The organism is Novosphingobium sp. CCH12-A3 (assembly GCF_001556015.1).
Classification (GTDB): Bacteria; Pseudomonadota; Alphaproteobacteria; order Sphingomonadales; family Sphingomonadaceae; genus Novosphingobium; species Novosphingobium subterraneum.
Genome location: NZ_LSIA01000233.1, coordinates 1 through 49,815 on the forward strand (window position 1 = coordinate 1; position 49,815 = coordinate 49,815).

Annotated in this window: 47 protein-coding genes; 14 read left to right on the plus strand and 33 right to left on the minus strand. The window is 63.8% G+C overall.

The window, feature by feature from the left end:
* Positions 1-7: 7 nt before the first annotated feature.
* The 13 genes from AX703_RS18475 to AX703_RS18535 all read right to left on the minus strand — a co-directional run bounded on the left by AX703_RS18475 (position 8) and on the right by AX703_RS18535 (position 16,944).
* Complete coding sequence (locus AX703_RS18475) at positions 8-1,123, minus strand: hypothetical protein (protein ID WP_062346148.1); 1,116 nt, start codon at positions 1,121-1,123, stop codon at positions 8-10.
* Positions 1,124-1,205: 82 nt separating this feature from the next.
* Positions 1,206-3,095, minus strand: coding sequence for an XrtA/PEP-CTERM system amidotransferase (locus AX703_RS18480; protein WP_062346150.1), 1,890 nt, complete (start codon positions 3,093-3,095; stop codon positions 1,206-1,208).
* An 11-nt stretch (positions 3,096-3,106) separates the two neighbouring features.
* Positions 3,107-4,675: an exosortase A gene (gene xrtA / locus AX703_RS18485; RefSeq protein ID WP_082734677.1), complete on the minus strand. Its 1,569-nt coding sequence runs from the start codon at positions 4,673-4,675 to the stop codon at positions 3,107-3,109.
* Positions 4,662-5,891 carry a TIGR03087 family PEP-CTERM/XrtA system glycosyltransferase gene (locus AX703_RS18490; protein ID WP_062346152.1) on the minus strand — a complete coding sequence of 410 codons (1,230 nt, stop codon included), beginning with the start codon at positions 5,889-5,891 and terminating at the stop codon, positions 4,662-4,664. Before AX703_RS18490 ends, xrtA begins: the two co-directional genes overlap by 14 nt.
* Positions 5,888-6,943 carry a FemAB family XrtA/PEP-CTERM system-associated protein gene (locus AX703_RS18495; protein WP_062346154.1) on the minus strand — a complete coding sequence of 352 codons (1,056 nt, stop codon included), beginning with the start codon at positions 6,941-6,943 and terminating at the stop codon, positions 5,888-5,890. Before AX703_RS18495 ends, AX703_RS18490 begins: the two co-directional genes overlap by 4 nt.
* Positions 6,940-7,842, minus strand: coding sequence for an XrtA system polysaccharide deacetylase (locus AX703_RS18500; RefSeq protein WP_231735611.1), 903 nt, complete (start codon positions 7,840-7,842; stop codon positions 6,940-6,942). The genes AX703_RS18495 and AX703_RS18500 overlap by 4 nt, the downstream gene beginning before the upstream one ends.
* A 23-nt stretch (positions 7,843-7,865) precedes the next feature.
* Positions 7,866-9,116 (minus strand): XrtA/PEP-CTERM system-associated ATPase, encoded by a 1,251-nt coding sequence (locus tag AX703_RS18505; protein ID WP_062346155.1) that lies wholly within the window; start codon positions 9,114-9,116, stop codon positions 7,866-7,868.
* 18 nt (positions 9,117-9,134) lie between these two features.
* On the minus strand, positions 9,135-10,847 hold the full coding sequence (locus AX703_RS18510) for a hypothetical protein (protein ID WP_062346204.1): 1,713 nt from the start codon (positions 10,845-10,847) through the stop codon (positions 9,135-9,137).
* Positions 10,848-10,852: 5 nt separating this feature from the next.
* Positions 10,853-11,797, minus strand: a complete 945-nt coding sequence (locus tag AX703_RS18515) for an AAA family ATPase (RefSeq protein ID WP_062346157.1) — start codon at positions 11,795-11,797, stop codon at positions 10,853-10,855.
* A gap of 11 nt (positions 11,798-11,808) precedes the next feature.
* Complete coding sequence (locus tag AX703_RS18520; RefSeq protein WP_062346159.1) at positions 11,809-13,326, minus strand: XrtA system polysaccharide chain length determinant; 1,518 nt, start codon at positions 13,324-13,326, stop codon at positions 11,809-11,811.
* A 10-nt stretch (positions 13,327-13,336) separates the two neighbouring features.
* Positions 13,337-13,984, minus strand: a complete 648-nt coding sequence (locus tag AX703_RS18525; RefSeq protein ID WP_062346206.1) for an XrtA/PEP-CTERM system exopolysaccharide export protein — start codon at positions 13,982-13,984, stop codon at positions 13,337-13,339.
* A 210-nt stretch (positions 13,985-14,194) separates the two neighbouring features.
* Positions 14,195-15,421 carry a pyridoxal-dependent decarboxylase, exosortase A system-associated gene (locus AX703_RS18530; protein WP_062346161.1) on the minus strand — a complete coding sequence of 409 codons (1,227 nt, stop codon included), beginning with the start codon at positions 15,419-15,421 and terminating at the stop codon, positions 14,195-14,197.
* Positions 15,418-16,944, minus strand: a complete 1,527-nt coding sequence (locus AX703_RS18535; RefSeq protein ID WP_062346162.1) for an acyl-CoA ligase (AMP-forming), exosortase A system-associated — start codon at positions 16,942-16,944, stop codon at positions 15,418-15,420. The genes AX703_RS18530 and AX703_RS18535 overlap by 4 nt, the downstream gene beginning before the upstream one ends.
* Positions 16,945-16,961: 17 nt before the next feature.
* On the opposite strand from AX703_RS18535, the gene AX703_RS18540 reads away from it, so the two are divergent.
* Genes AX703_RS18540 through AX703_RS18555 form a run of 4 tightly spaced genes read left to right on the plus strand, consistent with a single transcriptional unit; the run spans position 16,962 to position 19,713 of the window.
* The gene (locus tag AX703_RS18540; protein WP_197423766.1) at positions 16,962-17,966 is read left to right on the plus strand and encodes a GNAT family N-acetyltransferase; all 1,005 of its coding nucleotides are present in this window, start codon (positions 16,962-16,964) and stop codon (positions 17,964-17,966) included.
* Positions 17,967-18,002: 36 nt separating this feature from the next.
* Complete coding sequence (locus tag AX703_RS18545; RefSeq protein WP_039331417.1) at positions 18,003-18,260, plus strand: acyl carrier protein; 258 nt, start codon at positions 18,003-18,005, stop codon at positions 18,258-18,260.
* Positions 18,257-18,928 carry a hypothetical protein gene (locus tag AX703_RS18550; RefSeq protein ID WP_062346166.1) on the plus strand — a complete coding sequence of 224 codons (672 nt, stop codon included), beginning with the start codon at positions 18,257-18,259 and terminating at the stop codon, positions 18,926-18,928. The genes AX703_RS18545 and AX703_RS18550 overlap by 4 nt, the downstream gene beginning before the upstream one ends.
* Positions 18,925-19,713 carry a hydrolase 1, exosortase A system-associated gene (locus AX703_RS18555; protein WP_062346168.1) on the plus strand — a complete coding sequence of 263 codons (789 nt, stop codon included), beginning with the start codon at positions 18,925-18,927 and terminating at the stop codon, positions 19,711-19,713. Before AX703_RS18550 ends, AX703_RS18555 begins: the two co-directional genes overlap by 4 nt.
* Here the strand turns inward: AX703_RS18555 and trxB are convergent.
* From trxB to AX703_RS18585, 6 genes are all read right to left on the minus strand, one after another.
* Positions 19,710-20,684 (minus strand): thioredoxin-disulfide reductase, encoded by a 975-nt coding sequence (gene trxB / locus AX703_RS18560; RefSeq protein WP_039331423.1) that lies wholly within the window; start codon positions 20,682-20,684, stop codon positions 19,710-19,712. The genes AX703_RS18555 and trxB overlap by 4 nt on opposite strands.
* A 97-nt stretch (positions 20,685-20,781) precedes the next feature.
* Complete coding sequence (locus AX703_RS18565; protein WP_062346208.1) at positions 20,782-21,576, minus strand: tyrosine-protein phosphatase; 795 nt, start codon at positions 21,574-21,576, stop codon at positions 20,782-20,784.
* A gap of 113 nt (positions 21,577-21,689) precedes the next feature.
* The gene (locus AX703_RS18570) at positions 21,690-22,076 is read right to left on the minus strand and encodes a response regulator (RefSeq protein ID WP_118074107.1); all 387 of its coding nucleotides are present in this window, start codon (positions 22,074-22,076) and stop codon (positions 21,690-21,692) included.
* Positions 22,073-23,185 (minus strand): PAS domain-containing protein, encoded by a 1,113-nt coding sequence (locus tag AX703_RS18575; RefSeq protein WP_062346169.1) that lies wholly within the window; start codon positions 23,183-23,185, stop codon positions 22,073-22,075. Before AX703_RS18575 ends, AX703_RS18570 begins: the two co-directional genes overlap by 4 nt.
* Positions 23,186-23,259: 74 nt before the next feature.
* Positions 23,260-23,694, minus strand: a complete 435-nt coding sequence (locus AX703_RS18580) for a hotdog fold thioesterase (protein WP_082013237.1) — start codon at positions 23,692-23,694, stop codon at positions 23,260-23,262.
* Entirely contained in the window at positions 23,691-24,893 is a 1,203-nt protein-coding gene (locus AX703_RS18585; RefSeq protein ID WP_062346172.1) for a M20 family metallopeptidase, read from the minus strand. Before AX703_RS18585 ends, AX703_RS18580 begins: the two co-directional genes overlap by 4 nt.
* Positions 24,894-25,032: 139 nt before the next feature.
* Here AX703_RS18585 and AX703_RS18590 point away from each other — a divergent pair, with 139 nt between their 5' ends.
* A complete protein-coding gene (locus AX703_RS18590; RefSeq protein WP_062346174.1) occupies positions 25,033-26,280 on the plus strand; it encodes an acetyl-CoA C-acetyltransferase in 1,248 nt (415 codons plus the stop codon).
* 120 nt (positions 26,281-26,400) lie between these two features.
* Positions 26,401-27,405, plus strand: coding sequence for a sensor histidine kinase (locus tag AX703_RS18595; protein ID WP_082734678.1), 1,005 nt, complete (start codon positions 26,401-26,403; stop codon positions 27,403-27,405).
* A 115-nt stretch (positions 27,406-27,520) separates the two neighbouring features.
* On the opposite strand, the gene AX703_RS18600 is transcribed toward AX703_RS18595, so the two are convergent.
* The gene (locus tag AX703_RS18600; protein WP_062346178.1) at positions 27,521-28,849 is read right to left on the minus strand and encodes a M28 family peptidase; all 1,329 of its coding nucleotides are present in this window, start codon (positions 28,847-28,849) and stop codon (positions 27,521-27,523) included.
* Positions 28,850-28,985: 136 nt separating this feature from the next.
* Here AX703_RS18600 and ettA point away from each other — a divergent pair, with 136 nt between their 5' ends.
* Positions 28,986-30,659: an energy-dependent translational throttle protein EttA gene (ettA, locus tag AX703_RS18605; protein WP_039331432.1), complete on the plus strand. Its 1,674-nt coding sequence runs from the start codon at positions 28,986-28,988 to the stop codon at positions 30,657-30,659.
* Between the two features lie 199 nt (positions 30,660-30,858).
* Here the strand turns inward: ettA and AX703_RS18610 are convergent, their stop codons facing one another.
* From AX703_RS18610 to AX703_RS18620, 3 genes are all read right to left on the minus strand, one after another.
* On the minus strand, positions 30,859-31,332 hold the full coding sequence (locus AX703_RS18610; protein ID WP_062346180.1) for a DUF6265 family protein: 474 nt from the start codon (positions 31,330-31,332) through the stop codon (positions 30,859-30,861).
* Between the two features lie 11 nt (positions 31,333-31,343).
* Positions 31,344-32,207 (minus strand): GyrI-like domain-containing protein, encoded by an 864-nt coding sequence (locus AX703_RS18615; protein WP_062346182.1) that lies wholly within the window; start codon positions 32,205-32,207, stop codon positions 31,344-31,346.
* A gap of 75 nt (positions 32,208-32,282) precedes the next feature.
* Entirely contained in the window at positions 32,283-32,870 is a 588-nt protein-coding gene (locus AX703_RS18620; RefSeq protein ID WP_062346183.1) for a hypothetical protein, read from the minus strand.
* A gap of 191 nt (positions 32,871-33,061) precedes the next feature.
* Between AX703_RS18620 and AX703_RS18625 the strand changes: the two genes are divergently transcribed.
* The gene (locus tag AX703_RS18625; protein ID WP_039331511.1) at positions 33,062-33,997 is read left to right on the plus strand and encodes an RcnB family protein; all 936 of its coding nucleotides are present in this window, start codon (positions 33,062-33,064) and stop codon (positions 33,995-33,997) included.
* 59 nt (positions 33,998-34,056) lie between these two features.
* On the opposite strand, the gene AX703_RS18630 is transcribed toward AX703_RS18625, so the two are convergent.
* The gene (locus AX703_RS18630; RefSeq protein WP_062346210.1) at positions 34,057-34,425 is read right to left on the minus strand and encodes a MarR family transcriptional regulator; all 369 of its coding nucleotides are present in this window, start codon (positions 34,423-34,425) and stop codon (positions 34,057-34,059) included.
* A 318-nt stretch (positions 34,426-34,743) separates the two neighbouring features.
* Between AX703_RS18630 and AX703_RS18635 the strand changes: the two genes are divergently transcribed.
* Positions 34,744-35,367: a 2OG-Fe(II) oxygenase gene (locus AX703_RS18635; RefSeq protein ID WP_231735613.1), complete on the plus strand. Its 624-nt coding sequence runs from the start codon at positions 34,744-34,746 to the stop codon at positions 35,365-35,367.
* Entirely contained in the window at positions 35,358-37,229 is a 1,872-nt protein-coding gene (locus AX703_RS18640; RefSeq protein WP_082734680.1) for a DUF885 family protein, read from the plus strand. Before AX703_RS18635 ends, AX703_RS18640 begins: the two co-directional genes overlap by 10 nt.
* Here the strand turns inward: AX703_RS18640 and AX703_RS18645 are convergent, their stop codons facing one another.
* Together AX703_RS18645 and AX703_RS18650 are read right to left on the minus strand one after the other, a co-directional pair.
* Entirely contained in the window at positions 37,230-38,837 is a 1,608-nt protein-coding gene (locus tag AX703_RS18645; protein ID WP_062346185.1) for a lysine--tRNA ligase, read from the minus strand. It lies immediately after the preceding gene.
* A 126-nt stretch (positions 38,838-38,963) separates the two neighbouring features.
* The gene (locus AX703_RS18650; protein ID WP_039331445.1) at positions 38,964-39,791 is read right to left on the minus strand and encodes a flagellin; all 828 of its coding nucleotides are present in this window, start codon (positions 39,789-39,791) and stop codon (positions 38,964-38,966) included.
* 176 nt (positions 39,792-39,967) lie between these two features.
* Here AX703_RS18650 and AX703_RS18655 point away from each other — a divergent pair, with 176 nt between their 5' ends.
* Both AX703_RS18655 and AX703_RS18660 read left to right on the plus strand, forming a co-directional pair.
* Entirely contained in the window at positions 39,968-42,688 is a 2,721-nt protein-coding gene (locus AX703_RS18655; protein WP_062346187.1) for an ATP-dependent DNA helicase, read from the plus strand.
* The gene (locus AX703_RS18660; RefSeq protein WP_039331447.1) at positions 42,685-43,230 is read left to right on the plus strand and encodes a histidine phosphatase family protein; all 546 of its coding nucleotides are present in this window, start codon (positions 42,685-42,687) and stop codon (positions 43,228-43,230) included. Before AX703_RS18655 ends, AX703_RS18660 begins: the two co-directional genes overlap by 4 nt.
* 676 nt (positions 43,231-43,906) lie before the next feature.
* Here the strand turns inward: AX703_RS18660 and AX703_RS18665 are convergent.
* The 5 genes from AX703_RS18665 to rpmF form a co-directional block, all read right to left on the minus strand.
* Positions 43,907-44,317 carry a MerR family transcriptional regulator gene (locus AX703_RS18665; protein WP_062346188.1) on the minus strand — a complete coding sequence of 137 codons (411 nt, stop codon included), beginning with the start codon at positions 44,315-44,317 and terminating at the stop codon, positions 43,907-43,909.
* 10 nt (positions 44,318-44,327) lie between these two features.
* A complete protein-coding gene (locus AX703_RS18670; protein WP_174544584.1) occupies positions 44,328-44,624 on the minus strand; it encodes an integration host factor subunit alpha in 297 nt (98 codons plus the stop codon).
* A gap of 126 nt (positions 44,625-44,750) precedes the next feature.
* Entirely contained in the window at positions 44,751-45,728 is a 978-nt protein-coding gene (locus AX703_RS18675) for a beta-ketoacyl-ACP synthase III (RefSeq protein WP_062346190.1), read from the minus strand.
* A complete protein-coding gene (plsX, locus tag AX703_RS18680) occupies positions 45,725-46,828 on the minus strand; it encodes a phosphate acyltransferase PlsX (RefSeq protein ID WP_062346192.1) in 1,104 nt (367 codons plus the stop codon). The genes AX703_RS18675 and plsX overlap by 4 nt, the downstream gene beginning before the upstream one ends.
* A 25-nt stretch (positions 46,829-46,853) precedes the next feature.
* Positions 46,854-47,033: a 50S ribosomal protein L32 gene (rpmF, locus tag AX703_RS18685; RefSeq protein ID WP_039331452.1), complete on the minus strand. Its 180-nt coding sequence runs from the start codon at positions 47,031-47,033 to the stop codon at positions 46,854-46,856.
* Between the two features lie 245 nt (positions 47,034-47,278).
* Here rpmF and AX703_RS18690 point away from each other — a divergent pair, with 245 nt between their 5' ends.
* Positions 47,279-47,671 (plus strand): MAPEG family protein, encoded by a 393-nt coding sequence (locus tag AX703_RS18690; RefSeq protein WP_062346194.1) that lies wholly within the window; start codon positions 47,279-47,281, stop codon positions 47,669-47,671.
* Between the two features lie 67 nt (positions 47,672-47,738).
* Here the strand turns inward: AX703_RS18690 and AX703_RS18695 are convergent, their stop codons facing one another.
* Positions 47,739-48,419 (minus strand): MBL fold metallo-hydrolase, encoded by a 681-nt coding sequence (locus AX703_RS18695; protein ID WP_062346196.1) that lies wholly within the window; start codon positions 48,417-48,419, stop codon positions 47,739-47,741.
* A 65-nt stretch (positions 48,420-48,484) separates the two neighbouring features.
* On the opposite strand from AX703_RS18695, the gene AX703_RS18700 reads away from it, so the two are divergent.
* Entirely contained in the window at positions 48,485-48,922 is a 438-nt protein-coding gene (locus tag AX703_RS18700; RefSeq protein WP_039331455.1) for an acetyltransferase, read from the plus strand.
* Here the strand turns inward: AX703_RS18700 and AX703_RS18705 are convergent.
* Positions 48,919-49,617, minus strand: coding sequence for a helix-turn-helix transcriptional regulator (locus AX703_RS18705; protein ID WP_062346198.1), 699 nt, complete (start codon positions 49,615-49,617; stop codon positions 48,919-48,921). The two genes, AX703_RS18700 and AX703_RS18705, sit on opposite strands and share 4 nt — an antisense overlap.
* Positions 49,618-49,815: the final 198 nt, after the last annotated feature.

Consider the following 49,815-nt stretch of genomic DNA (forward strand, 5'->3'; position numbering starts at 1 on the left):
CGGGTCGTCAAGCTAACCCACTGATACCACTCAACTTAGTTTCGGATCGGGCTCTGAGAGCCAGAAGGTTGGGCAGACCGGACGTGCTGGTATGCTGGACTCGCCTGACCCGCAATTGCCAGGCGCGAGCCCCGCCATAGATCATAAGCGACAGGAACGCTGCACCGGTATCAACGGTGACGCCAATAAGCTGAAGAGCCGGGGCAAAGACGAAGGGAGCGAACACTGCAAGGGCGTGCAGTGTGAACTTCGACTTTCGAGAGTCTGCACGCGATCCCGCTCGAATCAGCAACCACGATATGATCAGCAGCGGCAGTTGCCCGAGAGAGAGCGAGATCGGCTTGGCCAGGCCAGATGCCCCCGCGATATCGACGGCCAGAGGGTGTATGCGTCCCTTGCCATAATATCCGATCGTGGGGACATTCTGGGATTGCGTGACCACGATCGTACGACCGGTGAGCAGCCCCGGCGTATAGGATCCGCTAAGCAACATCCTCTCGCCGACCTTGGGGATCGTGTCAGGTTCGACCAGAAAATCCGGTTCAAAGGTGTCCTGAAGCCCGGAATACTTCCCTGCAAGGGACGCAGCAAACGTGGGGTAATCGCGTCCGGCGATGTTCACTGAGTAAGGAGACGAGACGGCATAATCGATAAAGTTGCCGTTCCACACAGAGACAACAATGGGCGCCACGTCCGACAGCGCCTTTGGCGGCATTCGGAAATCTCGAAGCGTGAACGTATGGCCGAGACTCCCCACCGTCTGGCCACGCACCACGAGAGAAACCCCTGATCCAAAGGATCTGATTGTTTCAGCCAGCAATCGATCGCCCGCAGCATCTGTGCCGTACTTCACTGGCGCATCTACATAGACCCGATAGGGCATCTGGGGACGCAGTTGCTCCAGCACCCGCGCAAGCCTGGGTGCAGCAACCGTGTCAGAATCGGGGTGGTCACTGTCACTCTCAAGTTCGACGATGACCGTGGAGCCGTTGGCTTGGTGTTGGTTCAGCTTGTGCCGAACATTCCAAAAAACGTGATCAATCGGTGTCAGAAAATCGGTAAGCGCCAGCAACGCCGGGATCAGCAGCGCAAGGAACAGGGGGGTGCGCAGTTTCTTCAGCATGGACCCACGGGCGTTGTTTCCGAACCCGATTAGTCCGCAATGGTGAAGATCACCTTACCGGCTTGGGACGCTTAACAGGCAATCAACCAAGGCGATCCAATGATTTCCGCAGCATGAGAAGCTGCCAGATCAATCGGCTGTGGTCGGCACGGCCCGTCATGTGGGCCTCGGCAAGCGCGTCGATGCGTGTGCTGTTGAACCAGCCGGTGGCGGCTAGATATCCGCTGGCAGCAAGACCGCGCGCTTCCGCTGCCAAGGGACCGCGCAGCCACTGCGCAATCGGCGTGACGAATCCCATCTTCGGGCGAAACAGCACGTCCTGCGGCAGATAACGGCGCATCGTCTGCTTCATGAGCCACTTGCCCGTACTGCCTCGCACACGCATTCGTTCGGGCAGCCGCGCGCCGAATTCGACAAGCCGATGATCAAGCAGCGGTTCGCGCGCTTCCAGACTGACCGCCATGCTCGTCCGGTCGACCTTGGTCAGGATATCGCCGGGCATGTAGAACTTGAGGTCCGCATACTGGGCACGGTCCAGGCCAGAGCGGGCGGGAGCCTTGCGCATCAACTCCATCAACGGCTGTTCGGCCCGGTATTCACCGCGCAGATTCATGAAATCAGGCGTATAGAGCGTGTCTCGCAAGTCCGCCGAAGTCACGGCTAGGGCACGCGCGTATCCTTCCTCACCGCTGCCGGCGAGGCTGAGCAGCGTCGTCCTTGCGCGAAGCGGACGAGGTGCCCAGTCCGCCTTTGGCCACAGACGGCCCATGGTCCCGAACACCGGCTTTCGCAGCGCGGAAGGCAACAGGCCCCTCGCCTGTTCCTCGCGGTGCTGGAATGTCTGCCTGCGGTAACCGGCAAAAGCCTCGTCCGCCCCGTCGCCGGAAAGGGCCACCGTGACATGCTCGCGCGCCAGCTCGCAGACCCGGAATGTCGGGAGCGCCGACGCATCGGCGAAAGGCTCGTCGAACATGGCAGCAAGCCGATCAACCAGCGAGAAGTCTTCCGGCGAAACCGTGCGCTTCCAGTGCTGGGTGCCATATTGCGCGGCGATCCGATCCGCATAAGCGGTCTCGTCGAGCGCTGCGACATCGAAACCGATCGAACAGGTCTTTACCGGTGCCGTACTTGCCTCGGCCATGAGCGCGACGACGCTTGAACTGTCAACCCCGCCCGAAAGGAACGCCCCCAAGGGCACGTCGGCGAGCATGCGCGAAGTGACAGCCTCGCGCATATGGTGGAGCAGATGGGCCTCAAGATCCTGCCGACTGCCGGTGGCACGATCGGCGAAGGACACGTCCCACCACTGCACCGGAGGCGATGGCGGTGCATCGGCTCGAAGCAACTGGTAGTGCCCGGCAGCAAGCTTCTGCACGCCCTTGAGGATCGAGCGGTGATCCGGGACATAGCCCCAGGCAAGGTAATCTTCGACAGCCAGCGGATCGATTTCACGCCGCAGCGACGGGTGCGCGAGCAGCGCCTTCAGTTCCGAACCAAAGATGACGGCGCCGTCGGCAAGGCGCGCGGTGAACAGCGGCTTTACGCCAAAGCGATCTCGCGCCAGCAAGGTGGTGCGCTGGCGCAGGTCGTGCAGCGCGAAAGCGAACATGCCGTGAAGGCGCGGCAGGCAGTCAACGCCCCAATGCCGCCAGGCCTGGAGAATGACCTCGGTGTCGCCATCGGTGCGGAAGGTTGCGCCGAGCGCAATCAGGTCACCGCGAAGTTCCCTGTAGTTGTAGATCTCGCCGTTGAAGACGATGGCCGCATCGCCTTCAGCCGCAAGCATCGGCTGTGGCGATCCAGCGAGGTCGATGATGGACAGGCGGCGATGGCCGAGGCCGACGCCCGGCGCCGTCCAGACGCCTTCGCCATCAGGCCCGCGATGGGCGATGGCATCGCACATCCGCCGGACCCGTTCCGGATCGACAGGCTTGAGACCTTCGGTATGGATGATTCCGGCAATTCCGCACATGCGAACGTGACCTAGCGCCCTGCAGCCGTGCGGTCCATCCACGCTTCGACCGGCCCGATCGCGGCAATGGCGGCGCGAAGGGAGGCCTCGGCGGGAGGCTGGCCGGGAACCCCGTCTTCCGCGGACAGGATCAGCGCGGCCGTGCTGCGGGTCCGCAGCAGCAGACGGTCAACGATGTTGGCAAGCTTCAGGCGCGTGTTGCTACCGGTGATGAGCGGGCCGGAGCGATAGTAGCTCTCGGCAAGACGATGGACCGGACCTGCTGCCTGGATGCGCTCGGCATGGCCCCCGGCGAGCGGAGCAGCGGACCTTTCCCACGCCCACCCGCTGTCGAGCGGGATCGCGCCCTGTCCGAAGCCGCCGGCCTCGCGGCCATCGGCCTGCGCCCCGTAGAGCGCGAACGATATGTCCACGACATGGCCTGAAGCATCGCGGAAACGGCCGAGAAGGACGTGCGAGGCGCCCGAATGCAGCGGCTTCCATGGCACCTGAGGCGTGAAGTCGATCTGCTGCCAGCCAGGGATCGGGGCAAAGTCTATCCGTGCCGGCATCGGTGCCTCGAGGCGACCGGCCAAGGCGCTCCACCCGCTGAAGATCAGCGCCAGAGCAGCGAGCGCCGCAAGCGCCCTCGGCGGTCCGATCCGATATTGCGAAAGTGCGCTCAGCAGACGGTTGGCCTGAATGGCTTCGGCATCGATCATCCGATCATCGATCGCGCGGTCGAAAAAGCGCCAGGCCATGACCATGACCAGCGCCATCACCAGCGCGAAGAAGATCCAGCCGTAGAAGATATGATCGAACCCGGCGGCGAATTCGATGCCGCGGTGTTCGGCGATGAAGATGGTGCCCCAGGCCCGCACGCCATTCGCCAGGATCGGCATGGCGATGCTCAAACCCATGAACGCGATGCGACGGCTCCACGAGGCGAAGCAGACGTTGGCGACCAACGCGCCGTACGCGATCATCGCGATGAGGAACTTGACGCCAGAACAGGCCTCGGCCACTTCGAAATAGCCGCCCGGCGTGGTGATGAAGACACCTTCGATATGCGCAGGCACCTGGCTCGCATCGAGCAGCGCCATCGTCATCTGCGCGGTAATCGTCTGCAGGAACGGGATCAGCTCGTCTCCGGCCGGCACCAGAAACAGCATGTAGGCAATCGGAAAGAGCAGACCGGCCCAGACCCTGGGGCCGAGGAGGACCACTGCACTTGCCTGCGCCATCAGGACAACGCCAAGCTGCGTGGCCAGTGACAGACCCGCAAATGTTCCGAGAAGCCAAAGAAACGCCGCACCGCCAAAGAACACCAGACCAGGCCACCAGCCCTGCGGCTCGAGCTTCACCACCTCGCGCCAGCGTAGCGAGATCAGCCAAGCCAGGATGAAGGGGATCAGGAGGACGTGATTGTAAGTCGAGCTGTCCCACCATTGCAGGAACATCTCGCGCCAGTCGGTAGCGAAAAGCGCGACGTTGCAGGCCCAAGCGATGGCAAGACAAGCGAGCGCGTGGCGCCACGCTGCGGGCAGATTGGCCCAGCGCTGCTGGAGCGGCGCTTTCAGGGTCAGATCAGGCTGCGGCACGTGAACCCTCAGGTGCCGTAAGACCGAGCAAGCCGGCCAGCGGGGCAAGTACGCCTGCCCAGCCGCACTTCTCTACGACGAAGGAGCGGGCAGACTGACCGATCGTGCCCGCCCGGACCTTGTCGTGAAGCAAGCTCAGCGCGGCTTTCGCCAAGGCTTCGGCGCCGTTTGCGACTACGAGTTCCTGCCCGTCGCGCGCGGGGATGCCGGTGGCGGCTTCGGGCGTGGCCAGCACCGGGCGTGCCATCGCCATGGCTTCGAGCACCTTGTTCTGCACGCCGCGCGCGATGGTCAGCGGAGCAACGACCAATTCCGCGCCAGCCAGCCACGGTCGGACATCGATCACCGCGCCGGTCACGCGAGTGCCGTGGACGCCTTCGAGCGCGCGAACGGCGAGCGTCGGCGCGCGGCCCACGACGTTGAAGCGGGCTTGCGGAAATACCGCGCGGATCTGCGGCATGACCGCCTGCGCAAACATCTCCACGGCCGCGATGTTCGGGGGATAGTCCATCTGGCCAGTGAAGGTGATGTGCGGCCCCTGCCCCTCAAGCTCGGGAGCAAGCGGCACTCCTTCAGGGTCAAAGAAGTCGGTGTCGATGCCATTGCCCAGCGCCAGAACGGCGGGGTCAGCGCCCGGCAGAAGGCGCTGGCGAAACAGGGCGGCTTCTTCCGGCGTCACCAGCAGGCTTGCATTGACACGGCGAGCAACATCGCTTTCGAAACGCGACAGCAGCCGAGCTTCACGCGCGTAGAGATGAGCCAAAGGAAAGCGGGCCTGCCCTGCGTAGGATTCGAACTTTGCCGAATCGACGTCGACAAAGTCCATCACGACACGACCTGCGAAGTCCGTCGGCACGTATTGGGCCATCTGGCCGGAGAAAACGTAGATGGCCGAGATCGGACGGGTGGCGAGAACCTTGGCCACGTAAGCCGAGATGCGCTTGTCCGCGAAAGCCGTCAGGCTCACGGGCTTGCCCGACGCCAGCGCCTCAAGCGCGGCGATCTTGAGCGAGCGCGACCGCCGGACAAGGCAATGGGAAGCGGCGACGGCGGCAAGGTCGGGCTCGTGCGCCATATCGCCCTCATCGTCGGCGAAGCACGCCACGTGCACCGGTGCAAGGCCTGCAATGTGCCGGAGGACGTGGCACGACCGGATCTTGTCGCCGCGATCGGGCGGAAACGGGATGCGATGGGCAAGGAACAGGACCTCGCTCATGCCAGGCCTTGCGCGATCAGCGGGCCGACACGGTTGGCGAGGCCAAGCGGCAGCTTCTGCCACAACGCGATCTTGGCCTTGTACTGCGGGCTGAGCGGATTGACGTCGCGCGGAGCGTGCCCATCGGCGGTCCACGTCGCATAAGCCAGTGGCTCTGGCGTGAAGCCCCAGTTGCGCTTGAAGTGGTAGGCGCCGGTATCAACCTTGGACCTGCCAAAATCGAACCGATCGCAGCCCTGCACGCGCGCATGGTTCATCAGCGCATAGTACATCACATCGTTGGCACGCATCGTCCGCGCCGCGAAGGTGCCGCCGCCCCAGTAGGGCATGACTGCGCCGCGGTGATAGAGGCTCAGCACCGAGGCGAGCGGCTGCCCGTCACTGACCACGGTCAGGATGTCAGCGTCATCGCCGAAGCCGTCCAGCACTGCATCGAACAGGCGTTTCGGGAAAACCGGCGTGCCGAGATTGCGGACGGATTCGGCATAGACCGCATAGTGCATCGCGCGATCCTCGGCGCTGCTGCCGGTCCGCACTTCCATGCAATAACCCAGGCCACGCCGCACCTCGGCGCGCTGCTTGCGCGGGATGGCCAGTAGTTGCGCTTCAACATCTGGTGCCAGCGCCGTGACGAACCCGGCGTGGCTGTCGGTCTTCACATGCCAGCCCTCGCCTTCCGGCAAAGGACCGCCACGAAGCTCGATCGTCGGACAGTTCAGGCGCACGGCCAGTTCCTGCGCGGCAATGAACAGCGCCGGGCTGCCCTCACCGACAACGCCGCCGCCCACGCCAAAGCCGGTGGAGACCAGCGCGCGGCCGAACAGCGGTGAATGGACTTCGTGCAGGGGCAGCACGGCGCGGATCACACCGTCCTGCTCCGAAATCAGGATGTGCGTGCGGTGGCCAGTCGAGCGTTCTACCGCGTCAAGCCATTCTGGCCGGTGAAAGGCAGTGGCATTGGGATGATCGGCCAAAAAGCGCGCCACAGCCCCCCGGTCATCGGGACCGCCGAGGCGTACAACGGAACTGGCGAGAAAGAATGGCGCGTTCATGCTGCGCGGCTCAACGGCGCTCGCGCAGCTTCCGTGGCGGCAACCTCGTCCATCCGGCCCCAGCGGAACTCACGCACCAGACGCGACAGCTTTGCCGCCATGACATCAAGATTGGTGTAGTGCCGCAAGCGCGACTTAAGCGGGGCGACGGCGGGGCGCGGCTGGTCGGGGTCGATCTCCCAGGGATGGAAATAGAACACCGCCGGCCGGTCATCGCGTTCGTTGACCTGGCGGATCGCCCAGCGCGAGACGGCATAGGGCAGCAGCCGGAAGAAGCCGCCACCGCCTGCCGCCATCCGTCTCCTTGCCACCTCTGCCGTCGTGACCGGTATCTCGATCAGGTCCGCGCCCTCGATGGGGCGGAACGCAAACCGCGGTGCCTCGCGCCAGCCATAGTGGTCATGCACGACAGGCGCGACCGAGGAGGAATAGACGTAGCCCTGCTCTGCCAGCACTTCATGCGCCCAGGGAGTGCGGGCATCGATGGAAAAGCTTGGCGCGCGATAACCGGTGACGCGCTGCCCGGTCACGTCTTCCAGCACCTTGCGCGCGCGTGCGATGTCGGCAGCAAAGGCTTCGCGCCCCAGCATGAATACGCGGGCGTGATCCCAGCCATGGCTGGCGATCTCGTGCCCTGCGCCAGCGATACGGCGCATCATCGCCGGGTAGCGCTCGGCAATCCAGCCAAGCGTGAAGAACGTTCCCTTCACGCCCGCTTCCTCGAACAGAGAAAGGATCTGCTCGCAATTGCGCTCGACCCGGCAATCGAGCCCGTCCCAGTCCTTGCGGTCAATCACGGTTTCGAACGCGCCGACCTGGAACCAGTCCTCGACGTCGACAGAGAGTCCGTTCAGCATCTGGCCATTCAGCACTTGGCCGTTCAGCACCCCGGACGACATCTGTTCACCCCTTATGACGCCGCTCACGCAGCGGCGCGATGGAAGTCTTCGGCCTCGATCCACTCGATCAGCATGGTCAGGGTGTGGCGAATGGCCTGTTCCTGCTCGCTGGTCCGTGATTCCAGCGCGGCAATCGTACGCTGGGCCTCTGCCAGTGCAGCCAGCACACCGTCATCGCCGGGACGTGCTTCGAGAGCGGCGATGCGGCGATTGGCTTCTTCAAGCTGCGCGGCAAGATCGAAGTCCGGCAGCGGCGCGACTGGCGCGGCGCGCATGTCGGCCAGTTCGATGATCGCCTGCTGGAGTTCGGCAATCTGCTCGTCGCGTTCAGCCAGGGCGGCACGCCATGCGCTCTCGTCCAGGGCCGGCGCGGCAACAGGCGCCTGAGCGGCCGGAAGGTCAACCTGGGGCACATCGGCCAAGGGAGCGGGGGCGACCGAGACCTGCGGCTTGCCGAAAGCGCCATCGCCCGCAAGGTCCGCCAGCACGGCCTGCAGCATTGCTGCATCGATATGATCGCGCTGGTCCACCGCGCCCATCAGCATCAGACGGTTGACGATCTGGTTGATCCGGCGGGGCACGCCGCCGCTGGCCTTGGCGAGATCGGCATAGACGCGCGCATCGAACTGCGGACGCCCTTGCCAGCCGACCAGCGCAAGGCGATGCTCGACATAGCTGCCGACTTCAGCCGGCTCCATCGGATCAAGGTGATGCGAGGCGATGACGCGCTGGCGCAATTGCTCGAGCTCGGGCGACGTCTGGATCAGCGTGCGGAACTCAGGCTGGCCGAGCAACAGGATCTGCAGCAGCGGGTGCGCGCCCAACTGGAAGTTGGAAAGCATGCGCAGCTCTTCGAGCGCTTCGACCGAAAGGTTCTGCGATTCATCGACCACCAGCAGGCAGCGGCGGCCTTCGCGCGCTTCATGATGCAGGAACGCCTCGATCTGGGCGAGTGCGGTGGCCTTGTCGTGGCCCGCCACTTCCAGTCCGAAGGCGCGAGCGGCGACGTGAATCAGTTCCTCGCCATCGAGCGCCGAGGTGACGATCTGGGCAGCGGTGAGTCGCTGGCGATCGACCGTCGCCATGAGGTGCGCTGCGAGCGTCGACTTGCCCGCGCCGACTTCGCCGGTGATGACGATGAAGCCCTCACCCTGAGCAAGGCCATAACCGAGGTAAGACAAGGCCTTACGGTGCGTTCCGCTTTCGAAATAGAAGCGCGGATCGGGCGTCAGCTGGAACGGACGGCCGGTAAGTCCATAAAATTCATCGTACATCGAAGCCGTCTCCGGGCATCAGAAGGAATAGCGCAGGCCGACAAGGCCCGATGCGATTACTTCGTCTTCAATCACTTTACGGTTAACACTATCCAAACCGACCGCTGCGGTCGCCACGAGGCGGTCCGTCAGGTTGCGGAAGTAGGCGGCGTTGACGCCCACCGTGGTCACGTCGCCAAGGCTCGAAGCGCCTGACTCGAACCACGCGGCATAAGCCGAAACGGCGAAGCTCGACCGCCGGTCGATCGGGCCGTTGAGACCGGCGTCGACATAGAAGCTTTCGTCCACCAAGCCATTCGCAGCGCCAAGAACCGAATCCTCCCGAGCGATGTACTTGCGGCGGATGTAGCCTGCGCCAACCCCGGCCTGCAGGCGGCCGAGGCGGTGGGCATAAGTGGCGTTGACGCCGCGGGCGCGGAACACCGAACTTGCGACCGAGGACAGCGCATTGTTGACGCAGCCGCCGGATTCTGAGCCGATGGCGCAACCGCTGATCTGGCCGTTGAACGGATCGCGGTTGACCTGGAAATCGGTCGGCAGATCGCGCAGCGCGCGGTTCACCTGCCCGCCAAAGCCCGACACGTTGTCGTAGACGGCGACTGTCAGCGAGCTGCGCACGTTCGGGTTGTAGGAGAAGCTGCCGTAGTAGGTCGTGCTGTCATAGCGGCGACCGACAAAGGCAGAGAGTGCAGTGCGTCGGCTCGGCCGCCACATCACGCCTGCGTCCCAGGTAAAGCCTTCGGTATCGTAAGCCAGCTTGCGGGCCTGCGACTTGTCGGTGACGTAGCGGCCGTTGCTGCCGATCACCGGCACGCCAGCGGAATCGCGCACGGCATCACGGGCAGAGACCTCCACATCCTCGTATCCGACCGCGCCAACGAGGGCGAGTTCCATCGTGACGGGATAGGTGACCTGCACGCCTGCGCGCATGTCACGCACGCGCTGATCGAGGTTGCTCACGTCTTCCTGATAGTACGATCCGCTGGCCGTGATGCCCACCGGAAGGACCGTATCAGGCGCAATGCCTGCAGAGACTTGCGCCGACTGCGATACGGAATCGTCGAAGATGTCGGTCAGTGCCTGCCCCGGGGAAAGCTGGAGGGCATCCTTCTGCTGCACCTTGGTGTAACCGAGGATGTAGGAGCCAGACAGCGCCACGTTGCCCACGTGGGTGGAAACGGCAGGTCCGGCGTAGAGCGAATAGACCTGGCTTACCGCGTCGTCAGCGGCGAGCGGATTGAGCGTTGACGCACCACTGCCCTCGACGCGTGTGCGGGCCGCAAGCGCGCCAGCTTCGACCGAGAGAGTGCGCGGGATCAGGTCATGCTTGACGCGCGCGAGGCCGGAAAGCGTATCCCCGTCACGCACGCGATCCGTCTGCGATATCCGCCGCTCATAGCGGACCGAGACGGCGCCTTGCGTGCGACGACCGTTGAGCGTCATGTCGACACCGGCCGCGATCGTGCTGTAGGTCAGCACTTCGTCGCCGGGCGAGAGCTCCCACAGCACGTTCTGCGTGGCTTCGATGTAGGGCGTGATCGTGGCGCGAGGGCCGCCACCGGCACCGCGCGAGGTCAGGCCCCCGCCCTTGCGCGGAGCATCGGCCTTGCCCGAGGGCGCATCACCATCGACGCTCTCGTAATCGAGCGATTGCGCGTGAAGCGGACCTGCCACGAGCATTGCCCCGGCAAGCGCGAGCAGGCGCACTGGAAGGCGCGAAGGAAGCCGCATCCGGGTCATTCCTTGTATCCATAGTAAGTGCCGAAGCGGCGACCGGTGGTCGAGAACCGCGTGCCGTTGAGCAGGAGCTTGATGTCCTCGCAGGCCGAGAGCAGGCTCACGGCATCGCGCAGCGCGGCTTCGCCGGTGATATCGGCGCGCACCACCATCACGGTCTGTCCGACGTGATTGGCCAGGACGCTGGCGGGTGACGCTGCCAGCACCGGCGGCGAATCGAAGATGACCACGCGGTTCGGGGCATGGGCCGTCAGCCGGGCCAGCACATCCTCGGTACGGGCGGAGGCGAGGTATTCGGTGTCCGACCCCGTCGCATTGCCGGCAGGCAGGACGTAGAGCCCGGCGATGTCGGTGCCGATCACGCAGTCTTCCACGGCAATGTCCGGATCGGCCAGCGCGTCCATCAAACCCTTCCCGCCCGGCAGGCCGAGCGTGGAGAGAACCGAAGGCTTGGCGAAATCGGCATCGACCAGCAGGACTTCGGTGTCCTTCTCCGCCGCCATCGACAGCGCGAGGTTGACCGCACAGAAGGTCTTGCCCTCACCCGGGTGGGCCGAAGCGACAAGAATGCGCTCGCCATGCTCGACCCGCTCGTCTGCCGCCGTGCGCAGCAACTGGCGCTTCACGATGCGGAATTCCTCGAGCAGGCCGGTCACCCCGCCCTCGGGCTCGATCAGGCACTGTTCGCGCAAATGCGCGCGGTCGATCGCGTGGCGCTCGCCAGTGAACGGACGCACCGGCGGCTCGGACCGGACGATCGGTTCAGGCGTGACGGGCTCGGCCACAGACCTGGGCGCTGGCACTGGCGCGACCTTCGGCACCGGCGCGGGCGCAAGGTCGGGCACGACCGGGCGCGTCAACGTGCGGAAATCGAAGGTTCCGGAAGCGCGCTCGATCAGCGAAGGACCGCTTGCCGGGAGAGGAATCTTGCTCTGATCGGTCATCGCATGTCTCCTCAGGCCACCATGCCGCGCTTGAGCATCTCGACGCCGAGCAGGACGAAGAGGACGACGAAGAGGCCCGCCACGCCGCCAGCCCAATATTTCAGGCGCTTGGCGCGCTGGGCACGGGTTTCGCGCGTGATCGCTTCGGAAATCGCGCCGAGCACGGGCAGGCCGGTGGCGCGCTCCAGCTGGCCGGTGGTCGAATAGGCGGACTTGAGCTGGCCCAGCGCAAACGCGCCGCCACAGCCCGCGCCGATGCCGACGATCAGCACAAGGAACAGCAACAGCGGACGGTCCGGCGCAGCCGGGCCGCGCGGCATCGTCGGCGGATCGATCACCTCGAACTTCACCGCATCGCGCTCGGTCTCGACCTGGCCGCGCAGGCGAAGCTGCTCGCGGTCGCGCAGGAGCTTGTCGTATTGCTCCTTGAGCACGTCGTAATCGCGATTGATGCGCGCAGCCTCGGCTGCCACGGTCGGCTCGCTGTACTGCTGCGCGGTCAGTTGCGAGATCTCTGCCTGAAGCGACGCGCGGCGCGATTGCAAGGAAACGAGGCTGGCCTCGCGGTCGGCCTTGATCGACACGAGCGAGCTATAGGCAGGGTTGGGCGCACCGCCGCCACCGCCCTCGCCTGCCGCAGCCTTCTGCAGGTTGGCAATTTGCGCCTTGGCCGAGATCACGTCGGGATGGCTGTCGGTCAGCCCCCGCGCGCGCATCGATCCCAGATCAGACATGGCCTGGGCCAGAGCGCCCTTGGCCCCGCCCGAAACGCCGGGAATGGCAATGGTCTGCGGGGTGCCCGAAAGCTGGCCGTTGATCGAGGCCAGCGCGCTCTGTGCCGCGAGCAGGTTGGATTCGACATCGCGCATCTGGTTGCGCGCGGCCTCGAGCCGGGTGGTCAACGAACCTGCGCCGGGGATGAAGCCAGCATTCTTCGATTCGAACTCGGTGCGCTTCAGTTCTGCTTCTTCGAGGGCCTTCTTCCGGTCGGCCAGCTGCTGGTCCATGAAGGCCAGCGTGTCGGTCATCTCGCCACGGCCGCCTGCAAGGTTCTCCTCGCGGAAGATGTCGATCATCTTCTGGACCACGTCCTGCGCAAGCTTGGCGTTCTCGCCATCGTTGCGGCCACCGCCTCCAGCGGTGCCGGTAATCTCGAACAGGTTGTCCTGCTGGCTGACCACCGTCACCTGCTTGCCGAGGCTCTCGACCGCCGCCTGCATCTGCTTGTCAGTGGTCACCTTGTCACCCAGCCGGGTAGCGCGGACGACCTTTTCAAGGTTCACCGCGCTCGTCAGGGTCTGGCGGACACGCTCGATATCGCGCTTGCGGTCTCCGCCGATGCCGATCTGGTCGGCCAGGACGTCATCGATCTGGACGAAGATGCGCGCCTTGGATTCATAGCTGTTGGGCACCATCGCCACCACCAGCCAACCGAGCAGGCAGACGGCCCATGTGATGCCCAGCGCAATCCAGCGCCGGTGCCAGATGCCATGGAGCGCAATGCGCAGTTCCTCGTAAATGCTGGTCATCGGCGCGCGCTCAGAACGTGCTCTCGGGGATGATGATCACGTCGCCGGGCATCAGCAGCACGTTGGCCTTGGTATCGCCCTTGCGCAGCAGATCGCCGATGCGCACTGCGTATTCCTTCTGCGCGCCCGACTGCTTGTCGAACCGCACCAGCCGCGCCTTGTTGCCGGCAGCATATTCGGAAAGCCCGCCCACCGCGATCATCGCGTCCAGCAGCGTCATGTTGGCGCGGAAGGGGATCGAGGCCGGTTTCTCGGTCGCCCCGACGATGCGCACCTGCTGACTGAAGGTCCCGGCAAACTTGTTTACGATGACCGAGACGATGGGCTCCTGAATGTACTGCGAGAGCTGCAGCTTGATGTCCTCGGCCAGCATGGAGGGCGTCTTTCCGACCGCAGGCATATCGGTGATCAACGGCGTGGTGATGCGCCCGTCCGGCCGGACCTGCACGCTCGCGCCAAGTTCAGGATTGCGCCAGACGAAGATGGTCAGTTCATCGAGCGGGCCGATCACGTACTCCTCGCCGGGCCCTTCCTGCAGCGCCACGAACGAGGCAGGTGGCAACTGCGGACCTGCTCCAACTCCGCCACAGCCAGACAGGGCAAGGCTCAGCATGGCCGTGCCGGCAAGCATACGGGTCAGGCGGGAATTGAACGGCATGAACTGTCCTTCTTGCTGCGGTGGCTCCTGCGCAAAAGCCTCGTCAGCCGCATGCGCAGGTCCGCAAATCACCGCTGGCTATCGCCAAAAAGGGTGAAGATTGCGTTAGCCTTGATTGCTTGAAGGCGTGACGCCAAGCGCCCATTCGCCGCCGTCCCGTAACGGGACTGGCGCGGAGTCATCCGTTAACAGCCGGAACCTATGCTCTTGTCAGACAAGCATTTCCGCGGCCGGCCCCTGGCCAAGGAACATCGCCGGGCTGGCGCTCGCTCCATAGGCACCGGCGCAGAAAATGGCGACGATATCGCCGACGACAGCCCGCGGGAAACCACCCTTGTCGGCCAGCCGATCGAGCGGAGTGCACAGGCATCCAACGATGCTCGCCTCCTCCTCTACCGGCGCATCGAAGCGCGTGGCGATGGCACTGGGATAATTGCGCCTGACCACTGTGCCGAAGTTGCCCGAGGCGGCTAGCTGGTGATGCAGGCCGCCATCGGTGACGAGGTAGATCTCGCCATGGCTCTCCTTGCGATCCACCACGGTCGCAAGATAAACGCCTGCTTCGCCAACGAGATAGCGGCCAAGCTCGATGCAGAAGGCCGTGTCGCGCAGAACTTCGGGCAGATCGGCAAAGCGCTCGGCCAAGGCCTCGCCGACCGCGCCGATGTCGACTGGTTCATCCCCCGGGAAATAGGGAATGCCGAACCCGCCGCCGAGATTGCACTTCGCCAGAGGAACCCCGGTTTCCTCGGCAAGGCGCGCCGCCAGTGCCAGGGTCTGGCCCTGAGTCTCGATGATCGCGTCGGCTGAAAGCGCCTGGCTTCCGGCAAAGATATGGAAACCCTGCCAGTCCGCTCCTGCAGCAAGCAACTTGCGCGCGAGCGCCGGTACGCGTTCCGCATCGATGCCGAAGGGCTTGGCCCCGCCGCCCATCTTCATGCCCGACCCTTTGAGGTCGAAATCCGGATTGACCCGAATGGCAAGCCGGGGACGAACGCCCACTCGTTCGGCAATGGCCAGAGCGCGGCTGGCTTCCCCCTCGGATTCGAGGTTCAGGGTTGCTCCCGTCGCAATCGCTGCCTCAAGCTCCGCGTCGCGCTTGCCGGGGCCCGCGAAGCTGACCCGGGCCGGGTCAACGCCCGCCGCGCGGACGATGGATAGTTCGCCGCCTGAGGCGATATCGAAACCATCCACCAGCCCGAGCATATGCTTGAGCAATGGCCCGTAAGGGTTTGCCTTGACTGCATAATGGATGGAAAGCCGTTCCGGCATCGCGGCGCGCAATGCCGCCACCCGCGCCGTCAGAAGATCGCGCGAATATACGAACAGGGGCGTTACGCCCGCTTCCGCAACAAGTTCGGTCGCCTTGCGCCCGGCGATTGCCAGGACACCGTCGATGGCGGTGTAACCCGATGGAATAGGGCCGAGCGGCTTCATGCCTGCGTCTCCTCGGCCAGTTCTGCAGCCAGCGCAACCCGGTCAAGCTTGCCATTCGGACTCACGGGCATGATCTCCCGCCAATGGACGTGGCGCGGCACCATGAAATTCGGCAAGGCGCGGGTCAGGGCAGGAACCAGGCCGTCCTTGTCGGCGCCGAGCATCGCTCGCGCCACGAGATGGATCGCTTGCCCCAGTTGCGGATCGGGCAATCCCAGCGCTACCGCCTCGGCAACGATGCCTGTGGCAACCGCAGCTTCTTCGACTTCCTGAGGGCTGACGCGATTGCCGCTGGTCTTGATCATGGCGTCACGCCTGCCGACGAAATGCAGCAACCCTTGCGCATCGCGCTTCACCCGGTCCCCCGACCAGACGGCCATGCGGCCAAGCTTCGAGAACGCCGGCGCAGGCCTGAACCGCTCCGCCGTGCGCACTGCGTCCTGCCAGTATCCTTGCGCAACCAGCGGCCCTGCGTGGACCAGTTCACCTTCTTCCTCGGCTTGAGCTTCTTCGCCCAAGTCATTGATGACAAGAACTTCTGCAAAGGGAATGGCACTACCGATCGAGGTGGGGTGCTCGTCGACCAGCGCGGGATCGAGGTAGGTCGACCGGAAGGCCTCGGTCAGCCCGTACATGGCATAGAGGTCGGCCACCGGGAATTTTGTCCGCAGCGCGCGGACCAGCGATGGCGTCAAGGCGCCGCCGCTGTTTGTCAATCGCTTGAGCGATTGCGCGGCGTCCTGCGGCCATTCCAGTTCCACCAGTTGCAGCCAGAGCGGCGGCACGGCAGCGATTGTGGTGATGCCATGCCGGGCAACTGCCTTTACCACATCGCGCGGCGTGAGGTAATCCAGCGGTACCACGCTGCCCCCGGCGTACCACGTGGACAGCAGCTGATTCTGACCATAGTCGAATGCGAGCGGGAGTACGGCAAGCACGCGGTCCTGTGGCGCGATCCGCAGGTAATACGCAACGCTGACGGCCCCCAGCCAAAGATTGGCCTGGCTGAGCATCACTCCCTTCGGACGCCCGGTAGAGCCACTGGTATAGAGAATGGCGGCAAGGCTGTCCGGCTCTGCGTCAGACGGCGGAAGTGCGCCACCTTCGGCCTCCGCTTCGGCCCATACAGCAGCCTCCTCAATCGCCCGGCAAGGTGCGTCGCCCTCCTCCAGCGTATCGAGGCGGCCCTTGTTCGAGATCAGCAGCGCGGCCCCGCTGTCGGCCAGGATGTGCGCCGCCTGTGCGCGCTTGAGCAGCGGGTTGATCGGTACGTGGATTAGCCCTGCCCGTACCGCAGCCAGTGGCATCAGGCAGGCAAGCTCGGTCTTGGGCAGCCAGGTCGCCACCCGGCCACCGGGTTCGCCGACGCGCGATTTCAACCACTTCGCAAGGGTTCCTACACGTGCATTTAACGCTTCATGGCTAAGCGTGCGGTCCTTGAGCACCAGTGCAGGGGCATCACGCTCGCCGCGCAAGGCAAGGTGGTCGAGCGGATACACGGTGGGATCGGGCGTTTGTGGCACTCGGGTCTCGATAGGGAATGGCAAGAGCGTTGGACGTCTATCACGCCAGTCTTAAGGAAGCGCAAGCGGACCCGCGCGTTATCGCGGCTCAGGGCGCTTCGCCGTTCGAGCGGCTCGACTGGCTTGCCCTGCTCGCAGCGCATTGCCTCGACGAGGCGAAAGCGCGGGTCACCATTGCCGCGGACGAGCAGGGATGCACCGCCCTGCCCTGGCTGGAAGACCATGGGCAAATTGCAGCGCTTGCCAAATGGTACAGTTTTTTCGTGCGTTTTCTGGGTAATGGCAGACATCTCTCAGAGATCGTGAGAAGCCTTCCCCATAACCGGGCGTTGTTTGCTCCTTTGCCGGAGGACGACGCCACAGCCCTTGCTTCCGCATTCCGCAAGGCTGGCTGGATCGCGCTCGCCGAGCCCTGCGACAGCAACCACGTGCTTGCCGTGAACGGACGGAGCTTTGCCCAATACTGGGTAGATCGCCCCGGGGCATTGCGCGAAACCTTCCGGCGCAAGAGCCGGAAAGGCGAAGTCACGCTGCGGCTCGCAACGCAGTTTTCCCAAGCCGATTGGGACGCTTACGAGACGGTCTACAAGCTGAGCTGGAAGCCCGGCGAAGGATCGCCCGATTTCCTTCGGGCATGGGCCGAAATGGAGGGCAAGGCCGGCCGCTTGCGCCTTGGCATTGCCGAGGTGGATGGCCAACCAGTCGCCGCGCAGTTCTGGACTGTCGAGGGCGGCACCGCTTTCATTCACAAGCTTGCGCATGATGAACGCTTCCGCAAGCAATCGCCGGGAACGCTGCTCAGCGCGGCAATGTTCGAGCATGTAATTGACCGCGATGCTGTCACGCTAATCGATTTCGGCACTGGCGATGATCCCTACAAGCGCGACTGGATGGAAGATGTGCGGATCCGCTGGCGGGTGCGGGCATGGCGCAAGAACGCCATCCGTCACTGGCCCTCGCTGGTCCGTGCGCTTGCCGCACGAACACTGCGCCCCCTTGTCTCCAGGAACCGCCATGGTTAAGGGCCCGATGAAACTGATAACGGCAGCTGGACACTGATGAGCGACACCGACAGCACCCTGCGCGCGATCCTCAAGGACGTTCTTGGCCTTTCGGCCGAGCGCGTGGCCGCTTTCGATGCCTCGACCGGCCTGTTCGGGGAACTGCCCGAGCTTGATTCGATGGCCGTGGCCGGCCTGCTCACCGAGATCGAGGACCGGCTCGACATCGTGATCGAGGACGACGAGGTCGATGGCGAACTGCTGGAGACCTTCGGCAACCTGCGATCGTTCCTGGAAGCCAAAGTCACGGCGTGATCGCGCGCTGGCCTTGCCCCGGCCCCGAAGGCCAGAGCGAGGAGTATGCGCTTGCCTTCGATCGCGGCCGTGAAAAACGCCTGCTGATCGTCCCGCCTTTGTTCGACGAAGCCAACCGCATGCGGCGGATGCTGGTCGATGCCATGCGCCTGCTGGATGACGCAGGAATCGACAGCTTCCTGCCCGACCTGCCAGGTTGCCAAGAAAGCCTGCAGAAGTTCGAGGCGCAGAGCCTCCACGGCTGGCGCGGCGCGATGCAGCTGGCGTCACGCCACTTCCGGGCGACCGACGTGCTGGCGGTGCGTGGTGGCGCTCTGGTGTTTCCCAACGCGCTGCCGGGCTGGGCGCTCGAACCTGCAAAGGGTGCGGCGATCCTGCGCCAGATGATCCGCGCCCGCGTGATCGCCTCACGCGAAGCCGGTGTGCAGGAGGACAGTGCGGCGCTGCTCGAACTTGGCCGCAGCGAAGGGCTGGAACTTGCCGGATGGCGCTGCGGTGCGTCGCTGATTGCCGGGCTGGAGAATGCCTTGCCACAAATCGAGGGTCACCACCTCATTGCGCAGGGCCAGCTTGGCGGTGGCGGCTTGTGGCTGCGGGCAGAACCAGCGGCGGCGCCCGAACAGTCCGCCGCCCTCGTCCGCGTGATCCTGTCCGAGATCGACGCATGACCAGGCGCCACCTCACCTTCACGTGCGAGGGGGCGACGCTTATCGGCACGCTGGACCGCGAGGCCGCGAGTCACTCGACCGGTCTGCTGATCGTCTCCGGCGGCAATGAGCTGCGCTCGGGCGCCTGGAGCGGACAGGCGCAACTGGCCGCTCGCATCGCCAGCGAGGGCTATCCGGTGTTCCGCTACGACCGACGCGGCGTCGGCGACAGTGAGGGCGAGAATCATTCGTTCCGCCACTCCGGGCCGGATATTGCAGCAGCCCTCGCCGCATTTCGCGCCGCAGCACCGCATGTTGCCCGCATCGTCGCGTTCGGCAATTGCGATGCGGCCGCAGCGCTGATGCTGAACGCGCCTGCGCTGCCGATCGATGCTCTCGTGCTCGCCAACCCTTGGACGATAGATGGCGAGGAAGCCCCAAACGCCATGCCCGCCTCGGCTATCCGCAGCCGTTATCTCGCCAAGCTCGCCAACCCGCGCGAGGTCTGGCGGCTGCTGACCGGAGGGGTGAACCTCGCAAAGCTCGCCAGAGGGCTACGCAGCGCGGCATCGCCGACGCCTGCTCCAGCGGGCCTTGTCGAGGAGATGAGGACAGGCCTTGCGGCTTTCAGCGGCGCCGCAACGATCCTGCTCGCCAGCCGCGACCGGACGGCGCAGATGTTCAGCGAAGTCTGGGACAGCGCCGACTTGCGCATCCAGCGCATCGACAGCGCGTCCCACAGCTTTTCAGACGAAGCCGCGCGCGAATGGCTTCACGCGCGGCTGATCGAGGTGCTTGGGCCCTAAACTGCTGCGACTTCCGCCTGAGCGGCCTTGAAGTCCAGCTCGGCAAGGAAGCGTTCGGAATCTAGCGCGGCCATGCAGCCGGTCCCGGCCGCCGTCACGGCCTGGCGATAGGTATGGTCCATGACGTCGCCGCAGGCGAAAACGCCGGGGATCGCGGTCTTCGGCGTGCCGGGTTCCACCACGATGTAGCCGCTCTCATCGAGTTCGAGCTTGCCCTTGAACAGTTCGGTCGCCGGGGCATGGCCGATTGCCACGAAAGCGCCATCGGTCTCGACGACGCTTTCCGCGCCGGTCACGGTGTCGATCACCTTCACGCCGGTCAGGCCCTTGCCCGCCTCGCCGATGAAGCTGTCGACCTTCTGGTTCCACAGCACCTTGACGTTGGGGTGAGCGAACAGACGGTCCTGCAGGATCTTCTCGGCGCGCAGGGAATCGCGGCGGTGGATCAACGTCACGTCGGGCGAATGGTTGGTAAGGTACAGCGCTTCCTCGACGGCAGTGTTGCCGCCGCCGATCACCACGACCTTCTTGCCGCGATAGAAGAACCCGTCGCAGGTAGCGCAGGCCGATACGCCCTTGCCCGAAAACTCCTGCTCGCCCGGAACACCGAGCCACTTGGCCTGCGCGCCCGTGGCGATGACAAGCACGTCGCCCTCATAGATGTCGCCGCTGTCGCCGACGGCGCGGAACGGGCTGCCATCCAGGCTGACTTCAAGGATCGTGTCCCACATCATCCGCGTGCCAACATGTTCGGCCTGGGCCTGCATTTCCTGCATCAGCCACGGGCCCTGGATCACGTCGCGAAACCCCGGGTAGTTCTCGACATCGGTGGTGATGGTCAGCTGGCCGCCGGGCTGCAGCCCCTGCACCACGATCGGCTGCATCCCCGCGCGCGCGCCATAGATCGCGGCGGAAAGCCCGGCCGGGCCGGAACCGATGATGAGCATGCGGGTCTTGTGCGTGGTCGCCATGGGAAAAGTCCTCCAGTCGCCAACGAGATAAGCAGCGCAGGGCGCAAAAGCCAGTCCGCGCCCCCCGCTTTTTCCGCAGCTATCCGACAGATTTTCTTTATTCGACGAGGTTGGCTTCGATCGCGGCGAGCACCTGCGGTGTCACGCCGAGCACCTCCCGCGCATAGGCCTCCACGCTGCCGTGACGTTCCCGGATCGCTGCGAACGCGCGCTCGAGAAATTGCCCCTCGACGCCCATCAGCACGCGCACCGCGGCATCATCCATCGATATGCCGAAACCCTCGCGCACATGCCGCGCTCCGGCTTCGATGCGCGCCTCGGCATTGCCCGCAGTATTGGTGAGCAGATAGTCCGCCACGATATCATCGTGGTGCACGCCCAGCATATCGTGGACCAGCGCAGCGGCGAGGCCGGTCCGGTCCTTGCCGGCCAGACAGTGCAACAGGCTCGGCGTATCGCGTTCGGCCAAGGCGTGCATGTACAGACGGTAGGTCCCGACCAGGACAGGCCGGAATGGCAGCGTTTCGTAAAGAGCAAGCATGGCCTCTCGCGCATCGTCGGCAGTGCGCACATCGCGCGCCATCTCTTCGTGCACCGCGCGCCCAGCCGCACTTGCAGTTTCGCCAGGATGGAAAAGCACGCTGCCCTCGAACTCGGGGTGCCTGAGGCAGCGATTGGCAGCGCGCTCGCTATCACCGCGCAAGTCGATGACGGTGGCGATCTGCAAGGCGTGGACTTTCTCGAGATCCTCAGCCGTTGCCTCGCTATGCTGACCCGAGCGCCACAGGACGCCCTTGCGCAACCGACCACCGCGCGCGGCATAGTTGCCATAGTCCCGGAAATTGTGGATTCCGGCCATCGCCAGCACCCTGGCCTGTTCCTGCTCGCTCATTTCACCGTCCTTGCCTGCGCTCAGCAATGGCAGCTTTGCCCAAGCGTGCAAGCGGGTCCGTCTGACGTTTCACGTCGTGGCAATGCCTCGTGACCCGTAGCGGGTTTGGCCCTTTATTGCCGCACGGCCAGCGGTTCGAGCGCGCGCGCCACAACTACTGCCGCCGGTGTCGGCTTGGGCACCAGGGTTCCGCCCAGCCGCCGCACGGCTTCGTCCATGCGATCAAGGTCGCCGGTGTGAAGGACGTAAGGAACGCCCATTGCCGCAAGCGTCCGTGCCACCTGCTCGCAGGTTTGCCCTTGGCCCAGCGAAACGTCGAGAATGGCCGCGGAAATCGCGTTGTTCTGGACGATGGAGAGCGCCTCCATCAGATCGAGTGCCGTCAATGGCTTGCACCCGGCATCTTCGACCGCAAATTCCAGATCGAGCAGGATGAGCGGTTCATCATCGAGCACGAGCACGCGGCACGGCTCCGACGAAGCGTGATGCATCCCGCTCATTCGCCGGCATCCCGCAAGGGGATGCTGAGACGGGCGTGAAGCCCTTCGCTGTTCAGTTCTCTCACAATTCCTCCCCTGGCCATGCCAAGCATGCGGTCCACGATACCATCCACCCCGTCCGAACCTGCCGCCGCCTCTTGCAGCAAAGCGTCGGTTCCGCGCCCATGTTCCACCCAGTCGATGCGTATCGCCGGGCTCTCGGCCGAACCATTGCGCTGCCAGCCGACCGTCACCCGCCCGTCATCCCGACTGAGGGCGCCGTAACGGATGGCGTTCACCGCCAGTTCGTGAAGCGACAGTCCGAGCACCGAGACCGACGCAAAATCCGACCTGAGCCCGTTGCCCTCGAAAATGATGCGCGTCCCATCCGGATCGTAAGGCGCCAGGACGGCACGGATGGCCTGCCCAACCTCGACGGTGCCGCGATGAGAATCATCGAGGGTGGTTTCGTAAGCCCGGCCAAGCGCCTGGATTCTGTCATTGATTTCCCGCGCTTCGGCCTCGATGCCGCGAACCCTGCCGGTGAAGTTGACGATGCCGCCGATCACGGCAAACATGTTCTTCATGCGATGCGACAGTTCGCGTGCCAGCTCGCGCGCGTGCAACTCGTCGGCCCGCGCCGCGCGCACGTCGGAAACATCCCACTGGCTGCCGAAGAAATAGACCAGTTTTCCTTCGGCGTCGTAGACCGGCCCCAGATGCAGGGCATTCCAGAACGAGCTGCCGTCCTTCCGGTAGTTCAGCAGTTCGACAACCGTTACGTCCTCGCGATCCAACGCGTTGCGGATCCGCACCAGAGAGGCACGATCGCTTTCCGGGCCTTGCAGGAAGCGGCAATTGCGTCCGACGATTTCGTCTTCCTCATATCCGGTGAGGTGACGAAACGCCCGATTGGCAAAGACGATGGGCATGTCATCCTGATGAGGATCGCACAGGCAGATCGCCATGCGCGTCTGCGCCATCGCCTGCTCGAACAGAACGCCAGATGCTCCGTCGAACGTATCTTCGGGGTGTTGCGCACGAAAACGCGCCACGGATGGATCAAACACGGTGTGGGCCTGATCGATCGGGCCGGACCCAGGGATGTTATCTGAAGTGTTACGGTTCATATCAGTGGCTACCTGCCACCGAAAATGCAGTTCCTACTGCTTGGTTCCGGAAAAAAGCATTAAATTCATGGGCATCATTTTCGTTCCAGGGGAATGACGGCGAGTGTCAACCGGGATATACAAGCGAGCTTGTCCAGTTCATCGACGATCCGGATGGACCAGACGTGGGTGCTACGCCCCAGCGCCTCGGGCCGCGCCGTCGCATAAACCCACCCGTCGCGCACCGGTCGCAGGTGATTGGCGTTGATTTCCATCCCCACGCAAGCGAACCGGTCAGGGTCCACCACCATGGCTCCTGCCATCGAACCGATCGTTTCTGCCAGCGCAACCGATGCGCCACCGTGCAACCGGCCAAAAGGCTGATGCGTGCGATGGTCGACCGGCATGCGCGCGGAAATCCAGTCATCGCCACAGTCATGGAACTCGATGCCAAGGTGCGCCGGCATCGAGGAACTGCCCAATTTCGTCAGTCGCTCGAGCGAGGGCTTCTCACCATTCCACCAGATCAAGCAGCAAATCCTTCAGCAAGAAAACGCCCGGCGCATCCGGCCAGCACGGCAGTGCCGAGCGGCAACACGCTTTCGTCCACCATCATTCTGGTGGAGTGGATCGAACAGCAAGAGCGCCAGTCTACGCCTTCATGGGCCACGCCAAGGAAGAACATCGCTCCGGGCACCTTTTCAAGCACATAGGAAAAGTCTTCCGCCCCCATGATCGGAGCGTCCAGCCGGTGAAAGCCATGCTCGCCGGTTAGATCGCGAACCACCCTCTCGCCCAAATCAACCGCGCGCCCATCGCATACGGTGACAGGGAACCCCGGCGTGATCGCGACCTCGGCCGTCATTCCGTGGGCCGCGGCGATGTTCGTCGCCACCAGCTTCAATGCTTCATGGATGCGCGCGCGATTGGTGGCAGAAAGCGTGCGCAATGTGCCGCGCATGGCGACCCGGTCGGCGATCACGTTGTGGGCCGTACCCGCCTCGATTTTCGCGACTGTGGCGACGACGGGATCGCTCACCGGGAACTTCCTCGTGACGACCGTCTGGAGCGCGGTGACGATCTCACAAGCCACTGGCACCGGATCGAGCGCATCGTGCGGCATCGAGGCATGGCCGCCCCGGCCGTGCACGACGATGTCGAACTGGTCTGCCGAAGCAAGCAATGGCCCTGCCCGACCGGCCACAAGGCCATGCGGACTGTTGGGCATGATGTGCAGGGCAAAGGCAGCATCGGGCAGCGGATCTATCAGCCCGTCTTCGAGCATGAAGCGAGCGCCATGGAATCCCTCTTCGCCCGGCTGGAACATGAACTGCACCTCGCCTGCAAGGTCATCAGCCCGGGCGCAGAGCAGTTCGGCGGCACCTGCCAGCATGGCGGTGTGCGTGTCATGGCCGCAGGCGTGCATTGCGCCCGGGATGGTGGAGGAGAAGTCGAGCCCGGTCTCTTCGGTCATGGGCAGCGCGTCCATGTCGCCGCGCAGGAGGACACGCCGTCCAGGTCCGGCCCTGCCTTTCAGCGAAGCCACCAGCCCGGTCGTCGATGGCCCCTCACGCCATGTCAGTGGAAGATGAGCGAGCGCGGCGCGGACCTTGTCCCGGGTCTTGGGCGTGTGCAGGCCGAGTTCGGGTTCGGCATGGATCGCACGGCGCAGCGCGACGATCGAATCGGAAAGGCCTCGCGCCTGTTCGAGCAAGTCGGGATGAAGCATCGGAGGCCTCTTGTGGAAGGGATCGACACTAGGCTGGCACGTTGCAGCGCTGCTGTCGAGACTTGGCCTTGGGACTTGCACCAGCGGGCAGAGCGCGTTAATCGTTCGATTAAATAGTCCACTGACGGAGAGAGTCCCGATGCCCGAAGCCTATATCATCGATGCCGTCCGCACTCCGCGCGGGGTCGGCAAGCCCGGCAAGGGCGCGCTTTCGCACCTGCACCCGCAGCACCTCGCCGCGACTGTCCTCAAGGCCCTGAAGGAGCGCAACAATCTCGATACCACGACGGTGGACGACATCATCTGGTCAACCTCCTCGCAGGTCGGCAAGCAAGGCGGCGACCTGGGCCGCATGGCGGCGCTGGCAGCGGGGTACGACATCAAGGCGTCGGGCACGACGCTTGACCGCTTCTGCGGCGGCGGCATCACCTCTGTGAATCTGGCCTGCGCCTCGGTGATGTCGGGGATGGAAGACTGCGTCATCGCCGGCGGTACCGAAATGATGAGCTTCACCGCCGCGCACGGAGCAGAACAGGCCAATGCGGGCATCAAGCCACTGGGCATGGGCTCAGGCAACCTGGCGCTCGACGCCTTGCATCCGCAATCGCACCAGGGCGTGTGTGGCGATGCCATCGCCAGCATCGAAGGCATCAGCCGCGAAGCGCTCGACGCGCTTGCCCTCGTCAGCCAGCAGCGCGCCGACCGCGCGATCAAGGAAGGCCGCTTCAACAAGTCGGTCGTGCCGGTCCTGAACGAGGACGGTTCGGTCGCGCTCGACCGCGAGGAATTCCCGCGCCCCGAAACAACTGCCGAAGGCCTCGCCGCGCTGAAGCCGAGCTTTGCCGGCCTTGCCGACTTCGATCTTGGCGGCACGTCTTTCCGCAAGCAGATCAACCGCCGTTATCCTGACGTGGAAATCCAGCACTTCCATCACGCGGGCAACTCCTCGGGCGTGGTTGATGGCGCAGCGGCGCTGCTGATCGTTTCGCCCGCCTATGCCGAAAAGCACGGCCTCAAGCCGCGCGCCCGCATTGTGGCTTACGCCAACCAGGGCGATGATCCGACGTTGATGCTGAACGCGCCCGTGCCTGCCGCCAGGAAGGTGCTGGCCAAGGCCGGGCTTTCCAAGGACGATATCGACGTCTGGGAAATCAACGAAGCCTTTGCTGTCGTTGCCGAAAAGTTCATCCGCGACCTGGAACTCGATCGCGAAAAGGTGAACATCAACGGCGGCGCCATGGCGCTTGGCCACCCGATCGGCGCAACCGGTTCGATCCTGATCGGCACCGCTCTCGATGAACTCGAACGTTCGGGCGGACGCTACGGCCTTGTAACGATGTGTGCTGCTGGCGGCATGGCACCGGCGATCATTATCGAACGCATTTAACCAAAGTAAATACTCGAGACAATTAGTGGCCCGGCGATCGAATGCCGGGCCATTGTTTTTCAAGAAGTTGCAAATGTTACGTTGCAATACGTTGCCAGCGCTGGCATTTGTCGAGCTAATATGCCCGCATTTCCGCGAACTCTTGTCAGACCCCTGCGCGGTAAGCTGTCCGGCTACGCCGTAGCGATTGGCCTTGCGATAATCGCCACGATACTCAGGCAGGCAGCCGACAATCTTCTACCTCCCGGCTTCCCATTCCTGACGTTCTTTCCCGCCGTGATCGTCACCGCATTTGTTGCCGGACGCGGCCCCGGCGCGCTCTGTGGCGTGCTTAGTCTATTGTCTTCATGGTATTTTTTCATTCCGCCAGCGAATACTTTCGTGCTCTCTGCTCCAGTGGCGACCGCGCTGCTATTCTTCGCAGCAGTGGTGATTGTGGATGTCCTTCTGATCGACGGGCTGCAACAGCGCCAGGAGCAGCTGGTCGAAAGCCAGCGCCAGCTGAGCGCGATGGCAGACCAGCAAACCCTGCTTTTTCAGGAACTTCAGCACCGCGTGGCGAACAACCTCGCCTCGGTCTCCTCGATGCTGCGCATCCAGCGCCGACAGATCGAGCGGACGCCGGAAATCGCTCTCACGGTCCTTGAAAGCGCCGACCAGCGCATCGAACTGATGGGCCGCGTGCATCGCCAACTCTACAATCCGGCGGCCCGTGAGATTCCCCTGCCCGAACAGATCGAAAATGTCGTGGCTCAGGCGCAGGACGTGGCCGGGGCCGAGGACGTCAAGGTAATCATCAACGCCGTCGATGCACCCCTTGCCGTAGACCGTATGATGACGCTGATGCTGCTCATCACGGAAGTGCTCAACAACTCGATAAAGCACGCTTTTCCGGAAGGTTCGTCCGGCGAGGTTCGTCTCACGCTGGAACCCGCCAGTCACGGACGGCTGCGCCTGACGATTGCAGACAACGGGCGCGGCCTTTCTCCGGAACACGCCGACGTCCCGCGCCATCGCGGCCTCGGCACTGCCATAACCAAGGGCTTTGCCACCCAGCTCGGCGGCACGATCACGGTCGACGGCAGCAACGGGGTGAGGACGATTGTCGAGTTTCCGGAGGGCTGAGGGCAGTTTCCAACTCTCCCCCAACTCTCCCCCAACTCTACCGCAACTCACCCCTAACTCCCCCCTGACTCGTGTAGGCAAACGCCCCACTCGGCGGGGCTTTGCCCATGCACGATCACGGTGCCGCAGCGATCGGTCCCGCTTCGTTGGCGACAACCTTCAGGACCTCGGCCCAAGCAGCGACATTTTGCGCCAATTCGGCGGGATCGACCTTGTCCAAGGTGTCGTCAGGCGTGTGATGAAGATCGAAGTAATGGGTGCCGTCCTGGTTCAGGTCGACGACTGCGAGCTTCTGCCTTTCGATCACCGGCTCGACGTCCGTCCCGCCATCGGCCTTGCCCGATCCGCGGACGATACCCATCGGTGACAAGGCAGCGGCGATGCGGTCGGTCAGGGCCTTGTCGGCCATGTTGAACTGGACGCGCCAGACGCGGGACGCGCCGAAGTCGCTCTCCATCGCTAGGGCGTGGGGTTCGCTGTGCTTTTCCGCGTAAGCCTTGCCGCCGAAGCCGCCGAGTTCCTCCGAGCCTGCCCAGAGAACGCGGATGGTGCGCAAGGGCGCGCCGCCCTCTTGCGCCTTCAAGGCGGCAGCGGTGATGATGGCGCACCCCGCTGCGTCGTCAATCGCGCCGGTGCCGAGATCCCAGCTATCGAGGTGGCAGCCGAGCAGAATCGGCGGGAGCGAAGGATCGCGGCCCGGCAGATCGCCGATGACGTTGCCCGAGGGAAGATTGTCGGTGGTCTTGCCGGTGAGCGTGAGACTGAGGCGGATTGCCTTGCCGCTGCGCGCTATGCGGGCGATCAGGTCGGCATCCGGATTGGAGACCGCGCCTGCCGGGATCGGCTTGACGCCATCGGGGAACGTGGTGCCGCCGGTATGGGGGTTGCGGTGACTGTCGGTGCCGATGGAGCGGATCACCACGCCGATCGCGCCCTTGCCCGAGGCGATAGCTGGCCCCGCACGGCGGACCTGGCCGTAGGGACCATAACCGCTGCCGTCCTGGTTGCGCTTCATCGCGTGGTCGATGAAGGCGATCTTGCCGCTGAGCGAGCCGGCCGGCGCGGCCTTCAGCGCATCGAGCGTGGGGAAATAGACGACATCGCCTTCGATGCCCTTTTCCGGCGTAGTGCCGCTGTAGCCCAGTGCAGTGATCGCAAGCTTGAACGGGATCGGCGCGAGAAGGCTGCCTTCGTCCCGACCGCGCACGTAGCCGCGGATCTTGAAGGGTTCCACGGCGACGTTGCTGAAGCCCAGCGCCTTCAATCGCGCTTCGGCCCAGACGCGGGCGCGCGCTTCGGCTTCGGACCCGGGCATGCGCGGCCCGACTTCGCTGGTAAGCCCGGCGAGCAGGTCCCAGGCGACATCGCCTTTCGGATCCTGCGCATAAGCGGTTGAAACGGAGAGGGTGGCGATGAGCGCAAGGGCGCGAGCATGGTTTCTCATGCAACCGTGCTATCGCCCGGCCCACCGCCTGCCAAGCCCTGCGCGCCGCCCTTGTCGCACAAGCCCCGCTTGCCCGACCCTTCGCGCTCGGATAGAGGGCGCGCAACAGTTTTTGCCTTCTACCCAAGGACCCGAGATGGCTGCCCAATACGCCTACGTCATGAAAGACATGACGAAGACCTTCCCCGGCGCGCAGAAGCCGGTGCTGAGCAATATCAACCTGCAGTTCTATCAGGGCGCCAAGATCGGCATCGTCGGCCCGAACGGTGCCGGTAAATCCACCCTGATCAAGATCATGGCCGGGATCGACAAGGACTTCACCGGCGAAGCCTGGCCGGGTGAAAACATCACCGTCGGCTACCTTGAGCAGGAACCGCAGCTCGACGAGAGCAAGACCGTGCTCGAGAACGTCAAGGACGGTGCGCGCGAGATCGCCGACATGGTCGAGCGCTTCAACCAGATCGGCATGGAAATGGCCGAGGAAGATGCCGACTTCGATGCGCTCGGTGCCGAGATGGCCGAGTTGCAGGACAAGATCGACGCGGTGGATGGCTGGACGCTCGACAACCAGCTCGAAATCGCGATGGAAGCGCTGCGATGCCCGCCCGGCGACTGGTCGGTGGCGAGCCTTTCGGGCGGTGAAAAGCGCCGCATCGCGCTGACCCGCCTGCTCATCCAGAAGCCTTCGATCCTGCTGCTGGACGAACCGACCAACCACCTTGACGCTGAATCCGTCGAATGGCTGGAAAACCACCTCAAGGACTATGCCGGCGCGGTGCTGATGATCACCCACGACCGCTACTTCCTCGACAACGTGGTGGGTTGGATCCTCGAACTCGACCGCGGAAAGTACTTCCCCTACGAGGGCAACTACTCGACCTACCTCGAAACCAAGGCCAAGCGCATGGCCCAGGAAGAGCGTGAGGAAAGCGGCAAGCAGAAGGCGCTGCAGCGCGAACTCGAGTGGATCCGCCAGACCCCGGCCGCGCGGCAGACCAAGTCCAAGGCGCGTATCCGCAAGTTCGAGGAACTGCAGAACGCCCAGGACAACCGTCCGGTCGGCAAGGCCCAGATCGTCATCCAGGTGCCGGAGCGCCTTGGCGGCAAGGTGATCGAGGTGAAGAACATCTCGAAGGCCTATGGCGACAAGCTGCTGTTCGAAGACCTGTCGTTCATGCTGCCGCCCGGTGGCATTGTCGGCGTGATCGGGCCGAACGGTGCGGGCAAGTCCACGCTATTCAAGATCCTGACCGGCAAGGAAACGCCCGACAGCGGCACGGTGGAAATCGGCTCGACCGTCCACCTCGGCTATGTCGACCAGAGCCGCGACGACCTGAACCCCGCCAACAACGTGTGGCAGGAAATCTCGGACGGCCTCGATTACATGAAGGTCAACGGGCAGGACATGTCGACCCGCGCCTATGTCGGCGCGTTCAACTTCAAGGGTCCCGACCAGCAGAAGAACGTCGGCAAGCTTTCGGGCGGTGAGCGCAACCGCGTGCACATGGCCAAGATGCTGAAGGCCGGCGGCAACGTGCTGCTGCTGGACGAACCGACCAACGATCTTGACGTGGAAACGCTGGCGGCACTGGAAGACGCGATCGAGAACTTCGCCGGTTGCGCCGTGGTCATTTCGCACGACCGCTTCTTCCTTGACCGTCTGGCAACGCACATCCTGGCGTTCGAGGGCAACAGCCACGTCGAATGGTTCGAAGGCAACTTCGCGGCCTATGAGGAAGACAAGCGCCGCCGCCTGGGTGACGCGGCAGATCGTCCGACCGCGTTGGCGTACAAGAAACTGACGCGCTGATCTTCTTAGTCAGTAATGGGCGCGCCCCGCTGGCCATCTTGGCGGGCGGGGCGTCATCCTATTTCGTCACCCTGAACTTGCATCAGGGTCCATCTCGCCACACGCACGGACGGTGTTTGGCGAGGGATGGATGCTGAAACAAGTTCAGCATGACGGTGAGAATGCACCGACCTGCCGCACAAGATGACGACCAAGGGGATCAGCCCTTGCGGCGGAAGCGGAAGGTGAGGGTTTCGGTCTTGCCGCCTTCCTTGACCGTGACCGAGGCGGTCATGGTGTTCTTGCCGGTGCGTTCGTAGACTAGGCCGGAAAAATCGAGGCGGTCGCCCTTGCGCTCGATTAGCGGGAAAGAGACGACCTTGCCCTTCTCCTCCCAGCCGGTGAGATCGGCGTTGAAGTGCTTGAGACGGTAGGCGAGCGAGCCGCCTTCTTCGACGATGGTGATGAGTTCATAGAACATCACCGTGCCGTCCTTGTTCAACTGGCGGAAGTGGCCGACCATCTGCCCGCCAGCTGCCGGGGCATAGGCTTCGAGTGCGGGTGCGCCTTCGATGCCCTCACCTTCCCATGAACCCTCCAGCCAGGCGACGTCCGCCAATGTTGCGGGCGGCGCGGCGTGGGCGGTGATCGGAGTGAGCAGCAAGGCGGCGAAGGCGGACAGGAGCAGCTTCATGGTTTCCTTCCTCAATCGAGCGCCAGCGGCAGATAGACATGCGCGCGCTGGTGTGGCGGGACTACCTCGTCGGCATCATCGAGGTAGTTGATCAGAACAGGTCCCTCACCCAGTTCCAAATCGCGTGCGAGCAGCTCTGCGTAAAGCGTGTCGATCAGGCCATGCAGGTCGTCATAGTCGCCAGTGGCGAAGAACGAGAGGTGCGGGCCGCCCGGTAGTCGCCGTTCTTCCAGGTCACCATCAGGTTCGCCAAGACCGCCGGTATCGAGTGCGCAGGTAAAGCGGCAGGCTTCGGGTGCGGCGTAGCGGGGATCGTCGTGCGGCATGCCCCAGATCGCCTGCAGGCTTTCCGGCCCCAACTGGGCAAGCGCGAGTTCGAACAGCCGTCCAAAGCCGCGGTTCAGTTCGGAATAGGCGCCGACATTACGGACGGCGAGCAGGCGCAGTGGGGCGAGTTCGACGATCTCGATGCGCAGCGCGCTCTGCGGGTCCGATCGGGGCTCGCCCAAGGCTTTGGCGGTGTTGCGGAGGCTTTGCGGGTCACTGCCGAGGGCAGACGGAGTCTGGCCCGTCGTGGCACGCAGGGCGCGGGCATAGGCTTGCGAGGTGGCGTAGCCGCTCTGCCCGGTGGCGGCGCTGATGCCTTGCGCTGACAGAGCTGGCAGGCTTCCGGCGAGGCGTGCGCGGGTAATGGCGGCACCGGGAGCTTCGCCGGTCATCAGGCGAAATATCCGGTGAAAGTGATATTCCGACATCGCCGCTTCTGCTGCCAGGTCTGCGAGGCTTGGCACTTCGCCTGTGGCGAGACTGCGTTCGAGCAGGGCAATGGCGCGTTCTATGCGGGTGGCGTAGCGGCTGCGTTGGTCAGGCTTCATGCGCGTCCTTCCGGGTCTCATGCACTGCCCTCATGTCTCGCTGCCGGGGTCTTGTCGTTCCCGATCTTGCGCTTTCTAGGGAGCGAGCCACGCAGCTTGCCACGGAGAGGCTGCGTCTTGGCGGGTGAAGCGGGCGCGGGTGCCGCCTTCGTGGGTGAGGTGCAACCAATCAAGGCTGCGCACTTCGACCAGCAGGACGGCGAAGTTGCCGCGGCCGGGCAAGGTTTCCTCGATGGTCGGCGCGCGGTGCAGAAGGTGTTCGGGAATGGTCGAGCCGGCGGCCTCCAGCACGGCGCCCGGGCCTTCCCCGGCGAGGTAACAGCGACGGCTCGAGGCGGTGGCGCACTGCCATGCGGCATCGGCGACAGGACCGCGATGTTCGATCCGCCCTTCACCGCGCATGCGGATCTGGACGCGGGTTTCGGGATCGTAGGCAAGGACGCTGACCGGGGCGCAATTGCCGATCAGCGCGCACTTGGGACTGCGCAGGTCGGTGTGGAAACGCAGGGTCAGGTCCGGTGTCGCCTCGCGCAGGACCATCATCCTGAGATCGCCATCAGCAGTGCCGACGACCGGCGTGTGCATCGCACTGCGGCGCTGCCTTGCAGCCTTGGCAAGGCGATCGGTGGCATCGGCAAGAACGCTATCGAGCGTCAACTCCATTCATCTTTCCCCATACGAACCTGAACAAAAGGCTACCAACCCGGTTCAGACATCGGACAGCGCGAATCGTTTATTACCATCGTATTAAAGCTGCGAAGGGTGTCGCGGCTCTTCATATCGGGAAAGGGTCGGTCACGATGTCCGGCAAGTCAATCTTCAGAAGCAGTGCACTTTACGCACTGGCTGTGGCCATGACCGCAACAGCAATTCCATCCACGGCATTCGCCCAGCAGCAACAGCGCGAAGAGCGTGGTGGCGGTTGGCAGCGCGGCGGTGAAAATCGGGGCGGTGAGAACCGCGGTGGTGGCAACTGGCGCGGTGGTGGTGATTTTCGCAACCAGCAGGCGCAACGTCCGCAGGCACCACAAGTGCAGCGCCCCGCCGCACCGCAGGTTCAGCGTCCGGCTTGGGGCGGGTCCAACCCCCAGGCGCAGGCAAGGCCAGAGCAATCACGGCCTGACCAGTCACGTCCCGCATGGCGGGGGCGGACCGAGGGTTCGCAGCGGGATTGGGGACGTTCGCAGGGCCGCGACTGGCAATCGGGCACCGTGAACCGCCCGGCACCGGCGCAGAACGCGGGCAGGCCTGCCGTGCCGCAGCGCGGTTGGGACGGCAGACAGTGGAACGGGACCAACCCTGGCAACCAGAACGCCGGGCGGGATTGGAACCGCGACGGTCGTGACTGGAACCGTGACCGTGACCGGGACGGGCGCAACTGGAGCCGTGATCGCGACGGGCGTGACTGGAACCGCGACAACTGGCGACGCGACGATCGCCGGGGCGACAACTGGCGCAACAGTTATCGCGGGGACTATCGCCGCTGGAGCAACGACTGGCGGCGGGACAACCGCTACAACTGGAACCACTACCGCAGCGTGAACCGCGGGATCTACCGGATGCCACGGTACTACTCGCCCTATCGTGGGTACAACTACAGCCGCCTGTCGATCGGCATTTTCCTGAACTCTGGCTTCTATGGCCAGAACTACTGGATCAATGATCCCTGGGCTTACCGCCTGCCCCCCGCATACGGTCCGTATCGCTGGGTGCGTTACTGGGACGACGTGCTGCTGGTCGATGTCTATTCCGGCGAAGTGGTGGACGTGATCCACGACTTCTTCTGGTAAGACGAGCAACCCATCCGGCCCCTGCACCAGACGGTGCGGGGGCCTTTTTTCATGCGCGGTCAGGCCCTGCTGTACTCCGCCAGCGCGCGCAGCACGTTTGTCATCATTTCACGTCCTTGCCCCGTCAGCCGCACATAGCGGCGGCGGGCATCAGTACTATCCGGTTCGCGAAAGATCAGCCCTTCCTCTTCAAGGCGAGCAATCCAGCGCAGGATAGTCGTCGACGGAATTCCCGCATCGAGACAGACGCTCGACACCTGGATATCGGTGCGGCGGCAGTCGGCGATGAACAGATCAAGAAGGATGTCCCAGCCGGGCTCTGCGAAAAGGCCTGGTCGCCCGCTTGCCTCGTCACGTTTGCGACGCAGGTTGTAGAGCGCCTTTGCAAGACGAAGGATTTCGGCGTTGGGATCTACGAAAGCGTCCAAGCAATGCTCCATGCGAGCGACAAGAAATCACGAGGAGCGTGCTGGCACCCGGCGCCGACAAGTGGCATTGCGGCTTTGCAGATACCGACCCTTGAAGGTCTGGCAGCGTTCATGATCTATTGGTGACCCGAGATGACCTCATAAGGAAGTTTGGTTAACGCAAAGGACTGCAGAAAGCTTCGCCAAAACCATAGTATTAGTCCGGTTCGGATCAATTGAACTGGATTGCGGTGACGAGCCGATTCCAACATGAGATCGTGCAATATGGGATTGTTTTCAAAGAAGAGTCAGTCATATGCAGAGACTTCGGCGCTGCGTTTGATCGGAGAGACAGTCCGCAAGCGTCTCGCAAACGACTCTGGCGTCTATCGTATCCCGGTGGATGGGCTCGAGATCTTTGGCGTGGCGGATTTCTTTTCGGCCGCAGAGTGCGAAAGGCTGATCGCGATCGTCGACAAGGTGGCGCGCCCCTCCCCCACCTACAAAGGTACGGACGCGACTGGCCGAACCAGCTATACCGGGGACGTGGATCCGTTTGACCCTTTCATCCTCATGCTGCAGCGCCGGATTGACGACCTGATCGGAATCGATCCCGCGTTCGGCGAGACGATCCAGGGGCAACGCTACGAACCGGGACAGGAGTTTCGTGGCCACTATGACCACTTTCTGCCTTCGCAGCACTTCTGGGATACGGAACAGAAACGCGGCGGCCAGCGTAGTTGGACGGCCATGGCGTATCTCAACGCCGTGGAGGAAGGCGGGACAACCGACTTCACCCGTGTCAACCTCTCCATCCCGCCGCAACCGGGTGCGCTCTTGCTCTGGAACAACATGAAGCCCGACGGCACACCAAATCCTGATGCCCTGCACGCCGGAACGCCGGTTGTGCGCGGCAAGAAGTATGTCCTGACCAAGTGGTACAGGTCGCGCCCGTGGCACTGAAATGGGGGGCCTGGCACGGCCTGATTGCACTCGCTTTGTTGCAGCCGGGCGCAAGCCATGCTGCAACTGCTGCAACTGCTGCCACAGGTTCTTCCGTTGTCGCCGCGCAGATCGACAATGGCCCTCAGGCATCATCCGGTCTTCCGGAAAATGCCCAGCTTGAGCGGATCTTTGCCGATGAAATGCGGCAAGGCTTCGCGCTCGATCCTGTTGGCGCCCTGCAGCAAGGCCAGCGCGTTTCGGTCGAGGCATTCCTGCAGTTGTTCTCGCCAGAACTTGCCAGGGAGCGGCGCGAGGCAAATGCGCAACTGCTGGCGCGGCTGCGGCAAATAAGCCCCAGCAAACTGGACGAGCAACATCGCCTGTCGCGCGAAGTGCTGATCGATGCAAAAAGCGCAGACGCCGCACTGCTGCAACCCGAGCTTCTGGCATTGACCGAGGTTCGCCCGTTCAACCACTTTGGCGGTTTCCACGTTTTCTACCCCGAACTGTCATCTCCGGGCAGCGGCATCGCCCTGGAGACGACGCGCGATTACGAGCTTCTGATCGCACGGCACCGCGTGCTCGGGCGCGTCTTCGATCAGGCTACTGCGCGCTTCCGCGAGGGAATGGCAAGCGGAGTGACCGAGCCGAGGCTGACGGTGGACAACATGATCGCGCAGATCGATGCCCTGCTGGCCCAGCCGGTCGAGCGATCGCCATTCACCAGCCCGGCGCGCAGCTTTCCCAGCACCTTTTCAAGCGCGGAGAAACTGCGGCTGCGCAGGGATCTGTATGCAGTCACACGGCGCGACATCTACCCGGCCTATCGGAAGCTGCGTCGGTTTCTGGCGGATGACTATCGCCCTGCAGCCCGCGAGCAGGTGGGCCTCTCTGCCTTGCCGGGAGGTGGCCCGCTCTACCGCGAACTGATTCGGGCCTATACCACGCTCGATCTCGACCCCGAGACCGTTCACGCAATGGGCCTGGGCGAAGTGTCGCGAATCCAGACCGAGATGGAGCAGGTCAAGACGGAGCTGGGCTATACCGGTCCCTTGCGCGGGTTCTTCGACGATCTGCGAACCAATCCGCGCTACCACCCCAGAACCGAACAACAGCTCGCGGAGGGCTTTCGCGCGGTCGGTCGCAAGGTTGATGCGCTGGCTCCACGCTACTTCCTGCATTTGCCGCGCACGCCCCTGCAGATCCAGCCCTACCCTGCCTATCGCGCGAAGTTCGAAGCAGGTGGGAGCTATGCGCAAGGGACGCCCGATGGCGTGCAGCCGGGCACGTTCTTCTTCAACACCTACGACCTCAAGAGCCGATACCTGACGGGCGTGACCACACTTTACCTGCATGAAGGCGCGCCGGGCCATCACTTCCAGATCAGCCTTGCCCAAGAGAACACGGCACTGCCCGATTTCCAGCGCTTTGGCGGCAATAACGCCTACATCGAAGGCTGGGCGCTCTACGCCGAAACCCTGGGTTTCGAGATGGGTCTCTACAAGGACCCGATGCAGCATTGGGGCACCTTGGACGACGAGATGCTGCGGGCGATGCGGCTGGTGGTGGATACGGGCCTTCACGCAAAGGGGTGGACCCGCGAGCAGGCGGTAGATTACATGCTTGCCAATTCGGGCATGGGCCGCAGCGACGCCGAGGCGGAAGTCGACCGCTACATTGCCATTCCGGGACAAGCGCTATCGTACAAGATCGGGGCGCTTACGATCCAGCGGCTGCGCAAGGAAGCAGAGTCTGCGCTTGGCCGAAAGTTCGACATCCGCGCATTCCACGACCAGGTGCTGGGCAGTGGAGCGCTGCCGATGAAAGTGCTGGAAGGCAAGGTGCGCGGGTGGATCGCACGCACCCGCGCTGCCCGTTGATCAATCGCCGAGCGCTTCGGCGATCAGCTTGCGAGTATTGCTGACGCCGTAGAGCGCAATGAAGCTGCCCATGCGCGGTCCGGCGCTGGAGCCCAGAAGCGTTTCATAGAGGCACTTGAACCAGTCGCGGAGCTGCTCGAACCCGTAATGCGGGTCCTTGCCGATCTCGTAGACGATGTTCTGCAGTTCCTCTGCGGTGGCATCGTCGGACGTACCGGCGAGTTCCTCGTCGAGCGCTGCCAGAGCCTTTGCCTCGTTCTCTTCCGGCTTGCGGCGCTGCAAAGTCGGGGCGATGAAATCGCGGTTGTAGGCCAGAGCGCGGGTGACGAGGCCATCGAGTGCGGGGTGCGCTGCAGGATCGGCGTTCTCGACATAGTTGCCAAGATACGACCAGACCTGATCGCGCGTGGCCTGCGCGCCCAATACGCCGACGAGGTTGAGCAGCAGGCCGTACGTGACCGGGAGCTTTTCGCCCTCACCCTCGGCCGGACCGTTAGTGCGCAACAGGTGCCATACGGGGTTGCCGAGCTGCTGTTCGATCGGTTGGGTCGGGATCTTTTCGCGGAACTGCCAGTATTCGTCGACCGCGCGGGGGATGATCCCGACGTGGAGCGACTTGGCGCTCTTGGGCTCACGGAAGAGGTAAAAGCCCAGCGACTCCTCACTGCCGTATTCGAGCCACTGCTCGATGGTAAGGCCGTTGCCCTTGGACTTGGAGATCTTCTCGCCCTTCTCATCAAGGAAGAGTTCGTAGATCAGGCCCTCGGGGCGCTGGCCGCCGAGCACGCGGGCGATCTTGCCCGACTGCGTGACGCTGTCGGTGAGGTCCTTGCCGCACATCTCGTAATCGACGCCGAGGGCGACCCAGCGCATCGCCCAGTCGACCTTCCACTGCAGCTTGGACCAGCCGCCGAGGATGGTGTGCTCGGTGGTTTCGCCATTGCTGTCGGTGAAGCGGACAATGCCGGCTTCGGCATCGACCACCTCGACCGGCACCTGCAGCACTTCGCCGGTGGTCGGCGAGACCGGCAGGACCGGCGAATAGGTCTTCCGGCGTTCCTCGCGCAAGGTGGGGAGCATGATGTCCATGATCGCCTGCCAGTTGCGCAGCACGCACTTCAATGCGTCGTCGAACGCGCCGGAATTGTAGCGGTCCGAAGCCGAGACGAACTCGTAATCGAAGCCGAAGCGATCGAGGAAATCGCGCAGCATGGCGTTGTTGTGGTGCGCGAAGCTTTCGAACTTCTCGAACGGATCGGGGATGCGGCTGAGCGGATGGCCGAGATGGGCATCGAGCAGCGCCTTGTTCGGCACGTTGTCCGGCACCTTGCGCAGACCGTCCATGTCATCGGAAAAGGCGACGAGGCGTGTGGGATGGCCACCTGTCAGCACTTCATAGGCGCGGCGAACCAGCGTGGTGCGCAGGACTTCCTGGAACGTGCCGATGTGCGGCAGGCCCGAAGGACCATAACCGGTTTCGAACAGAACCGGGACCAGTTCGCCTGACGCATCGCGTTTGCCGCCGGGGAACCGCTTTATGAGCTTGCGGGCTTCCTCGAAGGGCCAAGCCTTGGAGGTCTGGGCGGCGGTGCTGATTGCGTCTGTCATGGTGCCCGCCCTTTTGCGCGTGGGCGCGACGGGTGCAAGAGAAAACCGGGGATGACCAGACGACGAAAGGGCGGGCGCCACGCTCACGCGACGTCCGCCCTTCCGTGGAGGCTTCTGAGGGGAGGCTTACTTCAGAAGCGAGAGCACGTTCTGCTGGGCCTGGTTGGCCTGGGCGATCATGGCCGTCGATGCCTGCGAAAGGATCTGGGCCTTGGCCATCGCGGTGGTTTCCGCCGAATAGTCGGTATCGAGAATGCGCGAGCGGGCATCCGACAGGTTGGTGATGTTGTCGTTCAGGTTGTTGATCACCGATTCAAGACGGTTCTGCCCTGCACCAAGCAGCGAACGCGCGCCCGAGATCGAGTCCAGTTCGGAGTCCAGCGTACCGAGCAGGGTGTTGGCTGCGGTTGCCGTCGATACATCGTAAGAGCCGGCAGCACCGCCCGAGGCCTGCAGCGTGGTGAGATCGGCGATCTCTAGGATGACCTGGTCCGAAGCGTCCGAGCCTGCCTGGATCGTGATTGACGTGACGGTGCCGTCGAACAGCTGCACGCCATTGAAATTGGTGTTGGTGATGATCTGATCGACCTGCGCGGTAAGCTGGTCGACTTCGCTCTGCATGTATACGCGGTCGGTGGCGTCCTGATAGGTGCCCGAGGCCGATTGGACGGCCAGTTCGCGAATGCGCTGCAGCATTGCGGTCACTTCGTTCAGCGCGCCGTCGGCGGTCTGGGCAAGGCTGATGCCGTCGTTCGAGTTGCGGACGCCCTGGCCCATGCCCTTGATTTGCGAGGTCATGGTCGTGCTGATGGCGAGGCCTGCGGCGTCGTCCTTCGCGCCGTTGATGCGCTTGCCGGTCGACAGACGCTCCATCGCTGTACCCAGCATCTTGTTGGCCGAGTTCGAAGCATTCGTAGCGCGTATGGCGCTGATATTCGTGTTGATGACTGCCATTTCCCATTCTCCACTATGGGCCGGAGCATCTGGTGGGACACGCCGGTATTGGTTGCTGTGGAGAAGGACGGCTGCGGGGCGCAGGTTTTAAGGGGGACGGTAAATCGCGGTGAAAGGCTCTGTTTTGGCTGGCCGTGGGGTTGTGCGGTGTTCCATTCCTGTTCTAACGCTGCGGGGTGACTGAACGCCCTGCCCTTGCCCTGCCAGCGATTCATGCAAGCCACGGCGGATGCTGGCTGCGTGACGGCTTTGCCACGCGCGGACTTGGCAAGGGCGAGGCGATCGTGGCAGCCGCCGATACGCCGCTGCTTATGCTCAATGCACCGCTGGTGGCGAGCAGGCTCGGCTATCCGGACCTTTCGGGGCTCGATCTGCTGGAGCTGTTCGCGTTCGTGCATCCGGCGCGGTTCATGGTGCCTACGCCGAAGGGCCTGGCCCATGCTTTGGGGCTTGAGGAGCCATCCGGCGACGACAAGGTGCCGCAACTGCTGCAGGAAGCCGCAGAGGCTTTGCTTGCCACATGCGAGAGTGCGGACTGGGCCGAGCGGGAGGGAGCGTGGACAGCGCTGCAATCGCTGGTTCGGATGCGCTGGCCTTGGGCCACCTTGCTGACCCCGCGGATTCGCAAGCCGGACCGGGCCGAGCGCTGGCTGTTCGCCAAGCTGCCGGAGTGGGAAGAGGCGGCCGAGCGCCCGCAACCGGCGCAAGTGGTGTTGGGCGAGACGGCGGTAGTATCGCGCCTTGCCGAGCTGACCGGCGCCGGGGCCGAAGCCCGACCGACGCAGCAGGACTACGCGCGCGAGGCTTCGCGCATGTTCGCACCGCGACAGGGACAGGGCCAGCCGCATGTCGTGCTGGCGCAGGCGGGCACGGGCACGGGCAAGACATTCGGCTATCTCGCGCCATCCTCGCTGTGGGCGGAGCAATCGGGCGGGACGGTCTGGGTCTCGACCTACACCAAGGCGCTGCAGCGGCAATTACGGCGCGAGAGCCGGCGCGCGTTTCCAGCCTCGCGCAACGGCAAGCCACCCGTGGTGGTGCGCAAGGGGCGCGAGAACTACCTGTGCCTGCTCAATCTGGAAGACGCGCTGCAGGGCGGCTTTGCCGGGCGGGCGGCGATCCTGGCGCAACTGGTGGCGCGCTGGGCGGCCTACTCGCAAGATGGCGACATGATTGGCGGTGACATGCCCGGCTGGCTCGGCACGCTGTTCCGCAAGCGCGGCATCGCGGCTCTGACCGACCAGCGCGGAGAGTGCGTCTATGCCGGGTGCCCGCATTACCGGAAGTGCTTCATCGAGCGCGCTGCGCGGGCCTCTGCCGATGCGGAACTGGTGATTGCCAATCATGCGCTGGTGATGGTCAACGCAGCGCGAGGGCGCGACGCTGCGCAGCGGCCGACGCGGATCGTTTTCGACGAAGGGCACCATGTGTTCGAAGCGGCGGATTCGACGTTCTCGGCGGCACTGACGGGCGCGGAGACAATCGAACTGCGGCGCTGGGTGATCGGGCCTGAGGGCAAGTCGCGCGGAAGGCGGCGCGGGCTTTCGGCCCGGCTTGCCGATGTGGCGAGCTATGACGAGGAAGGCGAGCGCGCGATTTCGCAGGCGCGGGAGGCGGCTGAGGCCCTGCCCTCGGAAGGCTGGCTGGCGCGGGTGGTGGAAGGCACGCCTTCAGGGCCACTGGAGGAGCTGTTGAGCGCGGCGCGGGCGCTGGCCTATGCGCGCGACGAAAGCGGCGGGCAGGAAGCGGGCTATGGGCTCGAGACCGAGATCGCGCAACTGGACGGCGGGTTCATCGAGGTGGCTGGGCGCGCGCAGGAGGCGCTGGAGGCCTTGCGCAAGCCGCTGGTGCGGCTGGGGCTGCGGCTGGAGGCCATTGTCGAGGACGGACCGGACTGGCTCGATGGTCCGGCGCGAGCGCGGATCGAGGGGGCGCGCAGTGCGATCGGCTGGCGCAGCGATCTCATCGCGGGATGGATTGCGCTGCTGGCGCGGCTGGGTGGGCCGGGCGACCCCGATTTCGTCGACTGGATTGCGGTGGAGCGTTCGGACGGGCGTGAGTGGGATGTCGGGCTGCACCGGCATTACCTCGATCCGATGAAGCCCTTTGCCAATGCCGTGCTGGCGCCTTCTCACGGGGTGATGATGACCTCGGCCACGTTGCGTGATGGCGATGACTGGCAGAGCGCGGTCGAGCGCAGCGGGGCGCCGCATCTGGACATTGCGCCGCGCCTGTTCACGGCTGACAGTCCGTTCGACTATGCGTCCCAAGCCGAAGTACTGATCGTGACCGACGTGCCCAAGGGCGACATTCCGGCACTGGCAGCGGCCTATGGGCGGCTGATCGAAGCTTCGGGCGGCGGGGCGCTGGGGCTGTTCACTGCGATCAGGCGGCTGCGCGCGGTCTATGGCCGCATTGCCGACCGCCTGGCGCGGGGCGGATTGCCGCTGTTCGCGCAGCATGTCGATCCGATAGACACCGGCACGCTGGTCGACATCTTCCGCGACGATCCGCGCGCCTCGCTGCTCGGCACCGATGCCCTGCGCGACGGGGTGGACGTACCCGGGGATTCACTGCGGCTGGTGGTTATGGAGAAGGTGCCGTGGCCCAAGCCTTCGATCCTGCACCGCGCGCGGCGACTGGCCGGCGGTGGTTCGGCCTATGACGACCGGATCATTCGCGCACGGCTGGCGCAGGCCTTCGGGCGGCTGATCCGCTCGGCGGGGGACAAGGGACATTTCGTGGTGCTGTCCTCGGCCTTCCCTTCGCGGCTGCTTTCGGCCTTTCCGGCGGGAACGCCGATCCGCCGCGTGACGCTCGATGTGGCTTTACAAAGCGTCGGTGCCAGTGTTTCTGGACGCGAGAGTGTTCAGACACCGCGCGAGGGGATTTCGTGAAGACACTGGCCCTGTTTCGCCACGCAAAATCGGACTGGAGCGATGCGCGCGCGCGGGATTTCGACCGCCCTTTGAACGAGCGCGGCAAGCGCGGGGCGCGAGCGATGGGCGAATATATCCGCGATACCGGCCGCACCTTTGACCGCATGATCGCCAGCCCTGCCGTCCGCGCCGCCGAAACGGTCGAGGAAAGCAGCAAGGCGTGGAAGTGCACGTTCAAGATCGAATGGGACCGGCGCATCTACCTTGCCAGCTCGGCCACGCTGATCGACCTGCTGAAGGAACTGTCCGGCGATCCGAAAAGCGTCCTGATGATCGGGCACAATCCGGGGCTGGAGGACCTGATCTTCGACCTCGTGCCCGATGATGGCTCCAGCCCTTTGCGCGAAGTGGTGGAAGAGAAGTTCCCGACCGCGACGTTTGCGGTGATGGAACTTGATGTGGACGACTGGGCGGACGTAACCGAGGGTTGCGCACGGTTGGTGGAGATCAAGCGGCCGCGCGATCTGGACCCGACGTTGGGGCCGGTTTTGGTGGATTGAGGTTGTTACGGATGATTGGCAGCTTTGCCGCCGAGTGTCTGCTATTCAACTATTTGCAGCGAAAGCCGACTTTCCGGAAATGGCGCCGTTGCGGGCGTAAGACTCAACTGCGAAGATGCGCAGATGCGGTATGTTTCCATCATCATTTTTCTGACTACACTGGCTAGTTGTGCCTCGTCTCAAAGGGATAGCCATTCAGCCTTGATGGACGAGATCGAAAGCGCGATACAGCTACCACCCGAAGCAGAGCCTTTAGAAAGCTATGCGCGCTACTACACTGAGTATAAAGGGTCGGTGCGCGGAGCCTACACAACCCAAGTAGAACCGCCCAGGCCCTCCGACTACGGCTGCGAAGAGGTACAATCGGATGGCAGCTTAAAGACGGTCGACTGTCCTGCGCCAGCCGACGCTAGACCTGGCGAACGACGGTGGGTGAAGTTTGATGACTATCCTGCTGTTGCAGGTGAGAACTGCACTGCAATTCAGCTAGAGTATGATCTCCGGACAAGGAAAATTACCTACCTCGAATGTGCGCGACCTTATTATTGACGCTCATCGTCAACTAGCCTGGCTCGCAGCAATCTTGCCGAAGATCCTTTACCACCACTATCTTTAATCTGAAGTCTACCAACCACCACCGGAGGCCGTTCAATCGGTAGTGAAAGGTCAGCGCGCCCTACTCTTCCAACGCAGCGGCCAGCCGGTCGCGGATGGATTGCAAGTAAGTCACGAGTGGGGCGGCGGATTGTTCATCTGGAGCCATGGGGGCAGGCTCTGCCGACGGGGCTGCGTTCGCAGCAGTCCCCTTCCTCCCCCGCAGCGCTTGCCTTGCGCCCTTGATCGTGAAGCCTTCCTTGTGGAGGAGGCGGTGGATTTCTGTGATGACGGCGACGTCTTCGGGGCGGTAGTAACGGCGGCCGCCCGCTCGGGTGAGCGGGCGGAGCGTGGGAAACTGCTCTTCCCAATAGCGCAGGACGTGCTGACGGATGCCGAGCGCCTTGGCCACTTCGCCGATTGTGCGGAAAGCTGCCGGGTCTTTACCGTCGTCCGGATTAGGTCCGGCATCGGGAAGTTCGGGGACGCTCATCCGCTGGTGATCAGCCCTGGCCGATGCGGTCCTTCAGCATCTGGCTGGCGCGGAAGCTGAGGACGCGGCGCGGCGTGATCGGCACTTCGATGCCGGTCTTGGGATTGCGGCCGATCCGCTCTGCCTTGTCGCGCAGAAGGAAGGTGCCGAAGCCGGAAATCTTCACGTTTTCACCCTCAGCCAGTGCATTGCACATGTGCTGAAGAATGGATTCAACCATTTCGAGCGAATCCGCACGGGAAAGCCCCACGCGACGGTTGATGCTCTCGGCCAGATCGGCCCGGGTCAGTGTACCTACAGAACGCATCCTTTATTCCCCCCAGAAGTCAGAAGACGCCAAGGGGGCTGACAATAACGCTGATTCTGCGGAACGCAATGCAATCCATTGCTTGCGAACGATAAGACTGGCTCGACGTGGGACGTCCCGAGTCCGTCAGATGCGGACGAGGCTGGCGCCCCAGGTGAAGCCGCCGCCCATGGCTTCGAACATCACCAGATCGCCCTGCTTGATGCGGCCATCGCGCATCGCGACATCGAAGGCGAGCGGCACCGAAGCAGCGCTGGTGTTCGCATGTTGGTCGACTGTGACGACCACCTTTTCAGCGGGAAGATCGAGCTTGCGCGCCGTGGCGTCAAGTATGCGGAAGTTGGCCTGGTGTGGTACGACCCAGTCAATCTCGCCGGCATCGTGGCCCGTGGTTTCAAGAACTTCGCGCAGGACATTGGCGAGATTGGTGACAGCGTGGCGAAACACCTCGCGGCCCTTCATGCGGACCTTGCCGACCGTACCGGTAGTTGACGGACCGCCATCGACATAGAGCAGTTCGTTGTGCGCACCATCGGCGTGAAGGCGCGAGGCCAGTACGCCAGGAGAATCGGGATCGGATTCGTCAACGTCCTGCGCTTCGAGCACGATAGCGCCTGCGCCATCGCCGAACAGCACGCAGGTGGTGCGATCTTCCCAATCGAGAATCTTGCTGAACGTCTCAGCGCCGATGACCAGCGCGCACTTGGCCATCCCGGTACGGATCATCGAATCCGCAGTGGCCATGGCGTAAAGGAAGCCCGAGCAAACCGCCGCGACGTCAAACGCGATGCCGCCGTTGCAACCGAGGTTGTGCTGGACGATGGTGGCGGTGGCCGGAAAGGTCTGGTCGGGCGTGGCCGTGGCAAGGACGATCAGATCGACCTGCGCCGCTTCAATCCCGGCGGATTCGAGGGCGCGTCGGGCAGCCTCGGTGGCGAGGGTGGAAGTTGTCTCCCCCTCCCCTGCAAGATAGCGCTGGCGAATCCCGGTACGCTCGACGATCCATTCGTCGGTCGTATCGACCATGGTCGCCATTTCGGCATTGGTGACGCAGCGCTGTGGCAGAGCCGAACCGCTGCCGCGAATGATCGAACGTACGGTCATGCCGCGTCCTCGCCGGTTGCGGCAGGGGCCGCGCTGCGGCCACCGCGACCGGAGGTGCGGCCAGAAGTCCTGATCGTCTCGGCGCCAAGGCGCGCGAGGTCGGCTTCGATACGCTCGGTCAGGTTTTCCTCCAGCAGGCGGGCCGTGACGGCAACGGCATTGGCGACGCCGAGCGCAGATGCGCTGCCGTGACTTTTCACAACCACGCCATTGAGGCCGAGGAAGACCGCGCCATTGTGGTTGTTGGGATCCAGATGGTGCTTGAGCAGCTCGGTCGCCGGGCGCGAAATCAGGAAGCCGAACTTCGAGCGCAGCGACGAGGAGAAGCTGCGACGGAGCAGATCGGCGACGAAGCGGGCCGCGCCTTCCATCGACTTCAATGCGATATTGCCCGAGAAGCCATCCGTGACGACAACGTCGCAATCGCCGCGCGAGAGCTTGTCCGCCTCGGTGAAGCCGTCGAACGTCATCGCGAGATCGCCGGCCAGTTCCTTGAGCTGGTTGGCGGCATCGCGCAGGGCATCGGTACCCTTGGTCTCTTCGGTGCCGATATTGAGCAGGCGCACACGCGGCGCGTCGAGCCCGTTGACGATGCGAGCGTAGGCCGCCCCCATGATCGCGAACTGGACGAGGTTGCGGGCATCGCAATCGGTATTGGCGCCAAGATCGAGCATGATCAGGTCATGTTCGCCTAGCGTCGGCAGCAGTGCCGAGAGTGCGGGGCGATCGATACCTGGCATGGTACGCAAGGCGAGCTTGGCCATGGCCATGAGCGCGCCGGTGTTGCCGGCGCTGACAGCAGCGCCGGCGTGGCCCTGCTTCACCGCGTTGATCGCCAACCCCATCGAGGTGGTCTTGGCGCGACGGAGGGCCTGCGTCGGCTTCTCGTCACCCGACACGACATCAGGCGCGTGAAGGATTTCCGAGGCTTCGCGAAGATTGGGGTGGTTTTCGAGGGCCTGCTTGATGCGGCCCTCGTCACCAACGAGAAGGAACTTGAAACGGTCATGGCGACGACGGGCAAGTGCCGCGCCTTCAACCATAACGCGCACGCCCTCATCACCGCCCATCGCATCGACGGCGATACGCGGCAGGCTCATGTCCTCAGTCCCCCCGTTTTAAGGCTTAGAGCCCGACGGCGATGACTTCGCGACCGTTGTAGTGACCGCAAGCATTGCACAGGTTGTGCGGGCGCTTGAGTTCACCGCAGTTGGAGCATTCATGGAACGCTTCGACGCTCAGCGCGTCATGGCTGCGGCGCATGCCACGGCGTGAGGGCGAAGTCTTTCTTTTGGGGACGGCCATCTCGGCACCTGTTCTTAGAATTGCGTAGTTTTGTTGCGGGCGCGATAGGGAAAACCGGTCCATCGCACAAGCCCTGTTTGCGGCAGGACCCGTACGCGGCGAAGGACGCCAGACAGACACGGGATTCGCCAATCACTGGGCGAAGGCGCGCCTATACGGATTTTCTGGTGCTTTGCAAGCGCACCCGCGCTAGCCTTGGCCGCAGATCCCAGGACGGACGAACACAAGGGGGAGTACCTGAAGGCATGACTATACTGCCAATCACGCTGTGCGCGGCTGCGGCCGCTGCGGCGATCAACATCTGGCTTTCGATCCGTTGCGGCATGGTCCGCTCTGCCAAGAAGATCAGCATCGGCGATGGCGGCGACATGGATCTGATCGCGAGGATGCGGGCGCAGGCGAACTTTGTCGAGAACACGCCTGTCGTATTGGTGCTGATCGCGGCGGTGGAACTGGCGCGGACAGGCAACCCGTGGCTAATGGGCGTGGCCGCTATCTACATGCTTGGCCGCGTTGGCCATGGCGTCGGCATGGACGGCGGGCCGCTCGGGTTCCTTCGCGGCGTGGGTACGCTGACGACGATGCTGACCCAACTTGGTCTTGGCGTTTGGGCGGTTTCGATCGCTCTGGATATGTGAGAGTTGCAGGGGTGGCGCAGCAACATGCCCACCCCCAACCCCTCCCGCCTGCGGGAGGGGAGATCCCTCAGCTCAGGGCATAGTCGCTGACATAAGCGTTGGTCTGGCGTTCACGGCCGAACGTGCTGTTGGGGCCGTGACCGGGAACGAAAGTCACGTCGTTGCCGAGCGGCCAGAGCTTTTGCGTGATCGAATCGATCAGGTCCTGATGATTGCCCATGGGGAAATCGGTGCGGCCGATCGATCCCTGGAACAGCACATCGCCTACGATCGCCACCTGCGTGGGGGCGTGGTGAAAGACGACGTGGCCGGGTGTGTGACCGGGGCAGTGGATTACGTCGAGCTCGACCTCGCCGACGGTGACCTTGTCTCCATCATTGAGCCAGCGGGTGGGTTCGAACACTTCGCCATCGATGCCATAGCGCTGGCCGTCCTCATCGAGGCGGCTGATCCAGAAGCGGTCATCCTCGTGGGGGCCCTCGATCGGCACACCGAGTTCACGGGCGAAGATACCGACGCTGCCGCAGTGGTCGATGTGGCCGTGGGTAACCAGCAGCTTCTCGATGGTGACGCCGGTCATTTCGATCGCCTTGCGCAGCTTGTCGAGATCGCCGCCGGCATCGATGAAGGCGCCGCGCATGGTCCTGGTGCACCAGACCAGCGTGCAGTTCTGCTGCAGTGGTGTGACGGGGATGATCGCGACCTTGAAAGGCGGCTGGGCGGCGGTTTGGGTGGCGGCTACGGTCATGCCTGCCGATTTGGAGCGAAGGCACCATAATTGCAATGCTCCGGTCCGGGGCTTAGGTTTGCCCGATGATATCGATCCGCCCCTCCCGCCCCACAGATGACGAGCGTGCGCTGGAAATCTGGGCCTCTGCAGTGGATGCGACCCACGACTTCCTGTCGCCCGAAGACCGGCTGGCGATTGGCAAAGAGGTTGCGGGCTTTCTTCCCGGTACGCCCATGACTGTAGCTGTGGATGCGAGCGACCGCGCCCTCGGCTTCATGATCGTGGACGATGGAAGCATCGAGGCTCTGTTCGTCGATGCCGCCTGCCATGGCCAAGGCGTTGGCAAAGCCCTGATCGAACATGCGATTCAGGCACTTGGAGCACATCGCCTTGAGGTCAATGAGCAGAATGCACGCGCCCGGGGGTTCTATCGCCGGATGGCCTTTGCCGAGATCGGCCGCAAGGAGGTGGACGGCCAAGGGCGGCCCTATCCGCTGATCCTCATGGAACTGCGCAGCTAGAGTCGGCCGCCTTTCCAGACGACCCGGCCGACGACCTCGACCTCGTTCAAGGGGCGCTCAAGGCGAGGATAAGCGGGATTGTCTGAAATGATCCGCACCGTGCCGCCAGGGCCGGATTCGAGGCGCTTGACCAGCAGCACGTCGTCGAGCCGGATCACGTGAATTCCAGCACGCAACGGGCGCTGAGTGCGGTCAACGAGGATCTCGTCGCCATCGCGCAAGGTCGGCTCCATCGAATCACCTTCGACTTCGATCACCGAAAGCATCGCCGGTTCCAGCCCCTGCCCTTTGAGCCAACGGTGATTGAAGCGCAGGCGACCGGAAGGAATCTCCTCTGCCGGGAGTGTGCCGGGACCAGCTGAAGCGCCCAGCGGCAGGCGCGGAATGTCGGCCCATTCGGCGGCCATGGACCGAGTGGGCTTGACGCCACGCGATGCTCCCTGCCCCGCGGTAATCACACCGCCGCGGGGCGAGGCACCAAGATCGGTTTCCGAAACGCCGAAGAACTCCGCAAGCGTACGGCGGTCATTCTCTTCCAGCTTGCGCGGACTGCCCTTGCGGACGAATTGCTGGAGATAGGTGGTGTTACGACCGATCAGCGCCGAGAGCGCCGAGAGGCTGACGCCGCGCTGCGTGGCAAGGCCCACAAGACGGGTGCGTGTGCCGTCTTCCGCTTCGCTGTCTGCCGGGACCATTTCGCCTTACTCCGATTTCGAAGGACTTTTCCTAGCATTGTAGGATTTGAGGATCAACATAGGAAAAATCCTATTTCGAGTCGTCTCGCCGACTCCGCAGCTGGAGGTTTAGAAACGCCATGTTGCTCCGCAAGATCGAGAGCTGGACACCCGCAAAAACCTGGTAGTTCGAGGCGGATTGGTCCGAGGAAGGGTGGT

Coding starts and splice junctions, on each gene's coding strand:
- AX703_RS18475 (WP_062346148.1), bottom strand. CDS start 1,123: ATGCTGAAGAAACTGCGCACCCCCCTGTTCCTTGCGCTGCTGATCCCG.
- AX703_RS18480 (WP_062346150.1), bottom strand. CDS start 3,095: ATGTGCGGAATTGCCGGAATCATCCATACCGAAGGTCTCAAGCCTGTC.
- AX703_RS18490 (WP_062346152.1), bottom strand. CDS start 5,891: ATGAGCGAGGTCCTGTTCCTTGCCCATCGCATCCCGTTTCCGCCCGAT.
- AX703_RS18495 (WP_062346154.1), bottom strand. CDS start 6,943: ATGAACGCGCCATTCTTTCTCGCCAGTTCCGTTGTACGCCTCGGCGGT.
- AX703_RS18500 (WP_231735611.1), bottom strand. CDS start 7,842: ATGTCGTCCGGGGTGCTGAACGGCCAAGTGCTGAATGGCCAGATGCTG.
- AX703_RS18505 (WP_062346155.1), bottom strand. CDS start 9,116: ATGTACGATGAATTTTATGGACTTACCGGCCGTCCGTTCCAGCTGACG.
- AX703_RS18510 (WP_062346204.1), bottom strand. CDS start 10,847: ATGCGGCTTCCTTCGCGCCTTCCAGTGCGCCTGCTCGCGCTTGCCGGG.
- AX703_RS18515 (WP_062346157.1), bottom strand. CDS start 11,797: ATGACCGATCAGAGCAAGATTCCTCTCCCGGCAAGCGGTCCTTCGCTG.
- AX703_RS18520 (WP_062346159.1), bottom strand. CDS start 13,326: ATGACCAGCATTTACGAGGAACTGCGCATTGCGCTCCATGGCATCTGG.
- AX703_RS18525 (WP_062346206.1), bottom strand. CDS start 13,984: ATGCCGTTCAATTCCCGCCTGACCCGTATGCTTGCCGGCACGGCCATG.
- AX703_RS18530 (WP_062346161.1), bottom strand. CDS start 15,421: ATGAAGCCGCTCGGCCCTATTCCATCGGGTTACACCGCCATCGACGGT.
- AX703_RS18540 (WP_197423766.1), top strand. CDS start 16,962: ATGGCAAGAGCGTTGGACGTCTATCACGCCAGTCTTAAGGAAGCGCAA.
- AX703_RS18545 (WP_039331417.1), top strand. CDS start 18,003: ATGAGCGACACCGACAGCACCCTGCGCGCGATCCTCAAGGACGTTCTT.
- AX703_RS18555 (WP_062346168.1), top strand. CDS start 18,925: ATGACCAGGCGCCACCTCACCTTCACGTGCGAGGGGGCGACGCTTATC.
- trxB (WP_039331423.1), bottom strand. CDS start 20,684: ATGGCGACCACGCACAAGACCCGCATGCTCATCATCGGTTCCGGCCCG.
- AX703_RS18565 (WP_062346208.1), bottom strand. CDS start 21,576: ATGAGCGAGCAGGAACAGGCCAGGGTGCTGGCGATGGCCGGAATCCAC.
- AX703_RS18570 (WP_118074107.1), bottom strand. CDS start 22,076: ATGAGCGGGATGCATCACGCTTCGTCGGAGCCGTGCCGCGTGCTCGTG.
- AX703_RS18575 (WP_062346169.1), bottom strand. CDS start 23,185: ATGAACCGTAACACTTCAGATAACATCCCTGGGTCCGGCCCGATCGAT.
- AX703_RS18585 (WP_062346172.1), bottom strand. CDS start 24,893: ATGCTTCATCCCGACTTGCTCGAACAGGCGCGAGGCCTTTCCGATTCG.
- AX703_RS18590 (WP_062346174.1), top strand. CDS start 25,033: ATGCCCGAAGCCTATATCATCGATGCCGTCCGCACTCCGCGCGGGGTC.
- AX703_RS18595 (WP_082734678.1), top strand. CDS start 26,401: ATGCCCGCATTTCCGCGAACTCTTGTCAGACCCCTGCGCGGTAAGCTG.
- AX703_RS18600 (WP_062346178.1), bottom strand. CDS start 28,849: ATGAGAAACCATGCTCGCGCCCTTGCGCTCATCGCCACCCTCTCCGTT.
- ettA (WP_039331432.1), top strand. CDS start 28,986: ATGGCTGCCCAATACGCCTACGTCATGAAAGACATGACGAAGACCTTC.
- AX703_RS18610 (WP_062346180.1), bottom strand. CDS start 31,332: ATGAAGCTGCTCCTGTCCGCCTTCGCCGCCTTGCTGCTCACTCCGATC.
- AX703_RS18615 (WP_062346182.1), bottom strand. CDS start 32,207: ATGAAGCCTGACCAACGCAGCCGCTACGCCACCCGCATAGAACGCGCC.
- AX703_RS18620 (WP_062346183.1), bottom strand. CDS start 32,870: ATGGAGTTGACGCTCGATAGCGTTCTTGCCGATGCCACCGATCGCCTT.
- AX703_RS18625 (WP_039331511.1), top strand. CDS start 33,062: ATGACCGCAACAGCAATTCCATCCACGGCATTCGCCCAGCAGCAACAG.
- AX703_RS18645 (WP_062346185.1), bottom strand. CDS start 38,837: ATGACAGACGCAATCAGCACCGCCGCCCAGACCTCCAAGGCTTGGCCC.
- AX703_RS18650 (WP_039331445.1), bottom strand. CDS start 39,791: ATGGCAGTCATCAACACGAATATCAGCGCCATACGCGCTACGAATGCT.
- AX703_RS18665 (WP_062346188.1), bottom strand. CDS start 44,317: ATGAGCGTCCCCGAACTTCCCGATGCCGGACCTAATCCGGACGACGGT.
- AX703_RS18670 (WP_174544584.1), bottom strand. CDS start 44,624: ATGCGTTCTGTAGGTACACTGACCCGGGCCGATCTGGCCGAGAGCATC.
- AX703_RS18675 (WP_062346190.1), bottom strand. CDS start 45,728: ATGACCGTACGTTCGATCATTCGCGGCAGCGGTTCGGCTCTGCCACAG.
- plsX (WP_062346192.1), bottom strand. CDS start 46,828: ATGAGCCTGCCGCGTATCGCCGTCGATGCGATGGGCGGTGATGAGGGC.
- rpmF (WP_039331452.1), bottom strand. CDS start 47,033: ATGGCCGTCCCCAAAAGAAAGACTTCGCCCTCACGCCGTGGCATGCGC.
- AX703_RS18690 (WP_062346194.1), top strand. CDS start 47,279: ATGACTATACTGCCAATCACGCTGTGCGCGGCTGCGGCCGCTGCGGCG.
- AX703_RS18695 (WP_062346196.1), bottom strand. CDS start 48,419: ATGACCGTAGCCGCCACCCAAACCGCCGCCCAGCCGCCTTTCAAGGTC.
- AX703_RS18700 (WP_039331455.1), top strand. CDS start 48,485: ATGATATCGATCCGCCCCTCCCGCCCCACAGATGACGAGCGTGCGCTG.
- AX703_RS18705 (WP_062346198.1), bottom strand. CDS start 49,617: ATGGTCCCGGCAGACAGCGAAGCGGAAGACGGCACACGCACCCGTCTT.